This window comes from Haladaptatus paucihalophilus DX253, from assembly GCF_000376445.1.
In the GTDB taxonomy this organism is placed as follows: Archaea; Halobacteriota; Halobacteria; order Halobacteriales; family Haladaptataceae; genus Haladaptatus; species Haladaptatus paucihalophilus.
This window is the reverse complement of record NZ_AQXI01000001.1, coordinates 1,109,314-1,164,575: the sequence shown is the minus strand read 5'-3', so window position 1 is coordinate 1,164,575 and position 55,262 is coordinate 1,109,314. Positions and strand designations below refer to the sequence as shown.

Genomic DNA, 55,262 nt, shown 5'->3' with positions numbered 1-55,262 from the left:
CCTGATTGACCGTCGCGTCGGCGCAGAAGACGACGCGGTTCTTGAACGTGAGCATGTAGACTCCGGCGGCGTAGTCCACATCCGGCGCGGTGCTGATGACCTGGAGCGGCGGGCGGAGCGCCGACGGGTAGTGGTGGGTCAACCCCGTCAGCATGGCGTCCGCGTCGCCCTGTTCGACCATCACGCTGCCGAAGTAGTTCGAGTCCTTCTCGATGAGTTCGCCCGCCTCGTTCCGGGTGATGCCCTTGCGGCCACGAAGTTCGTAGAGTCGGTCGGCGTAGCCACCGTGGTCGCCGTTCTTCGGGTCCACGACGTCGGGGTCGAAATCGAGGCCGAGGTCGGCGACGTTCGTCTCGATTTCGTCGCGGTCGCCGATGAGGACGGGGTTGGCGATACCCTCCTCGCGCATCTGGTAGGCCGCGCGAATCATCTTCCGGTCCGTCCCTTCGGAAAGCGCGACGCGCTTGGGGTCGCTTTTGGCCTTGTTCAGGACGACGCGCATCATCTCGCGGGACTTGCCCAGTCGCGCTTCGAGCGTCTCGACGTACTCGTCGGTGTCGAGTTCGCTCCGGGCCACGCCGGTTTCCATCGCCGCGTCGGCGACGGCGGGCGCGACCTCGAACAGCACGCGCGGGTCGAGCGGTTTCGGGATGATGTAATCCGGACCGAACTGAAGCGGTTGGTCGCCGTAGGCCTTGACCACGGCGTCCGGCACGTCTTTCTTGGCGAGTTTCGCCAGCGCGCGCGCGGCGGCGACCTTCATCTCCTCGTTGATGTCGCTCGCACGAACGTCGAGCGCACCGCGGAAGATGAACGGGAATCCGAGGACGTTGTTGACCATGTTGGGGTAGTCCGAGCGCCCGGTCGCCACGATAACCGTGTCGTCGCGGGCCTCCTTCGCGTCCTCGTAGTCGATTTCCGGGTCCGGGTTCGCCATGGCGAAGATGAACGGATTGTCGGCCATCGACCGCACCATGTCCTGACTGACGATGCCGCCGACGGAGAGGCCGACGAACACGTCCGCGCCTTCCATCGCGGCCGCGAGGTCGCCCTCGGGGACGTCGCGGGCGAACTCGGTCTTGAACTCGTTGACCTCGCCGTTTCGCACGCGCTGTTCGGTGATGATGCCCGAGGAGTCGCACATGGTGATGTTCTCCTTTCGCGCGCCGAGCGAGACGTAGAAGCGAGCGGTGGCGATGGCGCTCGCGCCAGCGCCGGAGAAGACGATTTCCAGGTCGCTCAGGTCCTTCTCGGTGAGTTCCGCCGCGTTGAGGAGGGCGGCCCCGCTGATGATGGCGGTGCCGTGTTGGTCGTCGTGGAAGACGGGGATGTCCATCTCTTCACGCAGGCGCTCTTCGATTTCGAAGCACTCCGGCGCCTTGATGTCCTCCAGATTGACGCCGCCGAAGGTTGGCTCCATCGCGCTCACCGTTCGTACGATGTCGTCTGGGTCCTGCTGGTCGAGTTCGATGTCGAACACGTCGATGTCGGCGAATCGCTTGAACAGAACGCCCTTCCCCTCCATCACGGGTTTCGACGCCTGTGCGCCGATGTCCCCGAGGCCGAGGACGGCACTGCCGTTCGAAACGACGGCGACGAGGTTCCCCTTCGCGGTGTAGGAGTACGCCTTTCCGGCGTCGTCGGCGATTTCGTTACAGGGGGCGGCGACACCGGGAGAGTAGGCGAGACTCAGGTCGCGCTGCGTGTTCGTCGGCTTCGTCGTCGATATCTCTATCTTCCCCGGCGGGTCGCTCCGGTGGTAATCGAGTGAATCCTCGTCGAGTCCCATGCCGGGTACGTTTTCGTCCGCCTGTAAAAAGGTATCCCAATGCGTCGAATTTACCTTCGACGTTCGTCGAACTCAGAGTTCGAGGACGGTCGGACGCGGGAGCGCTCCCTCGTAGTCGAACGCCATCACGGATTCAGCGGGCCAGTTCCCCGTCTCGGTGAGGATCTCCATTCCGTCCTTGGCAATGAGAACGGTGTCCTCGCTCTTTGCCCCCTGCACGGTCGGGTTCCACGCGTAGGCCATCGGCAGTACGATTTCGTCGTCCGTCGTTGGCGTTGCGATCCACTCGCGCCCGGCGTAGCCCGCCGCGCCGCCCTGATGGTGGTGTTTCCACTCGCCCGCGTAGCCGACGTGTTCGTAGGCCGCTCGAATCGCCTCGAAGACGTCCTTCGCCCGTCCGTCGAACGCCGCTATCTGTTGCGTTGCCGCGAGCGCCGTCGTCTCCACGATTGCGGCGGCCCGGTGTCGCTCCGCGAGCCAGTCCGGCGCGTCGAACGCCACGGTTCGGGTGCAACTCGCGTGCAACCCGTGCCGTTCGGCGGTCACGGAGACGTGCGCGTAGTCGCCCAGTTCCGCCTCGGTCGGCGTGTAGTGGCGGTACCGCTGTGCCCGTTCGCTCCCGCCGACGAGCGCCACTGGCGTTTCGATGCCGCGCGCGGAGAGCGCGCCGCGAACCGCCGACGCGATTTCCCGCTCGGTGTCGGTCGGGTCCAACTCCCGACAGATGGCCTCGACCGCGGCCGCGGTTTCGGCTCCCAGTTCCCGGTACGCGTCCACGTCCTCGTCCGTGAGGGGTTGCCGGAGCGGCGAGGCGTCCACCGACTCGAATCCCGGCACGTCGAAATCCGCGGCGGCGGGCGTCGTCGCGCGGTCGGCGACCGCTTCGGCCAACGACGATTCGTACCACTCGTACTCGGCGACCGGGATGTGGTCGGGGAGTTCTTCCTCGCGGAGTCGCGCCGCCTCGATGGAGTCCGTGACGACGCGGAAGCCGTCGCCGTCGTAGCCGACCCCCGCGACGCCGATGTCGCCCTCGCGGTCAACGACGTTGTTTCCGCCCGTGAGCCACGCGAACGAATTCGGCCGCGCGAACCAGACGGATTCGAGGTCACGGTCGGCGAGCAAGCCATCGAGACGGTCTCGTTTCGTCATACTCGCTGTATTGCGTCCGCACTCCTTTAAACGAGTGATTGGCTCCATTTTTGGTGTCGTCCCGGCTGAGACGTTCCGCCCCGCACCTCCCGACACCTCGTCTTCCTCCACCCACTCCGTGCGTCGTCTCTCGTTCTCCCGTCGGTTTCTCCCTCCGCTCCCAGTCTCCGGGAAAGTCGGACAGACCTAAGTACACCGCTTTCTAACACCCGAGAAAGGGGATTACTGTGATAGGAGACGACCAATCCGAGGTGCGTAACTGATGGGGTCACGATTTCGACGCTTCGCCGCGTTCACGACGGCACTGACCTTTATCCTCATCCTGCTCGGCGTGTACACCGCCGCGATGGGTGCGGGACTCTCGTGCGGTCAGGACTGGCCGTTCTGTCGTGGAGGCGTCCTTCCGCAAACCATTCCGGATTTCATCGAGTGGTTCCACCGACTCGTCGCCATGGTGACCGGCTTCTTCATCCTCGGCACCACCATCGGCGCGTGGAAGTACTACGACAGCACGCGAATCCGCGCCGCGGCGACCCTCGCGCTGGTCGTCCTCCCGGTGCAGGTGTTGCTCGGCGGCGCGACGGTGCTCATCTACGGACCGCTCGTGCAGACGGCCCACCACGCCGCCGCGATGGTGATATTCTCGTCGCTCCTCGCGACGACGCTGTGGGCCTACGAGGAACCCCAGCAGGCGACGGCACCCGCGACGGATTCGCCCGGCGGCTACCCGTCGGACGACTAACCGACAACTGGCGAACGACCAACGATTCGCTGACAAACGACTAACCGACAACTGGCGAACGACCAACGATTCGCCGACGAACGACCAGCGGGCGACCGGCAAAATTTTTATTGAAACGGTGTTAGTAACCGACAGTAGCCTTCTATAGGCTGTTTGACTATGTAGTATCGGGGAGAACTACAATGCACAGACGGAGCTTTCTCAGGGGGACCGGCGGAGCTATCGCCGCGCTGACGTTCGCCGAAAACGCGAGCGCACAGAACAACGGCACCATCAGAATCGGTTCCGACATCCCGTATCGCCCGTTCGAATACCGGACCAAGACCGGCGAGCTCGTCGGTTTCGACGTGGACATCGCCAATGCCGTTTTCGAGGGGCAACTCGACCGCAACTACGAGTTCGTCCAGACGAGCTTCGACACCATCATCCCGAGTTTGAACAACGGGAACTTCCGCGTCATCATGAGCGCGATGACCATCACGCCGGAACGGTCGAAACAGGTCGATTTCTCCGACCCGTACTTCACGGCGTATCAGACCGTCCTCATCCTGAAAAACAGCGACATAACGTCGCTGCAGGATTTGAAGGGCGAAACGGTCGCCGTGCAGAAAGGGACGACGGGGGAGGCCGCCGCACAGGACCTGAAAAAGCAGTTCAACGGCGACCTCACCATCGACAGCTACGACCAGATTCCGGGCGCGTTCTCGGCGCTGGGGAACAACCAAGCCGCGGCCGTCATCAACGACAACACGGTCAACGCCGAGTTCGCCCAACAGAACGACAACGTAACGTTCCTGAAGGGGGAGGGTGCCGCCCAGGAACAGGGGAAGGAAAACGCGCCGCCGTATCTCACGCTCACCGTCGAGGAGTACGGCATCGCCTTCCGGAAGAACGACGACCAACTCAAAAACCAGGTCAACGACGCGCTCTCGACCATCCGAGACAACGGTACGTACGACGAACTGTACAACAAGTACTTCCAGACGCCGGGAGGCACGACCAGCGGCTAAGCGCCGCAGGAGTCCCTCATGGCCGAGACATACACCGAGCGGGGTATCGAGCGACCGACGGACGGTGAAACGGGGTGGTTGAACGACCGGCGGGTCAGGTGGCTCGGTATCGCCATCGCGGGCGTCTTCTCGCTCGGCGTCGCGTTCTTCCTCCTGTTGATCCTCACGCAGTTCGTGGATTATCAACTGCTGGTGACCATCCTCCCGCAGTTCATCGACGCGCTGTTGCTCGTCCTCCAGATAATCCTCATCTCGGGCGTCCTGTCGCTCACCTTCGGCGTGATGGTCGGATTGGGTCGCGTGTCACAAACCGGGTTCACCCAGCGGATAGCGACGCTGTACGTCGAGTTCTTCCGCGGAACGCCGCTGCTGTTCCAGTTGTTCGTCGTCTACCTCGGCGTTCCGGCGTTCTGGCCGCCGGGACAGTTCCCGCTCCAGAACTGGAGTTTCGCGGCGGCCATCATCGGGTTGACGCTGAACCACACCGCCTACATCGGCGAGGCGGTCAAGGGCGGCATCAACTCCGTCTCCGGCGGGCAGTCGGAGGCGGCGCGCTCGCTCGGCATGTCGTACATCGACTCGATGCGCTACGTCGTCCTGCCCCAAGCGTGGCGGAACGCGCTCGCGGCCATCGGCAACGACCTCGTTATCCTCGTCAAGGACACGTCGCTGCTGACGGTGCTGGCGATTCCCGAACTCATCAGCGTCTTCCGGAACGTGAACAGCGCGACGTTCGACGCGTGGACGCCCATCGTCGTGGTGTCCGTCGCCTACCTCGTCATCACGGTGCCGCTCGGCAAACTCGTCCGAACGATGGAGGAACGTTCCATGTGGGGGACGGAACGATGAGCGCCCCCGACGTTCCCGAAGTCGAGTACGACAGCGTTGACAAGTACTTCGGCGAGACGCACGTCCTGAAGGACGTCTCGCTCTCCGTCGAGGACGGCGAAGTGGTCGTCGTCGTCGGCCCGAGCGGGAGCGGCAAATCGACGCTCTTGCGGTGTACGAACCGCCTCGAAGAGATTCAAGGCGGCGAGATTCGCATCGAGGGCGAGTCGATAACCGACCCGGACGTGGACGTGAACAGCCTGCGCCAGCACATCGGGATGGTGTTCCAGAGCTTCAACCTCTTCCCGCACAAGACCGCGGTCGAAAACGTCGCCCTCGGGCCGCAAGTGGTCAAGGGGTTCGAGGAGTCGGAGGCGACGAAGTGGGCGACCGCGATGTTGGACCGCGTTGGTCTCTCGGACCAAGCCGACTCCTATCCCAACCAGCTTTCGGGCGGGCAACAACAGCGCGTCGCCATCGCCCGCGCGCTGGCCATGGACCCGAGCGTCATGCTGTTCGACGAGGTGACGAGCGCGCTCGACCCCGAACTCGTCGGCGAGGTGCTCGAAGTGATGCGCAACTTAGCCGAGGAAGGGATGACGATGCTCGTCGTCACCCACGAGATGGGCTTCGCCCGCGAAGTGGGCGATAGGGTCGTCCTCATGTCCGAGGGCCGCATCGTGGAGTCGGGACCGCCGGCGGACTTCTTCGCCCATCCCGAAACCGAGCGTGCGAGGCAGTTCCTCGCACGGGTTCACTGAATTGAGCGTTTTTCTTCGGTATTCGTTCGCCACGCAATCGCCCAAAACCCATTTGTTCGACTGCTCGGGAACAAGGGTATGGAAACGATTCATGCCGGAGTCTGGTCGGTGGTTCCGGCGCTGGTCGCCATCAGCCTCGCGTGGTATTCGCGCGACGCGATAATCGGTCTCTTCTGCGGTATCGCCAGCGCTGGCGTCGTCTACGGGGCGATAAAGCCCGCCTCCGCCGGTGTTCCGGGAAGTATGATAGGAAGTCCCGTGGGGACGGTCCTCGGCGGGGTTTTCGGCCTGAAACACGTCCCGACGATAATCGCCACCGCGCCGCTCTTTTCCGACTCGTGGTACGTCGAGAACGTCCTGCTCGCCATCTTCGCCATCGGCGGGATGATAGGACTGATGATTCGGTCCGGGGCGCTCCGAGGCGTCCTCGAAGCGCTCACGGCGCGAACCGACTCCGCGGCGGACGCCGAGAAGGCGGCGTTCCTCGCGGGCATCATCATCCACATCGACGACTACTTCAACTGCTTGGTGGTCGGGTCGATGATGCGCCCGTTGACGGACAAGTACGACGTCTCGCGGGCGAAACTCGCCTACTACGTCGATTCCGCCGGAAGCCCCGCCGCCCGACTCGCGTTCTACTCGACGTGGGGCGCGGCGCTCATCGGCTTCATCGGGAAGGCGCTCGTGCAGGCCCAACAACAGGACAAACTCCCCGCCGACATGAGTCAGTACGTCGCCGGGCAGGGTGAGTCGGCCCACGCGGTGACCAACCAGATATGGCCGCTCTTTTTCAACAGCATCTTCTTCGGCTTCTACTCGTGGGTCGCGCTCATCGTCGCCGCGCTGGTCGCGTGGCAGGTCGTTCCCAACATCATGGGCATGGACCGCGAGGAGTCGCGGGCGCGCAACGGCGGCGGCGTCGTCGGCGACGACCACGACCCGATGATATCCCGCGAGATGGACGAGTACGAGATGGCCGAGACGGCCACGCCTGACTGGCGCAACTTCGCCATCCCCATCGCCACGATGATTCTCGTCGGCCTCGGCGCGATGTTTTGGCGGAGCAGTCCCGTCCTCACCGCGCCGTCGATGACCACCCTGTTCTCCGTCGGCGGCTATCGGCTCATGCTCCCGGACGGCGGGAAGTGGGCGTTCAACATCGGCGGAGTTCGCCTCGGACTCGCGTCCTTCTCGGCGCTGGTCGTCGCGTTCGTCCTCTACCGTGCGAAGGGCGACATCCCGAGCAACAAGGACGCGACGGAGGCGATGACGCGCGGGTTCAAGGGTATCTTGCTCGCCGCGGTCATCCTCATGTTCGCCAGTTCCATCCAGAACGCCGTGACCATCCTCGACATCTCCTCGTTCGTCACGAACAACTTCTCCGGCGTGCCGCCGGAGTTCGTGCCCGTCTCGCTGTTCCTCATCACCAGCATGGTGAGCTTTTCCGACGGCAGTTCGTGGTCCACCTACGGCATCATGTTCCCCATCGCCATGCCCATCGCGTTCACCACCGGCGCGAACCTCCCGCTCGTCATGGGCGCTGTGTTCAGCGGCGGCATCTTCGGCGACCACAGTTCGCCCATCAGCGATACGACGGTTCTGGCGTCCTCGACCAGCGGGAGCGACCACCTCGTCCACGTCAGGACGCAGATACCTTACGCCGTCATCTGCGCGACCATCGCGGCGTCGTTGTTCTTCCTTCTCGGGTTCGTCCTCCCGCAGGGATTCCGCATCTTCCCGTACTGAACCGCGTTGTTCCAAGCTTTTCTATTCGGGTAGTTTGATATCTCTCGGAATCCAACGCTACCGCGATGCCCGGTCCCGTGTTCCGCGAAAACGACCCCGTAACGCTCCGCCCGGCCGACGAAGAAGGCGTCTCCAGACGCGCGGCCTACGTCGATGGGGAGTGGTGTGACGTGGTTCGGTACGGATTGCTCCGCGACGAGCGGGAGTCGAAGGGGTAGTTCCGGGCGTTCGCGGTCAGTCGCCGACCGCCGTCAGGACGTGAAGGGCGATGACCAGCGCCGTCACGACCGTCAGCCAGACGTGTATCGTCCGCCAGCGGCGGAACAGGACACGGTTCGTCACGTCGAACACCGACCCGACCACGGCGGGCGTGGCTTCGCCGCGTCCCATTCGAACGACGTGTCTGTGCAGATGGCGGCCGTAGAACCCGCTCGCGACTTCGACGGCGAGAAACAGCACGACGAGCGACCCGATGCCGCCTTCCTCCTCCGCCAGCAGAAAGTGCGGGACCGTGAGTGCGGCCCCGACGAGCATCGTCCCCTCGTGCAGTTTGAGCGACCGAAGTCGGTACTTCGGCGGAACGATGCCGGTTCGTTTGCCCACCGAGTAGCCGAGGACGCCGATGAGGAGGACGGTCACTCCGAGTTCGGCCAGCCCCACGTACGCCGCTTCCGCGGCCTCACCGCCGAATCCCCACCACTCGGGGACGATTCCGCCCCCCGCACCACCGTTCTCTCTCTCCGCCTCGTTCTCGCCCTCTTCTTCCTCCTGGACTTCCTCTCGCATCGCCAGCGACGGGGCGTTCGTCCCGGCCACTTTGTCCATCCTGTTCATCCCAGCCACCCTGTTCGTCCCGTCCGCGACGGCAGCGGCGGTCGTCCCCCCGACCGTCCCGAAGACGAGCGCGAGCACCACCACCCACCGAAGGACTCTCCGCTCCATACGTCCCCCTCGTCGCGGAGCCAATCATTGGTTTCGCCCGTGACGGGGTGCCCCTCGGCTCACGTGAAGTCGCCGAAACTGGCCTGCCCGTCGTCGGCTTTCGTCTCGTCGGGTTCCGAGTCCGCTGCTCCCGCCTCGGTGGATTCGTCCGCCGAGTCGTCCGTTTCGTCCGCTTCGGCGTCGTCGGTCGGTTCGTCCCCGTCCGATTCCGACGCGAACCCCTCGAACGCGCCGCCGGAGTGTTCGACGGCCGCCTCCGCTTTCGACTCTTCCGCGTCCTCGACGATGCTCTGAACCTTGTTCGTGGTCTTTCCGCTTCCCGTAACGAACGCGACGTGTTTCTCCTCCAAATCGTACTGCGCCGCCATCGCCACGGTCAGTTCGCGGTTCTTGCAGTGGTGGGTCATCGCCGAGAGGAACGGGATGACCTCGCGTCGAGCCGTGCTCATGCTGATGCCGCTCTCCTCGGCAATCTTCCGGGCGATGTAGTCGCGGGTGTCGCGCTTGCCCCGCGAACTGCCGAGTTTGCGCCAGTAGCTCGGCGGGCCGTAGCGCGTCCAACCGCCCTTCTTTCCTTGCCGGGCGGCGGCCACACCCGCGGTCATGTTGTCGCCCGCGTAGCGCCAGTACTTGTAGTTCTGCGTGGCGCGCACCCGTCCGAGCCAGCGGTCCGCGTTCGCCATGTAGCCGTAGGCGTCGGCGAGTTCCCGCCCCTCGTAGTCCTTCGGGAGGTTGTCCTCTATCCAGTTCAGCATGTTGTCGGGCGTCTCGTCCACGTCGTAGGAGGCCTTCAGCGCGCCCTCGGCGTCCTGTTTCTTGATGAGGTCGTCGAGGAAGTCGAAGATGCCGCTGGTCGTGTCGCGTTCGCCCGTCACCACGTCGTCGCGGGTCAGTTTCCCGTTCGTGGTGGCGACCGCTTGCAGGTCGTTGACCGCCGAGCGAAGGTCGCCGCTGTCGTTTTCGGCGATGGCTTCCAGCGCTTCGGATTCGTACTCGATGTTCTCCTGTCGGCAGATGTCGCGGAGCGCGGGGACGATGCTTCGCGCCGACACGTTCCGGAACTCGATGGTCTCACAGGCGTTCCGGAGCGAGTTCGACATGTCGTAGAACTCGTTGGCGATGAGGATGAGCGGCTGGTTTGCGGATTTCACCACGTCCGTGATGGCCCGCGAGCCGCCGCGGTCGGCGTTGTGCGTCAGGTTGTCCGCCTCGTCCATGATGACGACCCGTCGCCCCGCCGTCCCGCCGGTGAGGGTCCCGCTCTTCGCCGCCTCGCCCGCGACGCGCTTCACGACGTCGCCCGTGCGCTGGTCGCTGGCGTTCAACTCGATGGTCGGCCAGCCCATGTCGTTCGCCAGCGCGTGGGCCGCCGAGGTCTTTCCGACGCCGGGGCTGCCGTGGAGGATGACGGCATCCCCGTGGTCCTCCCACGTGTCGGCCCATTGTTTCAGTTTGTCTCGGGCCTTGTTGTTCCCCCGAACCTCCGATAGCGTGGTCGGGCGATATTTCTCCGTCCAGTCGGTCATTACTGACCGAAACTGGGGGGTCCCGAAACTTAACGATACGGTTGTCGTGCCGAACGACGACCCCAAATCCGTCAGCGTATCGACCGCGAATCCGTCAGCGAATTTTCCGTCCCGACCCAGTTCCGCCCGAACTGTTCTGCGACCGCGTACGTCGTCCCCGACCCGCCGAAGGAGTCGAGTACGAGGTCGTCCTTGTCCGACGTCGCCCAAACTATCTTCCGGAGGTGCTCCTCGGGCTTCTGCGTCGGATGGTCGGCCCGTTCGTTGCTCGCGTTGTTCACGGTCAGCACGTCGATGACGTCCCGCGGTTTGACCCCCTCCGCGTTCGGGTTCCACTCGTAGCCCGTCTCGTTGCCGAAGAGCGATGTCTGCCCCTGCTCACGCATGGAATGCTCCTTCGTGTGGCTGTTGTACGGGATGCGAACCCGGTCCATCCGAAACGTGTACTCGTCGCTCGATACGCTTCCCTTCTCGACGGAATCCCCGAGGACGGCCGACGACACGGATACCGGCGGCCGATTCCGGACACTATCTGAACCACGATTCAAATCGCCAACGTTATCTGAACTGGATTTCAATCAGTCGGGTGATGGACGAGACGACTCGAATCAGACGCCTGCTCACCGACGAACTCGGGGAGTGTTGTGACGCGGACGTCGAACGACGACTCGGCGAGTTGGAATCGCTCGCCGATACCGCGTTCGGAGACGATGCGGTCCGCCCCGTCTTCGCGGTTCTCGGAAACGAGACGCGATACCGACTCACGCGGGCGCTCGTCGCCGCAGGCGACGAACTCTGTGTTTGTGAACTCGAACCGCTCGTGGACGTGAGCGAGAGCGCCGTGAGCCATGCACTTTCGGACCTCGTTGCCGCCGGTCTCCTCGTTCGCAGAAAGGAAGGGAACTGGCGCTACTACGCGGCCACCTCCCTCGCCGCGGAACTGTTCGCGACGGCCGAAAGCGAGGTGAACGACGCGTGAGCGACGACCTTGGCGTTCTCGACCGCTATCTCACCGTCTGGATCGGACTCGCAATGGCCGTCGGAATCGCGCTCGGACGATTCGTCCCCGGCGTTGCCGACGTTCTCAACGCGGTCACGTGGCACGGCACGAGCCTACCAATCGCGCTCGGTCTGTTCGTGATGATATTCCCGATTATGGCCGAAATCGACTACGCTCGAATCCCCCGTGTCACGCGGACGGCCCGCGCGGAGATCGGCCTGACCCTCGCGTTCAACTGGCTCGTCGCGCCGTTTCTCATGTACGGACTCGCCGTGGTCTTCCTCGACGGCCACCCCGAGTTCGTCACCGGCCTCATCATCGTCGGCATCGCGCCCTGCATCGCGATGGTGCTCGTCTGGAACGAACTCGCGGCCGGAAATCAGGAGATGTGTGCGGTCTGCGTCGGCGTCAACAGCCTCCTCCAAATCGCGCTGTTCGTCCCGTACGCGTTCCTGTTTCTCACCGTCCTCCGGGGGACGGCGGTGTCCGTTTCCATGACGCTCATCGCGCAGATGGTCCTCGTCTTCCTCGGTCTCCCCCTCGCACTCGGATACGTCGCGCAAAAAGTCGCGTTCCGAACGATGGGCCGAGAAGCGTACTACGAGCGCGTCATCCCGAAAATCGGCCCGTTCGGCTTGCTCGGGTTGTTGTTCACCGTCGTCGTGATGTTCGCACTGAAAGGGGATTTCATCGTCTCGAACCCCGACCAGATCGTTCTCATAGCGATTCCCCTCCTGCTATTTTTCGTCGGATTGTGGACCATCGCATACGGTCTCGGCGCGCTTCTCGGCTTCGAGTACACCGAGAGCGTGAGCCTCGCCTTTACCGCCGCCTCGAACAACTTCGAGTTGGCCATCGCGGTCGCGGTCGCCGTCTTCGGTATCGGGAGCAACGTCGCCCTTGCGACGGTCGTCGGACCGCTCATCGAAGTTCCGGTGATGCTCGCGCTCGTTCGAGTCGCGCTCGCAACCAAAGACCAACTGTTCGGCGACCGTTCGGGCGTTCCCGGCGGCGTATCGTCCGACTAACGACCGCGCGGTTCGAACCGTTTTCGGCACCTGTTTTTCCGCCGGGCGCTACAACAGGGTACCCTCGGCGACCGGAATCACGCGCCCGCCGACTCGCACGTCGATGTTCTCGTCCGTCCTCGAAGCGCGGAGGTGGAGGAGCGACGGTCGGCCCATCTCGTACCCCTGTTCGACCCGCACGTCGATGTCGTCCGAATCGAAGTAGCCGTGTTCGACCAGATAGGCCGCCAAACAGCCGTTCGAGGAGCCCGTTGCCGGATCCTCGGGAACCCCCGCGCAGTCGGCGAACACCCGGGCGTGAAGGTCGTTATCCGCCTCCGTTTCCGGCGCGAAGAGGACGACGTTCATGTTTCCGTGCGGTTCGATGAGGTCCTCGTAGTAGGGTTCGTGATTCGTCTCCGCCCGACGGACCGCATCGAGCGACCGAAGCGGTACGACGAGCGTCGGGAGACCGGTCGAGACGAGTTGGACGGGGAACTCCGTATCGACGTCCTCCTCGTCGAGCGAGAGGACGCGGGCCGCGAGCGCGTGGTCGAAGGTCCGCTCGAACGTCGGCGGAATCTGGTGCATCCAGAAGGATTCGGTGCCGTCCTCGTCCCGTTCGACGTGGACGGGTATCTGGTCGACCCCGAGATTGAGCGTGAGTTCGTCGGGGCGGTCGTCGCGGACGAACTCCCGGATGACGAACGCCGTGCCGAGCGTTGGGTGCCCCGCGAACGGGATTTCTTCCGCCGGGTCGAAGATGCGGACGTCGTACCCGCCGTCCCGCGTCTCCGGGGAGTCGATGAACGTCGCCTCGGAGAAATTCGTCTCGCGGGTGATGTCCAGCATCTCCTCGTCGGTCAGCGACGCCGCGTCGTGAACGACCGCGAGCTGGTTGCCAGCGTACCGCTCCCGGGCGAACACGTCTACGACGTGAAATGGGTTGTCGGTCATACGTAGCACGTATGTCACGACGTACATCAGTGTAATTGTCAAAGAGATGGAGTGAAATCGGAGTCCGATAATTCGATTCAGACTACCACTCACCTTTTTCCACCAGCACGTCGTATATCGGTTGTCATGGGGGACATCGAATCCGTCCGAATGGACGACGAAGAGCGGGACGAGTTTCTCACGAGCGGCGGAACAGGCGTCATCTCGTTCCCGTCTGGTATCGATGAATCGCCGTACTCGGTGCCTGTGTCGTACGGCTACGACGCGGCCGAGACGCACTTCTATTTCCGTCTCGCGCTCGGTCCGGGGAGCGAGAAAACGGAGGTCGTTGACCGCCCGGTCACGTTCGTCACCTACGACCACACGGACGACGGGTGGAAGAGCGTGGTCGTCACCGGAAGGTTAGACGAGGTGGCGAAGGCGGACATCGACTCGGAGGTGACGCGGGGGATGCAACGGGTCGCTATCCCGATTGTGGACCTGTTCGAGCGCGACTCGCGGGAAGTGACGTTCGACTTCTACCACCTCCACCCCGAGGAGATGACGAGTCGGAAGGAAGCCCACACCGAAACCTAACGATTCGAACCCGAGCACCGCAGCGGCGATTTCGACCGATTCGAACTCGACGTTTCTCGCCACTTGAACGGCGACGAACGGCCGAAACGACGAGCGAGCAAAAGCGATGGACGGCCGAAACGATGGATATCCGAAGCCGCGATTCGCGCCGCTCCACGGGGTAAGACAACAGTGAAAAGCGGTGAACGAAGAACGGCCTATTGGTGCGCTCCCGTCAGTCGTCCTCTCGGACCTGAATCGAATCCTCGCCGTCGATTGTCACCCTGTATCCGGCGAACGAAAACGACAGTTCGAGGTCGGGATTGCTGGCGACCACCGTATCGAGTGCGTCGGGGTCGATGAAATCGTACAACGGCGGGAGTTCGTTCGGTTGTACGTTCGCCTGCTCGGCCACCTCGAATACGACGTGTTGGCTGATCGATTCGCTACCGTGCGGTCGGTTCATGGATTCGCGGTGTGGATTCGTAGCATGCATCGTTGAATCGACCGACTCGATACTCTTGGTCGAAGCGTCGGTCTCGGTAGTGTAGTCTGGGAGCGGAGCCACCTCACGGCGTCGCCTATGTTGAACGGTTCGCTATATGGTATCATTCACCAAGCTGTCGTCCGATACTTCTTCGTCGGTTTCGAACAGGGAGCGAAGCAATTTCTCCAGTCCCGTCCAGAGGTGTTGGCTGAAGGTCGGTTGGGAGACGCCCATCACCGTCGCACACTCGGCGGCGGTGCTCTCGCGGGGCCACGAAAAGTATCCTTCCCGCGTTGCGACCTCCACCGCCGCGAGTTGCTTGTCCGTCAAATCCGCCGTCAGGTGTGCGTTGTGTGACGTGTTCGAGAGGCCCGGAATGGTATCCCCGAGCGTTCGCTTGGACAGGAGTCGAGCACCCTCGTGGCGTTCGAACACCCGGTCTACAACCTTTCTGACGTCGCCGTGTGGCGAAACGTCCGCGACGATTCGTGCGTTGCCGTCGTCGGCCCGCACGTCCCGTATCACGGCGTCCGTATCCGCCAACGTCGCGGCCACGCACGGGCCGCTGACCACGAATTCCATCAACGTCGAGTCGGAATGCTCGCTCACGACTCTGGCCTCCCGAACCATCGGAAGGTCGGCGGCGACGTCGAGCACGGTTGCGGGTCTCACGCCCCGAACGGTGAAGAATTCGAGCATGTTCCCGTCCGCCCGATGAACCGCCCGCTCACCGATGAACTCGCCACCCGTGCGCTCGGACGCGGCGATGAAGAAACATCGCTCGTCGTGGAGTGAGAAGACCAGTTCGACCGCACCCGACCGGGGCGGCTGTTGGCGGGTCATGTACATTCGCTACGAGTCCAAGATGATTAGGAACTCTGTGAGATGTGCAAACACACGACTCTGACCCTGCACGTTGGTCATCTCCCCGCAGTGCCGGAGTTTTCGTACCGTGCAGGGATACCTCACACTCACCGAAACCTTTTCTCGGATTGTCGTTTCCTTCGAACTATGTTCCCGGAGCGAATCGAGACGGACCGTCTCGTGCTGGAAGCCATCACCCACGAGAACGTGGACGTGTTCGAACTGTATCAGCACACGGCCCACGACGCGCCGCACATCGACGAGATAACGGAACACCTGTCGTGGGACCCGCACGCGACACCGAAGCAGACGGCTGAGTTCATCGACTGGGCGGAGAAAAACAGAAACGAGGCGACCGGCGCGGAGTACGTCATCAGGCCCAAAGACGGAGAAGACGGCGCGGGCGAAATCGCCGGGACGACCGGGTTGAACATCGATTGGGACCGCCGCACCGGCGCGCTCGGTTTGTGGCTCCGAAAGCCGTTCTGGGGTCGCGGCTACTCCGGCGAACGCGCCGGTGTGCTCATGGAACTGGCGTTCGACCGCCTCGACCTGGAACTCGTCGCAATCGAACACCTCGCGGGCAACGAGAAGTCCCGCCGCGCCATCGAGAAGTACGTCGAAGCGCACGGCGGCCAGTACGACGGCATTCTCCGGAACCGGCGGCCGGACGGCGACGACGTGCGCGACTCCCACCGATTCACCGTGACGCGCGAACAGTGGGAAGCGAGTCGCGCGGAGGAGACGTCGTGACCGAGCTCTTTCCCGAGCGCATCGAGACGGAGCGGTTGGTGCTGGAACGGATGTGCCGTGAGAACGTCACGCCGCACGAACTCTACGACCTGTTCTCCGGACCGGGTGTGAGCGAGGTGTTCGAACACGTTCCTCAGTCCCCCTATCGGACGGTGAACGAGCCGCGGGAGCTGATAACGAACGCCGACGAACGATGGTCGGACGGAACGTCCGCCGCGTACGCGATTCGCCCGGATGACGGGGAACCGCATGCGGACGAACTAGCCGGAACGACGTTTCTGTTCCCCGAGTGGGAGCGCCGGACCGCCCGTTTCGGTCTCCTCCTCGGAAAGCGCTTCTGGGGACGGGGCTACTCCGGCGAACGGGCGGCGGCGCTGCTGAAAGTGACCTTCGACCGCCTCGACCTCGAACTCGCCACGGTCGGCCACAACGTCGGGAACGAGAACTCCCGTCGGGCCATCGAGAAGTACGTCGAAGCGCACGGCGGCCGACACGATTGCCTGCTTCGGAATTGGGTTCCGATGGACGACGAAATAGCCGACATGCATCGCTACACCATCACGCGGGAGCAGTATCGGGAGGCGACGAACGCGTGACGTTCGACGTGCACGCGGTTCGCCACCGCCTGAAGCTGAAGACGGACGCCGGACACAGTTCCCTGTTCGAAAACCGCGGCGACGTCGCCTGTCCGGCGTGCGACGACCCGTTCGCCGAGGTGTTCATCACGGAAAAACCCGCTCACAGCTTTCAACCGACCGGTTCGATGCGGTTCTGCGTCGTCCGGGAAGCGGGGCGAACGATGGTGTTCACGCACGACTGACGGCCGATTTCTCACCGGCCCGGCGTTCACAAGCTATAGGTTCCGTTTCGCCGAAGCCAACGCCATGCCGGGAGCACGCGTTCGGAGCGGCGAGCGGGTCACGCTCAGGACTGTCGAGGAGGAGGATATTCCGTTCGTTCAACGCGCGTTAGCGAACCGAGAGATTCGCCACCCGATGGGGAATCCCGTTCTGAATCGGCGGCGAGTCGCGGAGCTTCGAGAGGACGACGCGGACCGGTTTCTCGTCTGTCTCGACGGGGCCGATGCCGGTTCGGGCGGTCCAGACGAATGCGAGGTGACGCGAATCGGACAGGTGAACGTGACGGACGCCGACTACAAACGCCCCGAACTCGGCTACTGGTTGGTCCCGTCGGTTCACGGAGAGGGGTACGGCACGGAAGCCGTCTCGCTCGTCATCGACTACGCCTTTCGAACGTACGACGCTCCCGCGGTGGGTGCGGAGGCGTACGACTTCAACGACGCCTCCCGCGGTCTGCTCGAATCCCTCGGATTCAGGAAGGAAGGTCGCCGTCGAAAGTACATGTTCGTCGACGGCGCGCACCGCGATATGGTGCAGTACGGGCTGCTTCGTGAGGACTGGTGCGAGCGAACGGTGTGAGGGGGTAGCTGACGGTCGCCTACAGCTTTTTGGCGACCATTTCCCCCCAGTGCTCGAAGCCGTGGCGCTCGTAGAACGCCCCGGCGCGGTCGTTTTCGCGGTCCACGTCGAGGACGAGTCGGTCGAGCGGGAGGGTCTGGTCGGCCGCGAGCGAGACGGCGGCGTCCATCAACTCGTCGGCGACGCCCGTCCCGCGGTGGGCCGGGCGGACGTAAATCTCGTTGAGGACGGCGGCGTCCCAGATGAACGCCAGTTCCTCGGGGAGGACGAAGACGTAGCCCGCCAGTCCGTCGCCCGCGTCGGCGACGGTAACGCACCGCTCGTCGTCGCCGACACATCGCTCCACCCAGTCGAGGTACCGCTCGCGGTACTCCTCGGTCAGTTTCCCCTCGTACACCTCGGCCTTGTCGTCGCCGCCGGTCCCCGCGCCGAGTCCGAGCTCGAAGGCGCGCTTTAGCTCCCAGAACTCGTCGGCGTCGCTCGTCTCGTAGGGTCGAATCTCCATACCCCCTGTCGGTGCGAGGGTGCCTTACTCTTTGCGCGATTCCCAGACCCGAAAGCCGAAGATTCCGAAACTCATCGCGCCGAGGAGCAGTTGTCGCCCGCTTCGCACGATGGGGAACACGCGCTCTTCGTTCCGCGGGTCGGGTCCCTGCGCGAGGTCGAACCCGGTATCGTAGTGGGTCGTGTGCGTCGTCCCTCGGGCGTGCGGTTCGAGGAACGTCTGGACGATTCCGTGTTTGTTCGAGACGCTGAGTTTCCCGGAGACGCTGTAGAACTGGTCGTGAATCGGATAGAACACGTTCACGCCGTTCTTAACGAGGTCGAGACCGATTCCAGCGACGACGAAGGCGAAGAGACTCACCCACGCGACGCGGACGCCGTAGGCCCCCCATCGTCGTCCGATTCGGTTCTTCCCCAGCAAGTCGGCGAGCAGGACGATTCCGATGACCGTCGGTATGAGTAGGTTGTGAAACACCGCGCGGTGTCCCCCCTGAACCCAGAACCCCACCAGCGTGTCGAGGTCGGGAAACGCGGCGGCGGCGAGCACGATGACCGCCGCCCGCGTGTCGAACTGTTCGGCGAGCAGTGACGTGGCGAGTAAGGCCCCCACCGCAACGTGTACCACCGTCGATGGCATCGAACGATGGACAACAGCGTCCAAGAAAGTAGTTTGGTGGGAACCGTCGTCGTAGGCCGGGCGTACTTTCGGATGGCAATCGTTAGCAAACAAACGCGGCGTGACAGGTTCGGAGTTGTGTCCGATGAGGGCTCGCTTAGAACGGTATTCCCTCATTGACGACGGGGTTCGTGGCGACTGATGCGGTCCACGACGCCTAACGGTTCGTGACCTGTATTTCGACGCCCGTCGAAGGCCGGTTTCGATACGCTTTTCGGGACCTCTCCCACATGCGAAGACATGACAGATGCGCGCCGGACGCTCGCCGAGCAAATCGCGGGTGAAATCACGCTGAGCGACGACCCCGGAGCGACGCTCCGCAAGTGGCGCACCGACTTCGACGTGTCCCAGACCGCACTCGCCGACTACCTCGACGTGTCCTCGTCGGTCATCTCCGACTACGAGAGCGGTCGCCGCGAGAATCCGGGCATCGGCGTGGTCCGCCGGACCGTCACGGCGCTCCTCGATATCGACGAACAGCGCGGCGGCGACCGCATCCGCCAGTACGCCCGCGTCCTTTCGGCCGGGTTCGACAGCACCATCGTCAACGACTTGCGCGAGTATCCGACGAGCGTCCCGCTCCCCGAGTTCTACGACGCAATCGACGCGACGGAACTCGCACAGGGAACCTCGGCGGGCATCACCGGACACACCGTCATCGACAGCATCGAGGCCATCACCCGCCTCTCCAGCGAGGAGTTCTATCGCCTCTACGGCCAGAGCACGAACCGCGCGCTCGTCTTCACGAACGTCACGCGCGGGGAATCGCCGCTGGTCGCCATGCGCGTCGTCACCCCGACGCCGAACGCGGTCGTCCTCCACGGCATCGACCGTGACGAACTCTGGGACTACGCGCCGAAGATGGCCCAACTGGACGGCTTTTCGCTCGCCGTCACGGACTGCGAGAAGGAAACCATGCTGGACGCCATGCGCGAACTCGCGCCGTGACAGTCGGGATTCAGTTCTTCAATCTGACTGTGACGCGTCCGTGACATCATAAAGGATGGCGTGGTGAAGGCCAGAGTTGAACCATTACAGATGTGTCCATATGTGGTAATGAGCGCAGAGGAATCACGGGGTGGGAGCGATGTGCACCAGTCGATATGTCCGTGGTGTGCCGAAAACATCGACCATCCGACCGATTGCGTCAGAATCGCGCCGCCCGACCGTCGTCCCCCCGAGCACCGTCCGACCGTCAATCGCTGGTACCTCCACGCCGACTGCGCCGCCGAGTGGCGCGAGTTCGTCGGCCACCTCCGAACGCTCGCGGGACGGGGGGCGTTCCGGACGCTCGTCGAAGGGCCGCTGTCCGGCGACGTCAACGAGATGCTCGAATGGGAACTGGCCGACACGAGCTAAAATCTATTTTAGCTAACACTTTTCCGTCGTCACCCCCTTCCTTTCTCCATGTCCGATACGATAGTGAAGACCGGAACGACGACGGTCGCGCTGACGACCGACGACGAAGTGCTTCTCGCCGCGGACCGCCGGGCCAGCCTCGGCGGTCGCTTCGTCACGAACAAGGCCGTCCAAAAGGTGCAGGGGGTTCACCCGACCGCCGCGCTGACGATGGCCGGTGGCGTCGGCGACCTGCAGTCATACATCCGCACGCTCCGCGCCGAAGCTTCCCTCTACGAGACGCGCCGGGGCGAACCCATCGACATGGCCGCGCTCTCGACGCTCGCCGGGACCCTCCTGCGCGAGGGACCGTACCGGGGTGCCCAGCCGACCCTCGGCGGCGTCGATAGAACCGGCCCGCACGTCTACGACCTCGACACGGCGGGCGGCGTCATGGAAGCCGACTATCACGCCAGCGGCAGCGGGATGCAACTCGCTTACGGCGTCCTCGAACGCGAATTCGAACCGAACCTTCCGACGGACGTCGCCCGTCGCGTCGCGGCCAACGCCATCGAGAGCGCCATCGAACGCGACACGGCCAGCGGCAACGGCCTGACCGTCGCAACCGTCTCCGCGGATGGCGTCGAAATCCGTGGCTACGACGCGTTCTCGGAGGTGGCGGCATGAACGGAGGACAACAGCAGGCCTACGACCGGGGGACGAACATTTTCTCTCCCGACGGCCGCCTGTATCAGGTCGAGTACGCCCGCGAAGCGGTGCGTCGCGGGAGTGTCAGCGTCGGCGTCCGCACCCGCGATGGCGTCGTTCTGGCCGCGAGAAAACACGTTCGCTCGCCCCTCCTCGAAGCCGACGGCATCGAGAAACTCCACAAGATAGACGACCACCTCGGCGTCGTCAGCGCGGGGCACGTCGCCGACGCCCGCCGACTCGTGGACTTCGGCCGCCGCCGCGCCCAGACCGACCGCCTGCGCTACGGCGAACCCATCGGCGTCGAACCATTCACCAAGGCCGTCACCGACCACGTGCAGGAGTTCACCCAGCAGGGCGGCGCGCGTCCGTTCGGCGCGGCGCTGTTGGTGGGGGGCGTCGAACCCACCACCGCCGACGAGGACCCGAAACCGCGGCTCTTCGAAACTGACCCGTCCGGCACGCCCCACGAGTGGCGGGCAACCGCTATCGGCGCGAACGACGACACGGTTCGGGAGTACCTCGAAGCGAACTACGACCCTCAAAGCTCGGTGCAGTCCGGAATCGAACTCGCCCTGTCGGCGCTCGCGGATGCCGAGGACGGTCCGCTCGCGCCCGAGGAGATTTCCGTTGCGACCGTCGCACCCACGTACCGGGCGCTCGACGCCGACGCTCGGCGGGATACACTCGATTCGCTCGACCTGCTAGACGAGCAGGCGTCGTAGAATCGCCAGTAGATGTCGTAGAACCGTCGTGACGCGGTTACGAGGCCTGTTGCCCCGTCGATTCCCGCACCGTCACGACCTCCAGATTTTCCGCGACGAACAGCGCGAGCGCGTCGCTGCCGACCTCCGTCGAAACGCGCACGCACCACGGGTCCTCCGAGACGACGCGTTCCCGCCACTCGTCGCCGACGTTCCAGACGGGGCGCTCGCGCACGTCGATGCCGTGCCGGTGGTAGAACGCGATGACCGCCGGGTGTTCCAGCACCGCGAGCGTCACGGGCGAGCGGAGCCGACAGCCACAGCGCTCGCAGTCGAATCGGGCTTGCGGGCGGCGGACGCCTTCCGCTCGGTCCGCGGGTTCGTCACCGTCCCCGTCGGCGTCGTGGTATCCGACGTGGGCATTCGCCGGTGCGCTGCACTCGGGGCACACGCCGTCGGCCATCAGCGAGAGGCGGTGTCGGTGGTGGCGGTCGAACGCCGGGAGAAGCCCCTCGGGGTCGTGTGCCCGATGCCCGCCGGGTGGGAACGGGAGCGTGAGCGTCGGCCGCTCGCACGCCCGGCACTCGACGACGACGTAGTTGTCCTCGCCGTGGGCCGCCAGTCGCTCCTCCCCGCAGAAGGGACACGGGTCGTCCACCGCGATGGGGTCGAAATCCACGCTGTCCGTGTACGTCCCGGCGCGAATCGCCCGCGCGATTTCCCGCCCGGCGTAGGTGAGGGTGTAGCCACCGTCCGTCTTCCGGACGAAATGCTCGGTCAGTTGCCGGAGATGGTAGGAAAAGCCCGCCGTGTTGTCCGCGGACGTCGCCTCAAACAGCTCCGAAAAGGCGAGCGTCTCCTCTCCCTCCGCCTCGGCGTCCAGCAGGGCGCGGAGCGCGGCCATCCGGACTTCGTTTCCGAGGACCGCGAACGCGTCCGTCGGGTCCACGTCGTCCTCGGATTCGGTTCCGATGGTCTCGGGCAGTTCGTCCGCCGCGTGTGTCGGCTCTGTTTCGGTCATTTCGATGGTGGTCGCGTCGGCTTGTGGTTCACCGTCGGGCGCGTGTCGTGTAGTCGCACGGACGGGTGCGACGCGGTTAAATCGTTTGTTGGCGGAAGGTCGTCGGAAAATAGAACGGGACAAAACCGCGTGTCGTCGGGTTATTCGACGTACCGGTGCGTCGTCGTCTTATTCGACGTACCGGTGCGTCGTCGTCTTATTCGACGTACCGGCGCGTCGTCGTCTTATTCGACGTATTCGTACGTTCGCTCGTCCATGTCTCCGCGGCCGACGAAGACGAACTCGTTTTCGGGTTCCGTGAAGTCTTCGAGTTCGACGCGCTTGTCGTGGTTGTGGCGGTCGTGGACCTGCTCGTACTCCTCGTAGGTGAGGTCGTGACGGTTTCGAATCTGCTCGTCGATGGAGAGCTGGTCGAGTTCCTCTTCCCAGCCCTCTTGGACGGTTTCGGCGTGGATTTCGGCCTGTGCGCCGCTGCCGTAGGAGCCGACGAGAAGTTTCTTGCCCGTCATCTCCATGTCGTTTTCGGCGGCGTACTGGAGCGCCGAGGCGCGGGCGATGTGAACCGAGCCGGTGTACCAGTTGCCGACCTCGCGCGAGATGCGGAGCGTCGGGTCGATGGTGTTCGCGTACCACTCCTGATACTGATCGGTCGCCTTGAGGTCGTCCATGTACCCGCGGATGGCCTCCTCGAACGCCTCGCGGTCGTCGTAGTCGTCCTCGCGGGGCTGGCGGCCGATTTCGGCGGCGAGTTCCTCCTCGATGTCCGTGTCACGGATGGTGTGACGGAAGGCGAACAGCCCCGCCTTGCGGACCATTCCGGGGAACGGCGTGTGGTACGGGCCGAAGACGTAATCGCCGGGGTGGGTCTCCCCACCGGCGCGCTCGAAGTCCTCCAGCGCCTCGCGCATGCGAGCGAGGTAGACCTGCATGGAGCGCTTGCCGTCCACGCTGGGGAACTGCTGGTTGGGCTTGAGGAAGTCGGTCTCGTCGGCCGACCCGTAGCCCTGTTCGGTCGAGAGTTCGACGATGGACGGATCCTCGCTGATGAGCATCGCCACGGCACCCGCACCCTGCGTCGCCTCGCCGGGGTCGCCGCGGGCGTACAGCGCGGTGTCGGTTGCGATGACGAGCGCCGAGCGCCCGCGGTTGCGACCCGCCTTGATCCAGTTGTAGGCGTCGTCCAGACTCTGGGTTCCGGCGATGCAGGCGAACTTGCGCTCGCCCTTGTTCGCGTGGTGGAAGTCACCGTCGTACACCTGTTCGAGGCAGCCCGCGATGTACGTCGAAACGGGCTTGGAGTTGTCGAACGCGCTCTCGGTCGCCACGTCGATGCGGCCGATGTCGTCCGGCGTCAACCCCTTGCGCTCCATCAGTCGATGGGCCGCGTTCGCGCCCATCGTCACGATGTCCTCGTAGGAGTCGGGGAACGAACTGGCGTACAGTCCGAGCCCTTTCGTGTACTTCTCCGGGTCTTCGTCCTTGACCGGTGCGAACGTCTCGGGGAGGTCGAGTTTCAGCTTGCCCGTCCAAATTTCGATGGCGTCGATACCGACGGCTGTCATTCTTGCATCAATCTTGCATAACATGGTATAAGGGTTTGTCGATAGAACTATCGACAGGCGTCGAAACCGAGTCAGTCGTCGGAAGATTCGACCGAGAGGTAGTCGATCCGGAGCCGCTCGTCCTGATTGCTGTTGCGGTCTTCGAAGACCAGATAGAGCGTCCCGTTGTCGTTTACGTACTCGACGACCGCTTGCGGGAGGTCGATTCTCCGTGTCGTCGTGCTCGACTCGGACAGCGTATAGCTTCCGCCGAGGGGGTCACCGTTCTCGTTCACGGGTGTCACGGAAACCTCGTGGCTCCCTCCTCCACTCGTCCGGTAATCGCCGAGAACGAGCGTGTGGTGATTCCGCGATTCGATACCCGAGACCGAAACGCCGATGCTCATCTCGAAACCGTCCGGATGTCGGTAGTATTCGCGGAGTGCGGCGACTTGGTTATCGTTCGAATCGACATCCAGGTTGCCAAACCCTTCGAGACCACCCTCGGGATTCGATGGCGGTATCGAGGGGTCCTCTCCGTATTCCAGCGCTCCGTCCCCGTCGTTGAATGCATCCGGGTACGCCGTCGTTTGCTCCCCGCCACCACCGCCGTTTCCACCGTCGTTCGCATCCAACGTGAACGATACGGGGTCGTGGTTCTCGAACGTCAGCGTGACGTCCACCGGTTCGTTCGCCATCTCGACCGGGGTGCCGTTGCGCTCGAACTGGTAGAGATAGAACGTCGCGGTTCCGTTGTTTCCGCCGATTATCGGGTTCTGCCGGAACGGCGGGCCCAGATTCTGCCCGTCGCTGTCGATGTCGATGGTCGTCGGGAGCGACACGCCGTTTCCGATGTCGCTCGCGCCGTCCCGCTGTGCGCTGACGTACAGTTCGCTCTCGTAGATTCCCGTCCCGTACGACGGGTCGCTCAGCGCGTCGATGGTGCTATCGTGCGGCTCGACGTGAACGTCCGTGAGCGTCGCGCCCTCCGGACGTTCGTTCGTGACGCTGAAGACGACGCCCGATTTCGGCCCGCTGTTCCGGTAGCCCCTCGTCGCCGCCGCGTCCCCGTTGTAGACGATTTCCGGCATCGCTCCGGACTGGACGACGTGAACGACGACCGAATCCGCGTCCCCGCCGCTCGCGGCGAGGAGTTTCACGTCCCCCGTGGAACTGTCGTCGATGGACACTTGGACCTCCCCGTGGTCGCCCGTCGTCGCTTCCTTCGAAGACGTGCTGACGACGCCCGTTCGGTTCAGGCCGAAATCCACGGTCGTGTCCGTCACGGGTTCGCCGCCGTAGGTGACGTTCGCCGTCAGGGTGTGCGTCGAAGTCGCGCTTCGGTCCAGCGTACACACCGTCGGATAGCCGTTCGCGTCGTGCGTGCAATCCAATCCGGCCGCATCGACCCACTCTACGTCGTAGGTGCCGCCGCCACCGCTTCCGGTGCCGCCGCTCGCCGTCTCGATACGGAACGAAACCCGCTCGCGCTCCGCGCCGTTGTCGTCGATGGAGAGCGTCACCGTTTCCGTTCCGGGTTCGCTCGCCTCGTACTCGAAGCGCACCCGACCCTGTTCGTTCGTCGTCTCGGTACGCCCCCCGTCGCTCGACGTTACCGTGACCCCACTCACGGGGTTGTTGTACCGGTCGCGCACCTCCGCGACGAGCGTCGTCGTTCCGTTGACCGTCTCCGTTTTCGGACTGACGTTGGTGATGTAGGTCGCGTTCGTTTCCGTCGTGTTCGACCCGACGCCGACCGCGGCCATCCGAAGGTCGTAGGTGACGTTCGTGCCGTTCTCTCGCCCCTTGAGCGTCACCGCGACCGTCCCGTCCGCCCCCGACCCGACGCTCTGTACGTATCGCTGGTCCGCGAGCAACCGCGTCCATTTCGCCACGCCGAGCGTCGTCGGAATCCGTATCACCGGGTCGTTACCGTCCGACTGCACCGAAATCGTCCGCGTCATCGTGGTCGATGGACTGAGCGCGTGCGGGTCGAGACTCACCGTGCCGGACTGGGTGCGAGAGAGGCTTCCGTTGACCGTGACGAGCGTTATCCGCGTGCCGTGGACGAGTTGCTGGTCGGTCAGCGTCGCGTTTCCGTCGCGACCCCGGTTGTAGACGACGGTGTTCTCGTACACCGTGTCGGGCGCGTTGGCGTACTGGTCGTAGTTCGGCGCGTAGACGAGCGCTCGCGTCGAAAACGAGTGGCCGCCGCCGTCGAAGTAATCGCGCGTCTCCGAATCGGTGGCGCTGAGGTGTTCGATGGTGGTGGACCCCAGTTTCGCGGTTCGAAGCGACCCCGACGCCGGTGGCGGATTGACGAAGAGAACGTGTCCGGGGTACTGCGTCCCGAGCGTTACCGATGTCGGCTGTCCCGTTCCGGTCGCACCCGTTCGAACGATGGCGTTGCGCACGTCCTGCATCTGGCCCTGCACCCGCTCGTTATGTCGGAATTCGACCGTCTGATTTTGGCTCGGGATGGCAGTCGCCTGATACAGCGACATGGCGACGACGAGCGTGGCGAACAGGAGAATCGTTCCGACCTGTACCGTCACGCCACGGTCGTCAGACCGGAACGTCATGGATGGGACAGATACGGGAAAAGGATAAAAAACCTGTTACTCGATTACTCGTCGTCTTCCTCGACGAGTTCCGGGTCGCTCATCGCGCTCTGAATGCTGTCCAGGCCGTTTGCCCACTCCGTAACGAGTCCGTACTCCATCTCTTCCATCACCGATATGTCGAGTTCGTCACCGGCGAAAATGCGCGTTCCACCCGCCGCGACGAGACCGAGCGCCGAGTCCAAATCTTCGGCCGATTCGGCTTTTTCGGCTTCGCGGATGTACTCCTCCACAGGTGCCTCCTCGGCGGGTCCGTGCGCGACGTACTCCTCCGCGGCGTAAAACACGCAGAGGAGACTCGTCTGGACGCCGTCGATGAGCATCGCTTTCTCTTCGTCCTCGAAATCGACCTCACCGAGGACGGTCTCGCGGATGTCCGTGAGTTCCGAGAGGGCCGTCTCCTCGTCGATGTCCTCGTCGTCGTACGCGGTGACGATTTTGGCGACGGCGATAGCCACGTCGTCCTGCAGGTTGAGCAGGAGGCGCGCGGAATCCTCGTTTTCGGGATCGATGTCCTCGTCCCTGATTCTGTCCAGCCAGTTCTGCCAGCGTTCTTCGGAGTAGAACTCCTCTGGAGGAGCGCTCATACCTCTTCCGTGCGTAGCACGATTCATAAATCCTCCGAGGCGGCCTGAGGAGGGTGTGGGGGTTTGAAACGGCCGAAAAGCTGATATGAACGTGGCGGTGCGGCCGGTAGTGGCCTTCATACCCCATCGCTCGGCCGGAACGGGACGAAGCGCCAATTTCTATCCGTTCGACACAAATATCGGTGAAAGAGACGTTCGGAGGGAGTCTCAGTCCGAGAGCGTCGCTTCGGTGTCCAGCCCGTACACGAGTTCCGGCGTCGAGACGTGCGCGGTTCGTATCGCCTCGTCGTATCCCTGCTCTTGCATCCACGAGACGCGACGCGGCACCGTCTTGGGTCCCATCACAGCGCCGGGGCGGTCGGGGTCGTCGATGAAGTCCGTCTCCATCAGGAACGGTTCACCGCGCTCGACGGCACGTTCGAGGCGGTCCTTGTCGCTCATCACGCTCGGCGTTACGCCCGCCAGTTCGCCGCCCGCGTAGTGTTTGACGACGTGTTCCGACGGCAATCCGACCGATTCCGCCCACTCACCCACCTCCGTCAGGTCGTCCGTCGCCTCGGTGTGCAGTTGAACGGCACAACCCGTTTCTGCACCCAGTTCCAGCGCGCGGCGGAGGACGGCGTTCGAGGCCGACCACACCTCGTCGGTCACGTCGTAGTGCGGCCGCCCCGATTTCAGGGCGACTGCCTTCCCGTCCGCGACGTATTCGGCCGCGACTTCGAGTCCGGCCTGCATCAGGTCGCGCGCACCCGCGGGCGAGAAATCCCGGTCGTCCACGAGCTTCGAGACCAATCCCGGATGAACGCCGAGGACGGGCCACGCACGCCCGCGGAGGATGTCGTTCGCGCGCTCCACGACGTCGACCGTCGTGTCGAAGACGGTTCGGAAATCGTCGCCCGATTCGGCTTCGACGCCGAGCAGCCACGACGGTTTGTTGACGACGAGCAGGTGCGTGCCGCCGCTCCGCGCGAAGTCTTTGACCGCTTCGAGGCCGCGTCCGTGGTCGGGGTCCAGATGAAGGTGGTCGTCGAGTACCGGCGTCCCGAGGTCGTTCATACGTCCTCCTTGGGTTCCACGGAAAAAACGCCCGTGGTTCGCCGCCGCGCTCGGTTCGTCATTCGGTCGCGTTCGCTTCCTCGTCTTCGATGACGAACGCCTCGTGGGCCGCGTTCTGGAGGGCGTCGGACCGTCCGTACTCGCCGGGCGCGATGGCGACCGTGCGAACGCCGTTTCGCGCCGCCTTTTCGAGAACGGGTTTGAAATCTGTGTCTCTGGACGCGATGGCGAGGACGTCAACGCGCTCGTCGAGCGCGAGTTCGGTCGCGTCGATGGCGAGTTTCACGTCGACGTCGCCGCTCGTGATGACGACTTCGAATCCGCGCGCTTCCGCCGCCTGAATCAGTCCCGGTGTCGCGTGCTCGTCTAGATAGAGACGAGTCGTCGCGAGTTGGCCAAGCTGCCGTCCGGCGGTCCGTACGTCGTCCAAATCGACATCGAAGTCGTCCCGGAGCACGTTCGGACCGTCGACGAAAAGGGCCACGGTTCGGTCGTGTGCGTCGTCGTCTTCCTCGTGGAGAGACCGCAAGCCGCCGCTCATGCTCCGAGCTAAACGATAGCGGGACATAGCGGTGGCGATTCGTTCGTCGTCCACTCCGTTTCCGTGGTTTTGTCGGTATTCCTATGTTGTATGAATCGTTACTATTTATTAGTTCTCAAGAATTTTGTATTCATTTATTACTTTGGGGATGCAGATTTCAGCATTCTAAATGAATAAAATTTAAATATGTGTGCGAACTTCGTTAACCTGCCGTATGGCAGACGACAACACATCGCGGTTTGACAGACGAACATTCCTCAAAGCAACTGGTGCGGTCGGTGCTGCAGCGGCCCTGAGTGGCGTTACGGCGGCGACGCCGGGTCGTAATCCGGGACCGAAAGAAGACGAAATCTTGGTCGGTGTTTCGGCGGGTCACGGTGACATCGAGCAGGCCGTCATGCAGAACGCACCGATGGACGTCAACGTCGTCCACAAGAACGAACACCTTCGCTACGTTGCGGTCGAGCTTCCGAGCGCGATGCCCGACTCCGCGCGACAGAGTTTCATCGACGCTATCGAGCAGCGCGAAGGAATCAAATACGCAGAGGAGAACTCGACGCACGAAGCGCTTCTCACGCCGGACGACCCCAAGTTCGGCCAGCAGTACGCGCCGCAGATGGTCAACTCCGACTCCGCGTGGGACACGACGCTCGGCAGTTCGGACGTCACCATCGCCGTCATCGACACCGGCGCACAGTACGACCACCCCGACCTGGCGGCGAACTACAAATCCAACCCGGGCAAGGACTTCGCCGACAGTGACAGCGACCCGTACCCGGACGTGCCGCAGGACGAGTACCACGCGACCCACGTTTCCGGCATCGCGGCCGGTGTCATCGACAACGGTACCGGCGTCGCCGGGCAGGGTAACTCCTCGCTCATCAACGGCCGCGCCCTCGACGAGGGCGGCAGCGGTTCCACGTCCGATATCGCGGACGCCATCCGCTGGGCCGCGGACCAGGGTGCCGACGTCATCAACATGTCCCTCGGTGGCGGTGGCTACACGAGCACGATGAAGAACGCGGTCACCTACGCGTCCAACAACGGCGTCTTTATCGCCTGTGCGGCGGGTAACGACGGCTCCGGCAGCGTCTCGTACCCGGCGGGCTACAGCGAGTGTCTCGCCGTCTCGGCCATCGACTCGAACGGCAACCTCGCCTCCTTCTCGCAGTACGGCAGCAAGGTCGAACTCTGCGCGCCCGGTGTGGACATCCTCTCGACGACCACCGAGACGCGCGGTTCCTACGAGAAGCTCTCCGGTACCTCGATGGCGACGCCCGTCGTCTCCGGTGTCGCCGGACTGACGCTCTCGCAGTGGGACCTCACCAACTCGGAACTCCGAAGCCACCTCAAGAACACGGCCGTCGATATGGGCCTGTCCTCGGACGAACAGGGCAGCGGCCGCGTCGATGCCTACAACGCCGTCACTACCCAGCCCGGTAGCGGCGGTGGCGGTGGTGGTGGCGGCGGCAGCGACTCCACGACCGATTCGGTCAGCGGGTCGCTCTCGGATTACTCCGACTACGACGACTACACGTGGTCGTGGGAGTACAGCAGCCCGAGCCAAATCGTCGTGGAACTCGACGGACCGAGCAGCGCCGACTTCGACCTCTACCTCAACACGGGGACGACGAGCGCCGCGAGCCCGAGCAGCTACGACTACTCGTCCACCACCACGAACAGTCAGGAAACGGTCACCATCGACAGCCCCGACACGTCGACGGATCTCCAAATCGACGTCGACTCCTACAGCGGGTCGGGTAGCTACACCGTGACCATCACGGAATACCAGTAATTCCCACTTTCAATTGGTCCCCTTCTCTCGTGTGCACCTCGGACCGCGAGTGACGGCGTTCATCGACGATCATCCCCGAGTGACGACGCTCACCACCGGTGCGAACGAAGCCCTATGTAACTTCTCCCCGCGATTACACCACGCGGTTTATCCCTCGCTACGACAAATTCTCGCCCATGGTCGCGCCGACTGGAATCACCGCCGGACTCATCAATCTCCTCGAAGTCTTCATCATCGCAGCGAGCGTGGGTATCTTCGTCGCCAAGGTCGGACGGTTTCCGTACACCATCGCCCTCCTCCTCGCCGGACTCGCCGTTTCGATACTCGGTATCAACATCGACATCACGCTGACACACGACCTCATTCTCCTCGTACTCTTGCCGCCGCTTCTGTTCGAAGGCGCGGCGACGACCGACCTCGACAGCTTTCGTGAAAATCTCGTCCCGGTGCTCGTTCTCGCCGTCCCCGGACTCATCGTCTCGATTCTGGTTCTCGGCGTGCTAGGCCACTACGCGTTCGGCTATCCGCTCCTGCTCGCCACGCTGTTCGCCGCGATGATCCTCCCGACCGACCCCGTATCGGTGCTCGCGCTCTTCGAAGAACTCGGCGCGCCCGAACGACTGTCGGTGTTGGTCGAGGGCGAAAGCCTCCTCAACGACGGCGTGGGCGTCGTCGTCTTCTCCGCGCTGTTCGCGTTGATCAGCCAGACGCCCCCGAACACGGACCTCTCGGAACTCATCTCGCCGGAGGTCATCGCCGAGACGGGACTCGAAATCGTCGTCGCCAGTCTCGGTGGGCTCCTCGTCGGCCTCGCCGCGGGGTACCTCATCTACCGCGTCATGGTCAATCTGGACGAGCACATGACCGAAATCGTCCTCACGCTCATCCTCGCCTACGGCAGTTTCCTCCTCGCGGAACACTACTTCCACGTCAGCGGCGTCATCGCAACCGTCACCGCGGGACTGCTCATCGGCAACCGCGGCGCGGAGTACGCAATGAGCCCCCAGACGAAGATTTCGGTGTTCAACACGTGGGACACCGCCGCGTTCCTCGTCAACACGCTCATCTTCGTCCTCATCGGTGCGAAGACGCCTATCCACCAGATGGTGGACAACTGGCAACTCATCGCCATCGCCATCGTCCTCGCCATCTTCGTCCGCGCGCTCACAGTCTACCCGTTCACCGCCGCTGTCAACCGGTTCAGTCGGCGCGACATCCCGTTCTCCTACCAGCACGTGATGGTCTGGGGCGGTCTGCACGCCTCCATTCCGATCGCGCTGGTGCTCGGACTTCCGGGCGACTTCCCGAACATCTCGGAACTCCGGTCGATGGTGTTCGGCGTCGCGGCGTTCAGCCTCGTCGTCCAAGGGCTGACGATGAGCAACCTCCTCGACCGCCTCGATATCGTCACGCGAACCGAAACCGAGGAACTGTACGAACTCCTCCTCGGGCGCGCTCGCGCCGTCGATTCAGCGCTCGACGCCGCCGAACGCCTCCACGACCGCGGCGACCTCCCCACGGACGTGTACGAGGACTTCCGCGGCGAGTACAGACACGAAAAGGAAGACCTGAACACGGCCATCTCCCGCCTGCTTCGGGAGAACCCCGAACTCCGACGCGAGGAACTCCTCGTCGGCGAACGCCGCGTCCTCAAACAGGAAAAGAGCGCCATCATGGACGCCACCCACTCCGGCGTCATCAGCGACGACATCGGCGAACGACTCCTCGAAGAGGTGGACCTCAAACTCGACCGCGTTGACACCGGTCGGAGCACCGTTCGCGACGACCCCGAGAACGAGGCCTACGAGGAGTTCTGGCGCGCCCGCGTCGCCGAGTACGGCCTCGATTTCTCCCCCAGCGACGACTAGCGCGACGGGTAAGATCGAGCTGAACGCCGAAACCCTACTCCGTGATGTATATTCTCCCGACCATTCCCGCGCTCTCGTACGGTGCGCTGTGGAATTTGTAGAACCCCGGAACGTCGAAGGTGTGGCTGTACTCGTACCCCTCGTCGTAGAGACTGCTCGGCCCACCGGGCGTTCCCCGCCAGTTCGCGCCGTCGGGTTGCTCGTCAACGACGAGATTGTTGCCGTCCGATTTCCAGACGAAGGTGACTTCCGTTCCGACGGGGACGGCGAGCGGACGGTCCGTGCCGGGCGCGAATTCGAGGTTCCCGTCGGGACCGACTTCGACCGGAAGGTCGGCTTTCGTCGCGTGGTTTTCCGGCGGTTTCGCGTCGTCGCCGTCCTTCGATTCGGCGACCGTGACCGACCCGGTCGCCCCCGCCGCCTTGTGCGGGGCGCAGTAGTACTCGTACCTGCCGAGTACGTCGAAGGTGTGGGCGTAGCGATAACCGTCATCGTACACCTTCGATACTTTGCCGGGCGTCCCCTGCCAGTTCCCGCCCTCGGGTTGGTCGTCCACGTAGATGTTGTGGGTGTCGGAGTTCCACACCCACTCCACCGTCATTCCGGGGAGTATCGTGACGTCTCGGGGTTCGAACCCGAGGTTTCCGTTCCTGCCGACGGTCACGGTGACGTCCGCCTCGGAATCGTCGTCGTTCGAATCGGGTTGACCGAGCGCGAGATAGCCACTGAAAGACGTCCCGAGGGCCAACGCCCCAGCCGCCTTCAACATCGTCCGTCTGTCGTGATTGGGGGTCATGCGAAAGTACAGGCCTACCAACAATTCCGTGGCAAAAAATACCGATGTCCGGTTCCCAGTTGTTGAACATCGAACACCACTTCCTTCTTCCCGGCGGTCCGAACGTTCAAGTAGCGAAACGGGACCACTTCTGGCTGGCCGACAACGTGAATCCACCAGTCGGCTCGCTACCCATGAATTGCCAGAACTGTGGTCACTCCGATTCGTTCGTGTTGCTTCTCGACCTCGCCACCCGTGTCTCGGACGCGGAGACGACGCCGCTCGACTGGTCGTTTTGTCTCCAGTGCCCCGCGTGTGAGAGCACCGACGTCGATGGCGACCCGTCGAAACTGTTCGCCCGGCTTTAGGACTCAACGGTGTCGTCGTAAACCGCATCGTTGGCGGTCGTCGTCGCGTCCGTCCACGTCACCAGTGTCGTCCCCGTATCCGCGGCGATGTCGGCTAGCCGTCTCTCAAGCGCGCCGACGCGAACCGCGTGCAAGCAATCCACGAGATGCGGGTGCTGCCGGAGCCAGAGACCGTCGAACCCGTCGTCACGGAGCACCTCCGCTACGTAGTCGATGGCATCCAGCAGGGTTCGCGTGCCGAACCGCTGTCTCGTTCGACCGTCCGTGGTAGGCGTTGTGACGTAGAGCGGGAGATACGGACAGTCGCCGCGATACGTTGCGACGAATCCGGCATCGAACGTCACGACGGTATCGGGCGGTTCGAGCGGTGATTCCCATCCCCGGACGAGGATACTCTTCGCGTCCCGCTCGTGTATCTCGCGGATTCGCTCTTGTGTCATTATAGTCATATGTGACTATATAGTCGAAATAGCTAAGAATCCATAACGGTACCGATTGTTTTGGGGGGAGTAGATGACGTCCGAACAGATACTCGGGACGACGACCGTGACGCAACGTTGGCGAATCAGCCTCATCAAGGCCGTTCGAGAGGAGTTCGAGGAAGCGGGCGAGGAGGTACAGGAAGGCGACCGACTCGTCTTCAAGAAGCGGGACGGCCAAATCGTCGTCGAACCGGCGTGAGAACGTCACTGAGTGTGGTCCTGAATCGCCCCCGTCAGGCGCGGGGGAGAAAACAAAGCATTACTTACTACGCTTCGAGGGTTCGGGTATGCCCCTTCGGAAACCGCCGTTGCGCGACCGACACGACGAGCGGGGCGCGACGTTCACCGAGTTCGGCGGCTGGGATATGCCCGTCGAGTTCGATTCGATAAAGCAAGAACACGAGAGCGTCCGGCACTCCGTCGGCATCTTCGACGTCTCCCACATGGGGGAAATAGAGGTCAGCGGACCCGATGCCGAGCGCCTCATGCAACGACTGACGACGAACGACGTGACCCAATTGTCTCCCGGCGACTCCCAGTACGCGATGATCACCGACGAGGACGGCGTCATCATCGACGACACCGTTGTCTACCGACTTTCGGAGGACGACGACGCGGAGTTCCTGTTCATCCCGAACGCCGGTCACGACGAGATGATGCACGACCGCTGGAAGCGATTCCGTAGCGAATGGGATATGGACGCGGAAATCCGCAACGCGACGGACGACTACGCGATGTACGCGGTCCAAGGCCCGGACGCCGCCGACGCCGTGAACGAGGCCGCGGACGAGTCGGTCGCCGACCTCTCGAAGTTCGAAGCGATGTACGCGAGCGTCGCGGGCGTTCGGTGCTGGGTCGCCCGCACCGGTTACACGGGTGAAGACGGATTCGAACTCATCCTGCCGTCGGACGAGGCGGAAACCGTTTGGGACGCGTTCGACTGCCAGCCCTGTGGACTCGGCGCGCGCGACACCCTTCGGACCGAGATGGGCTATCTCCTGTCGGGACAGGATTTCGACTACGAGGACGACCCGCGGAACCCCTACGAGGCCAAAGTCGGTTTCACGGTGAAACTCGATACCGAATTCGTGGGCCGTGATGCGCTCGAACGCGTGAAAGAGGAGGGCGTCGAGGAGACGTTCGTCGGTTTCCGACTCGTGGACAGGGGCGTCCCCCGACACGGTTACGACATCACGAGCACCGAAGACACCATCATCGGGACGGTCACGAGCGGGACCATGAGTCCGACGCTTAGCGAACCCATCGGATTGGGGTACGTTCCGACGGACTACGCCGACCCCGGAACCGTCATCCGCGTGATGGTGCGCGGGCAGTCGAAAAAGGCAAAGATTGAGAGCACACCGTTTCTGAAAGACAAACAATGAGCTTCGAAGTACCAGAAGACCGGAACTATCTTGAATCGCACGAATGGGTGGCAGTGAACGACGGAACCGGAAAAATCGGCATCACCGACTTCGCGCAGGACGAACTGGGCGACGTGGTGTTCGTCGAACTCCCGTCGGAGGGCGACGAACTCGAACAGGAAGGCAACCTCGGCGTCGTCGAGAGCATCAAAGCGGTTTCCGACCTCTACTCGCCCGTCTCGGGCACCGTCACGGCCGTCAACGACGAGTTGGAGAATACGCCGGAACTCGTCAACGACGACCCGTTCGGCGACGGATGGATGCTCGAAGTCGAACTCGACGACGAGAGTGAACTGGACGACCTGCTCTCCGCGGACGAGTACCGCGAGCAGATCGAGTAGCGTTTCGGCGGCAGCCGTTTCGATGTTTTTCTTCTGCACTACCTCACGACGAGAGCGGAGCGACCGCCGACGGTAATTCGGGCGCCGCCGACGGAGAATCGGGGCGACCGCCGTCGGCGGAACCCGAATAACTAACCGGGAAGGATACCAAGTAGTTTGCGTTTCCGTGCATACTTTTCCGCCTCTCGTCGCGGCGACGCCACAAATATGTACACGGATGTGCAACTCGCGCGAACGCTTTCCTCCCATATTAAAAGGGTGCGCTCCCTAGCCGAAGGCAATGACCGGAGGCAAGGCGAGTACGGGAAGCCCGTACGCACCGCACACGGCCGAGGAGACGGCGGCGATGCTCGATGCGGTCGGCGTCGAGAGCGTCGAGGACCTCTTCGACATCCCCGAACCGGTTCGCTTCGACGGCGAGTTCGGCATCGAAAAGCGCACCGAACAGGCGACCCGCCGAGAGTTACAGCGAACGCTCGGCGAGAACCGAACCCTGACGGAGTTCCTGGGTCGCGGCCACTACAGCCACTACGTCCCCTCGCTGGTGGACCACCTGGCGGACCGATCGGAGTTCCTGACCTCGTACACGCAGTATCAACCCGAAGTCACGCAGGGGTTCCTGCAGGCGCTGTTCGAGTATCAGTCGATGCTGGTCGAGTTGACCGGCCTCGAAATCGCCAACGCTTCGATGTACGACCACGCAACCGCGTTGGCCGAGTCGGCGCTGCTCGCCGCGCGCGTCCGGCAGACCAGCGGAAACCGCGTCCTCGTCCCCGATTCTATCCTCCCCGAACGCCGGAGCGTCCTCGAAAACTACACCGACGGACCGGGCCTCGTCGTGGACGAGTACGCGACGGACGACGCGAACGCCGATATCGACTCCCTCGCCGAGACCATCGACGAGGAGACCGTCCTCGTCTACGCCGAAAACCCGACGACTCGGGGGACCATCGAGGAGAACCTCGCCGAAATCGGCGACCTCGCACACGACAACGACGCGCTGTTCTGCCTCGGCACCGACCCCGTAGCGCTGGCGCTACTGCAGGAACCCGCCGCGGTGGGTGCCGATATCGTCGTCGGCGACGCGGCCGCGCTCGGCCTCCCGACGAGTTACGGTATGGGTCTCGGACTGTTCGCCACGCGCGAGGAGTTCGTCCGACAGGTCCCGGGCCGACTCGTCGGCGTCAGCGAAGACGGCGACGGCAACCGGGCTTTCACGCTCACGCTCCAGACGCGCGAACAGCACATCCGCCGGGAGCGTGCGACCTCGAACATCTGTACGAATCAGGCGTGGGTCGCCCTCCGAACCGCCATCCACATCGCGTACCTCGGCGCGTCCGGGTTGGTCGAACTGGCCGAAAAGTGCGTCACGATGGCCGACGACCTCGCCCAGCGACTGGACGACATCAGCGGCGTTCAGGCACCGGTCAACGACAGACACCACTTCCGCGAATTCGTCGCCCACACCGACCAACCCGCACCCCCCATCGTCGCGGATCTGGAGGAGCGCGGCTTCGCGGTGCACGAAGTCGGCGAACACGAGGTACAGGTCTGCGTGACCGACGTGAACGAACACGCCGTCGATGAGTTCGTCACGCTGTTTGCGGAGGTGGCCATCTGATGAACTATACACAAGCGAAGTGGGAACACGACGAGGACGACCTGTACGAGCCCCTCCTTTCCGAGAAGGACGGCGCTGAGGTCGAAATCGAGGCCGCGCTCCCCGACGAGTTGACCCGCGACAGTCTCGACCTGCCCGAACTGTCCGAACCCGAACTGGCGCGCCACTACACCCGGTTGAGCCAGATGAACTACGGCATCGACAGCGGACCGTACCCGCTCGGTTCCTGTACGATGAAGTACAATCCGAAGTTCACCGAGGACGTGGCGGCGCTCCCCGGCGCGAGTGTCCATCCCGACCGCTCCGAGGGGAGCGTGCAGGGCACCCTCGAACTCCTCTACGGATTGCAGGACTACCTCGCCCGAATCGGCGGGATGGATGCGGTCAGCCTCCAACCCCCGGCGGGCGCGGCGGGCGAGTTTACCGGCATCCTCGTGGCGAAAGCCTTCCACGAGGCGAACGGTGAGGGCGACCAGCGGACGGAAATCATCGTCCCGGACAGCGCCCACGGAACCAATCCCGCGAGCGCGGCGCTCGGCGGGTACGACGTGGTCGAACTCCCGAGCGCGGACGACGGCCGCGTCGATATCGAAGCCTTGGAAGCCGCGGTCGGTGACAGCACCGCGCTGTTCATGCTCACGAACCCCAACACGCTCGGGTTGTTCGAGCGCGATATCGAACGAATCGCCGAAATCGTCCACGAAGCGGGCGGCCTGCTCTACTACGACGGGGCGAACCTGAACGCCTTGCTCGGACGCGCCCGCCCCGGCGACATGGGCTTCGACATCATGCACTACAACGTCCACAAGACGTTCGCCACGCCGCACGGCGGCGGCGGCCCCGGTGCCGGACCCATCGGCGTCCGCGAAAAGCTGGCAGAGTTCCTGCCCGCACCGCGGGTCAAGAAGATGAACGGAACGTACGAGCGGTTCGACCCCGAGCGAACCATCGGGAAGGTCCACGGCTTCACGGGCAACTGGCTCGTGTTGATCAAGACCTACGCATACATCGCCCGCCTCGGCGACGAAGGCCTCTCGGACGCCAGCGCGAAGGCGGTCCTCAACGCGAATTACCTCGCCTCGCAGATAGAGTACGACGTGCCGTTCTCCCCCTTCCATCACGAGTTCGTCGCCAGCGCGGGCGACCAAGACGCCGCCGACGTGGCGAAACGGATGCTCGACTACGGTGTCCATCCGCCAACGACGAAGTGGCCCGAAATCGTCTCCGAGGCCCTGATGACCGAACCGACGGAGATAGAAAACCGCGAGACGCTGGACGAACTCGCGGACGCGTTCAACGCCGTCATCGCGGAGGACGACGAGACGCTCGAAGCCGCACCGCAAAAGACGACCGCGAAGCGCATCGACCAAGCGAGCGCCGCGCGGAACCTCCGCCTCTCCTGGCACTCGCTGGACGACTAATTCCCTCGACTCGCTTCGTATCACAAGTCGGTCCGGCGTCGTCACGTATCACAACGCGTATCGTTCGTTTCCACCTCGGTTGAGAGGTGAACGAAATCCTGAAACCGTTTTGTCTCGTCCTCCTCTTGCTTCTCGCTGGCTGTAACGGCATGGCCACTGACCCGTCTTCGACGACTCACGCTCCGACCAGTCGAACGACGGTCGACACCGTGGTTTCGAACCGTACTACTTCCACGACGACACTCCCGACGAAAACCTGTACCGTCACGAACGAAACGAAGGACGGTAGCATCGTCGCCGTTCGACCGACGATGCACCGGGACGACAGGGAGGTCATCGTCATGACGCAGTGGAATGCGACCGCGAACGTCTCGAACCTCGACGTGACGCTGGACAGTAGCCGACTGTTCGAAGCCCGGTCGTCGGTATTGGACGGGGAGAATGTGAGTGGCTTCGGGCGACCCGTGGGAACGGCCCCTCTCGCCGGACAATTGCAGGTTAAGCTCTACGACGACGGAAGGCAGGTTGGACAGTACAACGCGTCCATGGTCTGCGAACGGTAGCAAATCATTTCTCGTGCAGTCGAATCTGTCGGATTGATAACTATACCAGCCGAGGAGAGAATTCCAAATGTAACGGATGGACCAAGCACTCTACCGAAACCCGCGCGCTTACGATATTCTCTACCAACACAAGGACTACGAGGCTGAAGTCGAGTTCGTCCTCGACCGCTTCCGGGAGCACGGAAACGACGGCGGTTCGGCACTCGCCGTCGGCTGTGGCACCGGCAATCACAGCCGACTGCTCCAGCGGTCCGGCTTCGACGTGCTTGGTATCGACCCGAACGCGGCGATGCTCGACCGTGCACGCGAGAAATCGTCGGCGACCTTTCGCGTGGGTGCGCTCCCCGACATCGAACTCGACCGGACGTTCGATTTGGTGTGGGTTCCGTACACTGTCGTCGACTATCTGGAACTCGATACCCTCCCGTCCGCGCTAGCGACGTTGACTGAACTCGTCGCCGCCGACGGCCATGGACGACCCGACCGTGTTCGTCGCGTATCGTGGCTCCCACTGACGCGAATCGTATCGGCGGTGTTGGCGTGAAACGCCGATTTCGTATATCTGAATTCAGTTTATCAGTTACGAGCCGAGCGACGTGGAACACCGTCGTTCAGCGGTGAGCTCCCGTTAAGCGGGAGGGCGGGGCCTCGCTGGGCTGGACGCCATCACAAAGTGGAGCGGTTGCTCATCAGCGCGAGCCACCAGCATGAGTCATCAGTGTGAACCACCGCCGCGTGTGAAAATTGGATTCCTCGACCGAGAGGAAATTCTCTTTCGACCGAGAGGAAATTCTCTTTCGACCGATGAGGAGAGTCGCCACTGAACGGGGAGAAATCGGTGCGAAAATCGAGATTCGGGCCGAATTATGCCGACGCGGAGTCGATGTCGCCGTCGATGCGGACGAGTCCGAAATCACATTCCGAGCAGCGCCACTTCGTCTTCTCGCCGAGGTGGAGGTTCGTGCTCGCGCTCCGCCAGAACGTCTGTTCGCTTCCGCACTCCGGGCAGTCGTGCTGCATTTCGAGGCTCATACGTGCTTCTCCGTGACTGACGAAGTTGAAGATACTGGTTTCACCCGGCTAGTCCTCCCCGCGTTCGAGATGCAGGGCGTCGAAAAACCGGTGTAACACGCGCCGGGACGCGAACTGGACGAGCTTCTCGTCGTCGGCATCCGAATCGGCGAACAGGCCGAGCGGAATCTGTGCCCCGGCCATGTCAGCGTGGCCACCCGCGCTTCCGACGTCGCCGAACGCCTGCTGGAGGACGTTGCCCGCGTGAACCCGGGGGTCGATGGACCGCGCACTCATCTCCACGGACCCGTTGACGACGCCGAACACGAGCACCGTATCTACCCCTTCGACGTTGAGGAGGTAGTCCGCGGCTTGAGCGAGCGCGTCGCGCTCGCTCGTTCGCCCGGCCGAAGTGGCGAGCGTCGCCCCTCGTTGGACGCGATTGCGAATCGCCTCGCCGATCGCGTCGACCGTCGCCGGGGAAAACGCCGCACCGTACAGCTCTTCGAGCAGGTCGAGGTCCGCATCCCGACAGACGTAGAGTGCGGCCTCGTACTCGTGGGGCGTCGGATTACGGATGAAGTCGATCCGTTCCCGATGGAGGGCGAACAACAGCGCCGACCCGAGTTGAACATTGACTCCGATGTCGAGGTCGCGCAAATACTCGATGAGGATGGTCGCGGTCGCGCCGTAATCCTTGCGCACGTCGACGAACTCGGCTGTCGGGTTCTCCGTGGAGTGGTGGTCGATGACGATATCGGGTTTCACTGAGTCGAGTTCCGTATGTCCCGCCGGTGTCGAGTGGTCGACGAAGGCAACGCGGTCGAACTCCTCGGGGTCGAACGTATCGAGGTGGTCCAACTCGACGTGAAGCAGGTTGACGAACGCCCGGTTCTGCTGGTGGGAAATCGCACCCCCGTAGAAGAGTTCTACGGTGTCGACACCGCTCGACTCGGCGATGATCGAGAGCGCGAGCGCACTGGCGATGCAGTCCGGGTCGGGGTTGTCGTGGCAGACGACCGCGAGCGAGTCGACCCCCGCGAGATACTCGACTAACTCCTGGGCGCGGGTCATGATAGCCGTTCGACGCGAGATGGTATCAAACCGTGGCTGGGTATCCGGTACCCTCACGAGAAATAAACCACATAGCACGATACAAAATGATCGGGGTCGGACACGGCCGGACGCTGCATTCTTGCCTCACGCATGCCTCACGTACCGGTGTTCCGCGCGTATTCGGTCGTGACGCGGCGTTCGATACGAGCTATCGAAGCATCGGCCAAATCCGGAATGTCATCGACCGGAGTATCATCGATCGTCCGCCGAATTCGTCGTTCGTTCCGATGAGTCATCGGGCGCGCTTGCGCCTCAAAAATCGTTCTGACACGCCTGAATGACCAGTTTTGGCTCGTCGTACAGGCTGTTTACCGTGTGTTTGCCCTTTCCCCTCCCGCGTCCTCGCTGGTCCTGTTTGATGAGGTCGAGGAACTCCAACTCGGTGAGCAAATCCCTGACGCGTCGTTCCTTCAGGGGTTCGGAGTCCATCTGTTCACAGATTTGGCGGTAGGAGTGCTGGACGACTTTGTTCGGAATCTCGGGGTCCTCCTCGTTCGACTGTTGGACCTGCGAGGCGAGCGCGAGCAGCACGTAGCGCGCGTGCGGTGGCTGCTTGGAGATGAGCTCCGAGATGCGGTTCGCTCCTTCGCGGTCCTGTGCGACGTCGACGTGTTCGTCCCGGACCACCGATTCGCGTTCCTCTTCCGCGACTTCGCCAGCGAACCGGAGTACGTCTATCGCTTTGCGGGCGTCGCCGTGTTCTCGTGCCGCCAGCGCGGCGACCTTCGGAATTACGTCAGTTTCGAGGACGCCATCGACGAAGGCGTCGCGCCGCGATTCGAGGATTTCTCGGAGTTGCGTGGCGTCGTACGGCGGAAAGACGTAATCGCGTTCACAGAGGCTGCTTTTCACGCGCTCGTTCAGTTCGTCCTTGTACCGTATCTTGTTCGAGATGCCGATGACGCCGAGGTTACAGTCGTCTATCTTCCCGGCCTCGTTCGCGCGCGAGAGATTCATCAGGAGGTTATCCCCGGCGGTGTCGCCGCTCTTGTCGCCGATTCCTTCGAGTTTGTCCACCTCGTCGAGGATGATGATGGCGACGTCGTACATGCTTTCGAGGACGGTCCACAGTCGGTTGTAGTACATCGAGGTACTGATTCCCTGCTCGGGAATGGTCGTCCCGCTCCGTTCCTCGTCGTTGAGTTGCGCGGCGATGGATTGGACGACCTGCGTCTCGGTCGAATCCTGCAGGCAGTCGATGTAGGCGAAACCCGCGTTGACGTCGTTTCGACCGGCGCGTTGCATCATCTGGCGGCTGATGAATTTCGTGCAGAGGGATTTTCCGGTGCCGGTCTTCCCGTAGAGAAAGATGTTGTTGGGGGTGTTCCCGTTCAGCGCGGGACGGAGCGCGGTACCGAGCCGTCGCAGTTCGTCTTCACGGCCGATGATTCGGTCGCCGTCGGGGAGGTGTGAGACTTGCAGAAGCTCCTTGTCGTTGAAGATTGCCGTATCGTCTCCGAAATAGTCCACTGACTCGGACATCTATAGAATCGTATGTCGGGAGAGATTATATAAACGTACCTCCTCATTGCCGCTGTAAATTTAGTATACCGACAGTAGAACGGTTCTATGGCTTATTCCTAACCCCTCGTTGCCGTTGTAACGACACCGGATTGCCGCTGTAACGGCCGTCCACAAGCGACGAGAGGACACCGCATTGCCGTTGTAAAGTCCGGCTTTGTTTAAATATGTGTGGATTTGGATTGGCACTGAGACACCCCGTGTTGCCGCTGTAAGTTGGGGGGTGTGGGGTGGACGGGAAGGAGGGGTGTGTTCGTGCACCGATAAACGAAAAACGGAGAAGTAGAGTGATTAAAAGGGCGAAAAACCACTTTCTCTCGTTCCGAGTCTCACAACCATTCGCTCTGAGTGATGTGGAATTTCCGCTGGAGTAAGAACGCGACCGAGTCGCTCCCTATGGTTTGCGACTCTTCTGCGGTGCAGTTAGGAGATTGGCTATTTAGTTCTATTGTTCTCACTGTAGCAGGAATTGCGTGCACCGAGCAGTATGGTGTTCGTCGAACATCGAGTAGTACGGTGTTCATCGAACTGTGCTCATTAGTCTCGTCACCGTTCATCGGTGCCGCCGTCCTCCCGACGTCACACCATCGTCGCATCATCCCCATCGTCACATCATCCTCCCGGTCACAACTGGTTGTCATCGTTACTATTTCATCAGCACGCCATCCGTCAATCTTATATCTATTCGTCCAACATTCGAATCGATATTTCACGACGATCCACGACGATTCACACCACACTCCCCCTCTACCGCCCTCTTACAGCGGCAACGTGGGGTGTCGGACGACCATCTCTGAAATCGACAACTCCTCTCGACAAATCAACAACTTCTCCCGACAACTCACCTCGATATTCCCCCTCCCATTTCACAACCATCTCTGGAAATATGACGGCCTCCGAACTCACGACTGTTCCCGGAACTATCCGAACTGCCACTTCGTGGCGTCGTTCGGGTAGTCGCTCCACGCGTAGACGGTCTCCGGTTGCACCGTGAAGAACGGCGCTCCGTGGTGAATCCCGTATTTTCCTTGATAGGCCGAATCGAGTCTGTCTTCGAGGTCCGTATCGGTGACGCGCTCCGCGGTGCCTTCGATGATGACGACCGCTTCACCACTCTCCCGATGGACGACGATTCTGGAATCCAACTGGAGATTTCGAACCCAGCGCGTCCGTTCTCCGCCGCCGCAATGAACGGTGTTATCGACCCAGACGCCCCACACGGGGCGGGCGTGAGGGTGGCCGTCCGGTCGATTCGTGCAAATCCAGTAGTACTCGTCGTTCGCCATCTGCTCGCGCACGAACGTCCACGAGAGCATCCCCGCCTCCTCGTCGGGAATGCCATAGCCCTGTTCGGTCCGTGGCCGACTCCGATGGGAGTCGAACTCCTCGACGTCGTTCCCCACCATCGACGGACATACGACACGGATGGGCAAAGAGGTATCCGCCACTCCGCAACGATAGTCCACTCCGCAACGATAGGGTCGTTCACTCCGCGACGATAGCTTACTTTACGCTCGCGTTCCATTGCTCGCGTATGAGTTCGATAACCCTGTACTCGCTCGACGGCTGTCCGTTCTGTGAGAAGGTGCACGACGCGCTCGACGACGCCGACATCGCGTACGAAACCGAGTGGGTCGAGCCGCTCCATTCGGATCGAAACGAGGTCAAACGCGTCAGCGGTCAGCGCGCCGTTCCCGTCCTCGTGAACGAGAATTCGGGCGTTATGATGGCCGAAAGCGACAAAATCGTCCAGTACGTGGAGCAGTCGCTCGCATGAAGATATACACCGGACGCGGCGATGCGGGCCAGACGGACCTGCAAGACATGTCCCGCGTCTCGAAAGCCGACCCGCGAATCGAAGCCTACGGCACGGTGGACGAACTGAACGCCCTCGTCGGTCGCTGCCGACCGACAGGCCACGACGACGTGGACGACCACCTCCGCGAAATCCAGAACCACCTCCACATCGTGCAGGCCGACTTCGCCAACCCGGACCCCGACGAGGACGACCCACAGGTGAAAGACGAGCACGCCGACCTCCTCGAATCGTGGATGGACGCCTACGACGAAGAGCTGGACCCGCTCACCTCGTTCATCCTCCCCGGCGGGGGCGAATCCGGGGCGAACCTCCACCACGCCCGCGCCGTCTGCCGCCGTGCCGAGCGCCGGGCCGTCGCGCTGGCGAGCGAACAGGACATCAACGACGCCGCCGTCACCTACCTGAATCGGCTTTCGGACGCGCTGTTCATCTTCGCCCGCGTCGTGAACAAACGCGACGGGGAGCGCGAAGAGAGCCCGTCGTACTGACGGACCTTCTTTTACTACCACGTCCGATATTCACACGAAAGAGTGTTCAATCCACTCACAAGATTATGCCTCGAAACGAGAATCGTGGCGATATGCCTCCCGAATTCTTCACCCTCTTCGTGGTCGTCTTCGTCGCCATCGGCGCGTTGAACGTGTTGAAACCCCGTGCGATGGCGTGACACCAGATGCGAGTGCGATACGGCGCGAAAGGAGAGATACGGCGCGAAAGGAGACATCGAGTTCAGCGATACGCGCAACATGCTCCAGCGATTGGTGTCGCTCATCGTCCTCGTGGTCGGCGTCTGGACGATGCTCTCGTGGGGAGTCTGGTAGAGTAAAAACAGCTTCCGACGAAGATTCTTTTGCGCGACTTACAGTCCCAGCTCGCGCCCGATAACGAGGTGCTGAATCTCGCTGGTACCCTCGCCGATTTCCATCAGTTTCGCGTCGCGGAGGAACCGCTGCGGGGCGAAATCCTCGGTGTAGCCGTAGCCGCCGAGAACCTGTACGGCGTCTTCCGAGACCTTCCGCGCGGACTCGCTGGCGTCGAGTTTCGCCAGCGCGCTCTCGTGGGAGACGGAGTAGCCTTCGTCGTACTTGCACGCCGCTTTGTGGGTCAGCAGGCGCGAGCGCTCGATTTTGCGGTCCATGTCCACGATTTTGTTGCGGATGGCGTCGAACTTCGAGATGGGCTTCCCGAACTGCTCGCGCTCCTGACTGTACTCGTGGGCCGCCTCGTAGGCACCCTGCGCGATGCCGGTTGAGAGCGCGGCGATGCTAATTCTGCCGCCGTCGAGGGTCTTCTTCGTCTGTTCCCAGCCGTCGCCCTCCTCGCCGAGCAGTCGGTCCTCGGGAACGCGGCAGTCGGTGAACTGGATTTCACAGGTGGGCGAGGCGTTCAGTCCCATCTTGTCCCAGACGGTCGTGACCTCGAAGCCGTCGTCCTCTTCGGGGTCCACGATGAACGTCGAGATGCCGCCGTAGCCCGCGTCGGAGTCCGTGACGGCCTTCACGAGGACGCTTCCCGCGACGCTGGCGTTCGTGATGAACTGCTTCGTGCCGTTGATGACCCACTCGTCGCCGTCCTTCTCCGCGGTGGTGTCCATGTCGCTGGCGTCGGAGCCGGAGCCGGGTTCGGTGAGCGCCCACGAGCCGAGGTATTCGCCCTCCGCGAGCGGCGTCAGCCACCTCTCTTTCTGTTCTTCGGTGCCGAACATCTCGATTGGTTTCGACGCCAGCGAGATGTGCGCAGCATACGAGAGGCCGATGGACCCGGACACGCGACCCAGTTCCTCTGCGACGAGGGCGTACATCAACTGGTCGCCGCCCAGTCCGCCGTACTCCTCGCTGACGGGAACGCCCATCATGTCGAGAGCGGCGAGTTCGTCGAAAATCTCCGCGGGGAATCGGTGTTCGGTCTCTATCTCCTGTGCAATCGGTTCGATTTCCTCGTCACAGAACTCCCGAACGGTGTCCCGCACCATCTTGTGTTCGCCGGGAAGGTTGAAATCCATGCGCAATTTTTGCGCGGGTTTGGCTATAAAGACACCGCCATGTCTTCGACATGGCGAGCCTTCAGTCGCTCCGCTCCTGAAGACACCGAAGCAACGTACGTTGCTTCGAGCCTCCGCTCGTTCCACTCGCGGAGACACCGCTACAGCGTAGCTGTAGCGAGGTCCCGCTCACTTCGTTCACGGGACCACCGCAACGGCGTTGCCGTTGCGAGCCCCCACTCACTCCGTTAGTGGGGACACCGAAGCACAAGGGAAGGGTCTCGTGCAGCGAGTGACTTTATCAATGGGGGGGACTAACCAACCCCCGATGGGTATTCGGCGACTGGTTCGTGGCACGATAGAGTGGCCGCGCATCGAGGCGGTCATTCGGGAGATTGCGGAGCGGTACGACCGCGAGGAAGTTCGCGTCGAGTTCATCGACGCGGATAACTGGCTCTCGACGCCGTGCGTCGTGGACGACGAGTGGTTCGTCAAGATAACCACGGGGCAGAACTCGCTCGTGCACGCGCTGTTCACCAGCGCCCGAAACCTCGGCGCGTTCACCAGCGGCACCGAGGGGTTCTTCGAGCACTTCGCCGGGCCGGAGGAGATGGCCGAACACGAATTGGAAGCCACGCGGAAGATGCGCGAAATCGGGCTGAACGTCCCGGCACCGATAGAGTCGTTCGAATACGACGACCTCGGCGTGTTAGTGATGGAGTACCTGCCGGACTTCGAGACGTTCGAGCAGATGCCCGAGACGGAAGTTCGCGCGTACGCTCCGAACCTGTTCGCGGCGCTGTCGCGCATGCACGAAAACAACCTCGCACACGGCGACCTGCGCGGCGAAAACGTCCTCGTTGCGAACGGAGAGATATATTTCATCGATGCGACCAGCGTGAACGGGGAGCGAATCGACGAGGCGAGGTCGTACGACCTCGCCTGTGCGCTCGCCTCGCTCACGCCGCTCATCGGTGCTCGTGACGCCGTGGTACCCGCCCGGGAGCATTACACGGCCGAAGAACTCCTCGCTGCCCGCGAGTTCCTCGACTTCGTGAACATCCGCCCCGACCACGATTTCGACGCCGCCAGCGCGAAGGGGGAGATCGAAAAGCTCGCCGAGACGGAAGACAGGGAAGAACGGGAAGCCAGCTAATCGCTCGCCAGTACTTGAACGGGAAACCAGATGATCGCTCGCCGGTGCCTTCTTGTTCGCACTCCGCGAGCGGACGGATATGACCGACGAGCGACCGCGAATTATCAACGAGTCGAATCTCGATTGGGAGGAAAAATCACACGGCCAGGATTTTCACGCGCGCCGAAAACGACTCGGAGCGATGGCTGGCGGCGAACAGTTGGGGTGTAGCCTCTACGAACTTCCGCCGGGCAAAAAATCGTGGCCGTATCACTACCACACCGGCAACGAGGAGGCGATTTTCGTCCTCGACGGGAACGGAACGCTCCGAACAGAAGACGAGGAGACAAGCCTCGAAGCGGGAGATTACGTCGCGTTTCCAGTCGGCGAGGAGTACGCCCGTCGGGTCGTCAACGATTCCGACGACGAACTTCGCTACCTCTGTTTCTCGACCATGCGCGAACCCGACGTTTCGGTGTATCCCGACTCGGGGAAGTTCGGCGTGTTCGCGGGGTCGGCACCGGGGGACCACGAGGGTCGAACGTTGGCCGGGTACTTCCCGCTCGATGCCGAAGTCGGGTACTGGGAAGGGGAAGACGAGTAGCGGAACGAAACGGGGAGACGAATAGTGGAAAAACGAGTCGGAAGGAAGAGAGAAACTTCGGGGAAGGAAGAGAGGAAAAATACGATGTGATGGTCGCCGCCGGTTATCACATCGGGCCGATAAAACCCGCTTCGTTCGTTAGGAATTGGGAGTCTTTTTTAGCGTACCCGTCCGAGTTCTTCTCGAAGATATGAGTCAACAAGCCAGCGAGCAGGTTTACAGCCACTACATCGGCGGCGAGTGGCACGACGGCGCGGGCGAAGAGACGTTCGAGAGCGTCAACCCGGCGACGAAGGAGTCGCTCGGCGAGTTCCAGCGCGGGACACCCGAGGACGTCCAGACCGCCCTCGACGCCGCGGAGGAGGCGAAAGAGGAGTGGCGCGACCTTTCGTACGTTAACCGCGCGGAGTACCTCTGGGACATCTACCACGAACTCCGAGAGCGAACGGACGAACTCGGCGAAGTCATCACGAAGGAATGTGGGAAGGAGATTTCCGAAGGGAAGGCCGACGTCGTTGAAGCCGCGCACATGGTCGAGTGGGCCGCGGGCAACGCCCGTCACCCGCACGGCGACCTCGTACCGAGCGAGATTCCGAGCAAGGACGCCTACATGCGCCGCAAGCCGCGCGGCATCATCGGTTGCATCACCCCGTGGAACTTCCCGGTCGCCATTCCGTTCTGGCACATGGCCCTCGCGTTGGTCGAAGGGAACACCGTCGTCTGGAAACCGGCCGAGCAGACGCCGTGGTGTGGGCAGATAATCGCCGAGATGTTCGAGGACGCGGGCATCCCGGACGGCGTGTTCAACATGGTCCAAGGCTTCGGCGACGCCGGAAACGCCATCGTCGAGGACGAGCGTGTGGACACCGTGCTGTTCACCGGTTCCTCGGAAGTCGGTCACAAAATCGCGGGCAAAGTCGGCGGCGAACCCGGAAAACTCGCGGCCTGTGAGATGGGTGGCAAGAACGGCATCGTCGTCACCGAGAACGCGGACCTCGACGTCGCCGTTCACAGCGCCATCATGTCCTCGTTCAAGACGACGGGCCAGCGTTGTGTCTCCTCCGAGCGCCTCATCGTCCACGAGGACGTCTACGACGAGTTCAAGGAGCGCTACGTCGCAACCGCGAAGGAAGTCTCCGTCGGCGACCCGCTCGACGAGAACACCTTCATGGGACCGATGGTCAACGAGGAGCAGGTCGAGAAGTTCGGCAAGTACAACCAACTCGCCAAGGACGAGGGCGCGAACGTGCTCGTCGACCGCGAGGAACTCGACGACGACGAAATCCCGGACGACCACGAGAAGGGATTCTGGGTCGGTCCGTTCGTTTACGAAATCGACTACAGTCCCGACCTGCGCTGCATCCACGAGGAAGTGTTCGGCCCGCACGTCGCCCTGATGAGTTACTCGGGTGACATCGAAGAGGCAGTCGAAATCCACAACGACACGCCCTACGGACTGGCCGGAGCCATCATCAGCGAGGACTACCGACAGGTCAACTACTTCCGCGACAACGCGGAGATCGGCCTCGCCTACGGCAACCTCCCGTGCATCGGCGCGGAGGTCCAGTTGCCGTTCGGCGGCGTGAAGAAGTCCGGCAACGGCTACCCGAGCGCCCGCGAAGCCATCGAGGCGGTCACCGAGCGAACGGCGTGGACGCTCAACAACTCGAAGGACATCGAGATGGCACAGGGCCTCTCGGCGGACATTAAGACCGAGGACGAGTAAACGAACCGGCAGGCGATTCACTTCACGAATCGCCTGCCCTTCGTTTTCGTTCTCGCTGAAGACGAAAACTACGGGGAATCGTCTCGCACCGCTCGACTCATCCCGGTTAGTTTTCGTCTTCACAAAGGACGAATAAACAAGCCCAATTTTCCGATTCTCTTCGAAACCGAGCGCTGTCGCTGACGTTCGAGTTACGACGCGGAACGAGACCGCTCTCGAAGAAGATAGTGTTTCGATAGGAGACGACGTTTCGGTTTTGACTTGCGAAGGTGGAAGACGGCGAGAGGCGAGACGGGTGGGTGGTGGCTTCCGGAAGCCAATGTGGGTCCGACCAGTTCCCACGCGACGAAGCGCACAGTCCCAGTTGTTGCCAACACACGACGAGAAAAGCGTCGCATACTGGCGTTTATCCCTTTTTTCTTCTCGGTTATAAATCTGTGCAACTCGCGCCGCTCTTTAGGCGGTCGTCGCCACCGACGAACGACGTGGCTGGACGAGGGTCCATTTTTGACGCATCGAAAACGACAGCGAGGCGCAAAGCGTCTCGTTCCGGGCGACTACACCTGCTTGCTGACGTACGGGCCGTCCTGGTGGTAGCCCAACTTGTTCCGGTAGTACTCCCGCGCGCCGATGCCGGAGATGACGCTCACCTTGTCGTAGCCCGCGTCGGCGGCGATTTCCTCGGCCTTTGCCATCAGCTTCCGCCCGTAGCCGCGGTGTTGGTGCTGGGTTTCCTCGCTCGCCGCGCCGACGCCGACCTCGCTGCCGTAGACGTGAAGTTCGCGGACGACGGCGGCGTTGTCGAGTTCGCGGCGTACCGGGTCGCCGGGGAAGCGAAGGCGACAGAAGCCGAGCAGGAGATTCTTGTCAAAATCTTCGAAGCTGATGAAGTGCTCCGTGCCGCCCGCGGCCTCGTAGGTCATCACGTCGAGTTCGACGTTCTCGGGTTCTTCGTCGTTCATGCCGACCTCGCGGCAGCGGATGCAGTCGCACGTCCAGCCGTGTTCTTCCATCCGCTGGCGGGCGAGTTGTCGGAGGTTGGACTTCCACACGCCGCCGTCGATGAAGTCCGCCGGGATGTCGCGTTGGACGCGCTGGAGGCGGACGTACTTCGGAATCATCGACTTGATTTCCGCGACGAGTTCCGCGGCCTCCTCGTTGCGGAGCGGTTCGTACTCGCCCTTGTACCACCAGTCGTAGGTCGCGGTGCCGCGGACGACCAGCGTGGGATAGATTTTGAGGTAGTCCGGCTTCCACTTCTCGTCCTCGAAGATTCGACGGAAGTCCTCGACGCACATCTCCTTCGACATGCCGGGTTGGCCGGGCATCATGTGGAAGCCGACCTTGAACGCCGAGTCTCGGAGGCGCTGATTGGCTTCGATGGACGCTTGTGCGCCGTGGCCGCGGTGCATCTCGCGGTTGATGCGCTCGAAGGTGGTCTGGACGCCGACTTCGACCTTCGTCCCGCCCAACTCGAGCATCCGGTTTATCTGCTCGGGGTCACACCAGTCCGGCTTCGTCTCGAACGTCGTCCCGATGTTGCGGATGTCGCCCGTCTCGTTCTCCGCGATGACGTCCTCCAGATATTTGAACTCGTACTCGTCGGGATTCTGGGCGAAGCTTTCCCCCTCCGCCGGTTCGGGTTCCTTGTCTACGTCGTAGTCGTTCATCGCCTCCAGCGCGCGCTTGACGAACCACTCCTGATAGTCGTGGCTCCGGGCGGTCATCGTCCCGCCCATCAGGATGAGTTCGACCTTATCGACGGGGTGACCGATCTGTCGCAGTTGTTCCAAGCGGAGCGTGACCTGCCCGTACGGATCGTAATCGTTTTGCACGCCTCGCGCCGCCGCGGGTTCGTGACCGGTGTAGCTCTGGGAGGAGGAGAACTCCGAGGACGGACCGCCGGGACAGTAGAGACATTTCCCGTGCGGGCACTGCTCGGGGCTGGTCATGATGGCGATGGGTGAGACGCCCGACGCGGTTCTGACGGGTTTGCGCCGCAACACGGCTTCCAGTTCCTCGCGGCGCTCGTCCGGCGCGTGATCGAGAATCTCGGAGTTCTTCGGCACTTTCGGCGACGAGTACTCCGAACAGGCGTCGAGTTTGGCGCTCTCCACGTCGTCGCGCTCCACGTCGCCCGCGAGGATGCGGTCTATCAGCTCCTCGCAAACCTGCTCGAACGCCTCCGTCTCCGTGGCGTCCGGCGTCTCGGTACTCATTGCTACGTAATCGTCGATTCCGCCGGATAAGCGTGTCGTCTACGACCGATTCCGTGGTGGACGAAGGGAACGGTGGTGATCGAGGAGGTGAGGGCAGAAAGAGAAAGATGAAGAGACGAACGTCCGCGCGAACCGGCGGTTCCTTAGTTCAGCTCTGCACTGACGGCTTCGATGACCGCATCGAGCGCCTCATCGCGCTCGCCGCGGAGGAATTCGAACTTGCCGTCGCGGGTGCCGACGGGGACGATTCCGGCTTCCGGCGCGCGGTCGCGCACCGAATCCGCGATGTCGCGGACGTTGATGGCACCGTCGCTTCGGATGTGAACTTCGTCGTCCGCCAGTCCGAGGGTGACGTTCTGGCTGCCGGGCTGGCCGGTCATGTCGCGGCGGTGGAGCGCGTCGAGGAGGACCGACGACGACGGGAAGTCGAAGCGGTGGGTGTAGGCGTCCGTGTCGAGGACGGTGAAGGTGACGCCGTTCGCGCCGCGGACCGTGAGGTTCGGCTCCGCGGTGTCGAGTTCGTTTTCGAGCTTCTTGCGGAACTGCTCGCTGACGTGTTCGGCGAGGTCGCGCTTCGCGTGCTCGAAGAGGAGGTCGGTGATGAGTTCGCGTTTGTCCTCGTAGGACTGGTAGTAGGCTTCCAGCGCGACCGCCTCGCGGAGCGCGGTGACGTGGGCCTCGTCGTAGCCCGCGTCCGTCGCGAGTTCGACGTACTCGCTCGGGGTGTCCTCCCAGTAGCTGACCGCCGGGAGGTGGGACACGTCGTCGCGCACCTCGTCGTTGACGTAGGCCGCGACGTTCGCACCGAGGACGCCCGCCGTTACGCTGTCGCCCGACTCACCGAGGTACGGATTGACGACGCTATCCGCGGTTTCGGCGACGTCGTCGTCCGGGTAGTGTGTGTCGATGACGACGTGGGGCGCGCCGTAGATGTCGAGGAGCGAGAGTCCGTCGCTCGATTCGACGGTGCTTCCGGCGTCCACGAGGACGAAGAGGGGGAGTTTCTCGTCGTGGCGCTCGCGGTTGTCGAGCATCATGGTCGCGTCCTTCGTCGCGTCCTGCATGTCGTAGAACCCGTCTTCGAGCGGTCGGCGGTCGAAGTAGTGGTACTGGGCGTCGCTTCGTGCGTGTTCGTCGCGCACGAGCGGGAGGACGGCGCGTTCGATGGCCGCACCGGCGACGTAGCCTTCCGCACTCGCGTTGTGCCGGACGATGACGGGGCGGGACTCGATGACCGCGCGGCGAATCGTACTTGCGGCGTCGCGGATGTCCTCGTGAATCGCCTCGACCGCGGCGTCGTCGGCGAGCGGTTCGACGTCGGCCGGGCGGGCTTCGTCTTCGAGCGCCTTCGCCAGTCGGCCTTCGACGGTGGCTTTCTCGTCCTCGGTGAGCGCGTCGAGCTGTTCCGTCTCGACTTGGAGTTCGTTGTTCCGGAGTTCGACCTCGCCGGTCAGTCGGGCGATGTCGCCCGTATCGACTTCGGGGTAGGCGCGAACGCCAGCCTCCTTGAAGGCGGCACAGTCGACGACGGCGGTCTCGTCGCGGAGTTCGAACACCGTCGGGCCGCTCGTCTGGCTCGTGCTGACGATTTCGCCTTCGATTCGAACGCGGTCGCCAACGCGGTCGCCCAGCGTTTCGATGGCGACGCGTTCGGGAACCTCCATCTGGGAGGACACCGTGGCGCTTCCGACCGCGTTCCCGGAGCCGTCGGTCGTCGCCGACGGGTCCGACGAGCGTTCGGGCGTGGGTTCGGATTTCGGTTCGGCGTTCGATTCGGATTTCGACTCGGATTTCGACTCGGAGTCGGATTCGTCAGCGGCGGACGAGTCTTCGGTTCGCTCCGCGTCGTCGCCCGCGTCCTCGTTCGGGAGGTGAACGTCGGTCCCGTCTTGGATGAGTTTGCCGCGGAACTCGCGTTCCGATTGGCGGATCGACCAGCTGAGGTCGACGTTGCCGTTGTCGCGCACGCCGATGACCTCCACGTACACGGTGTCGCCTTGGTCCCAATCCAGACTCTCCAGTCTGCGGTCGAGCTCGCTCTTGTGAAGCAATCCGGTTACGTGGTTTCCGATGTCGATGAAGACGCCGAAATCGGCGAAGCCGTCTACGGTACCTTTGTAAAATCGTCCCGAGGTGAGCTGTTCCGGGCTGCTACCTTCGAATTCAAAGAGAACGTCCTGCTCGTGGCTCGAACAAATCGGGCCGTCAGCAGGCGTCCCGCAAATGACGCAGTTACCCATTTATACTGGCAAAGAATAGTCCCGGCCTAAAACGGTTGTCGAATTCCCGACGCCGTTCTCGGCCCGTCACGCCGGGCCGACCGACCCGGAGGTCCGTGCAATGGGCTGGTTGAAGAAACATTATTCAAACAATATTTTTAAATATAAAATCAACTTGTGGATTCGAGAACGAACGTACTGTAACGGATGGAGCCGTTCGTTGTTCGAAATTATTATTCATACTGTTTGGAACGCCGAACGCGACGCGACCGACCGTGCGCCACCTGTCGGCTTAGTAGTAATAGAACGAAAAGTCGTCGCCGCAGTGATGACAGTGAACGAGTTTCCCCTTCAACTGGTCGTCGTCGGACGACGCTTCGACGCGTCTTCGACGGCCG

General features: G+C 62.8%; 59 protein-coding genes (2 of these 59 only partly in view). 33 read left to right on the top strand and 26 right to left on the bottom strand.

From position 1 onward, the window contains the following. Together B208_RS0106550 and B208_RS0106545 are read right to left on the bottom strand one after the other, a co-directional pair. A protein-coding gene (locus tag B208_RS0106550; protein ID WP_007977893.1) for an NADP-dependent malic enzyme crosses the window boundary here: on the bottom strand, window positions 1-1,789 show its 5' portion. Its footprint begins 467 nt before the window's first position; 1,789 of the gene's 2,256 nt are visible here — the first part of the coding sequence; its start codon is at window positions 1,787-1,789; the stop codon falls past the left edge of the window. Between the two features lie 72 nt (window positions 1,790-1,861). Continuing rightward, complete coding sequence (locus tag B208_RS0106545; protein ID WP_007977891.1) at window positions 1,862-2,941, bottom strand: M24 family metallopeptidase; 1,080 nt, start codon at window positions 2,939-2,941, stop codon at window positions 1,862-1,864. A 262-nt stretch (window positions 2,942-3,203) separates the two neighbouring features. Between B208_RS0106545 and B208_RS0106540 the strand changes: the two genes are divergently transcribed. The 6 genes from B208_RS0106540 to B208_RS24250 all read left to right on the top strand — a co-directional run bounded on the left by B208_RS0106540 (window position 3,204) and on the right by B208_RS24250 (window position 8,246). Beyond that, a complete protein-coding gene (locus tag B208_RS0106540; RefSeq protein ID WP_007977889.1) occupies window positions 3,204-3,683 on the top strand; it encodes a COX15/CtaA family protein in 480 nt (159 codons plus the stop codon). Window positions 3,684-3,865: 182 nt separating this feature from the next. Beyond that, window positions 3,866-4,693 carry a basic amino acid ABC transporter substrate-binding protein gene (locus B208_RS0106535; RefSeq protein ID WP_007977887.1) on the top strand — a complete coding sequence of 276 codons (828 nt, stop codon included), beginning with the start codon at window positions 3,866-3,868 and terminating at the stop codon, window positions 4,691-4,693. An 18-nt stretch (window positions 4,694-4,711) separates the two neighbouring features. Continuing rightward, the gene (locus tag B208_RS0106530) at window positions 4,712-5,542 is read left to right on the top strand and encodes an amino acid ABC transporter permease (RefSeq protein WP_007977885.1); all 831 of its coding nucleotides are present in this window, start codon (window positions 4,712-4,714) and stop codon (window positions 5,540-5,542) included. After that, window positions 5,539-6,282, top strand: coding sequence for an amino acid ABC transporter ATP-binding protein (locus tag B208_RS0106525; RefSeq protein ID WP_026177760.1), 744 nt, complete (start codon window positions 5,539-5,541; stop codon window positions 6,280-6,282). Before B208_RS0106530 ends, B208_RS0106525 begins: the two co-directional genes overlap by 4 nt. Before the next feature lie 78 nt (window positions 6,283-6,360). After that, complete coding sequence (locus B208_RS0106520; RefSeq protein ID WP_007977882.1) at window positions 6,361-8,028, top strand: Na+/H+ antiporter NhaC family protein; 1,668 nt, start codon at window positions 6,361-6,363, stop codon at window positions 8,026-8,028. A gap of 65 nt (window positions 8,029-8,093) precedes the next feature. Further along, on the top strand, window positions 8,094-8,246 hold the full coding sequence (locus B208_RS24250; RefSeq protein WP_007977880.1) for a hypothetical protein: 153 nt from the start codon (window positions 8,094-8,096) through the stop codon (window positions 8,244-8,246). Window positions 8,247-8,262: 16 nt separating this feature from the next. Here B208_RS24250 and B208_RS0106510 read toward each other — a convergent pair whose 3' ends face one another. From B208_RS0106510 to B208_RS0106500, 3 genes are all read right to left on the bottom strand, one after another. Further along, window positions 8,263-8,970, bottom strand: coding sequence for a hypothetical protein (locus tag B208_RS0106510; RefSeq protein WP_232423741.1), 708 nt, complete (start codon window positions 8,968-8,970; stop codon window positions 8,263-8,265). A 59-nt stretch (window positions 8,971-9,029) separates the two neighbouring features. After that, window positions 9,030-10,496: a replication factor C large subunit gene (locus B208_RS0106505; RefSeq protein WP_007977876.1), complete on the bottom strand. Its 1,467-nt coding sequence runs from the start codon at window positions 10,494-10,496 to the stop codon at window positions 9,030-9,032. A 71-nt stretch (window positions 10,497-10,567) separates the two neighbouring features. Beyond that, entirely contained in the window at window positions 10,568-10,999 is a 432-nt protein-coding gene (locus B208_RS0106500; RefSeq protein ID WP_007977873.1) for a site-specific DNA-methyltransferase, read from the bottom strand. Between the two features lie 86 nt (window positions 11,000-11,085). On the opposite strand from B208_RS0106500, the gene B208_RS0106495 reads away from it, so the two are divergent. Both B208_RS0106495 and arsB read left to right on the top strand, forming a co-directional pair. Next, window positions 11,086-11,475, top strand: coding sequence for an ArsR/SmtB family transcription factor (locus B208_RS0106495; protein ID WP_007977870.1), 390 nt, complete (start codon window positions 11,086-11,088; stop codon window positions 11,473-11,475). Then, complete coding sequence (arsB, locus tag B208_RS0106490) at window positions 11,472-12,524, top strand: ACR3 family arsenite efflux transporter (protein WP_007977868.1); 1,053 nt, start codon at window positions 11,472-11,474, stop codon at window positions 12,522-12,524. The genes B208_RS0106495 and arsB overlap by 4 nt, the downstream gene beginning before the upstream one ends. Window positions 12,525-12,572: 48 nt before the next feature. Here arsB and B208_RS0106485 read toward each other — a convergent pair whose 3' ends face one another. Next, window positions 12,573-13,460: a PhzF family phenazine biosynthesis protein gene (locus tag B208_RS0106485; protein ID WP_007977865.1), complete on the bottom strand. Its 888-nt coding sequence runs from the start codon at window positions 13,458-13,460 to the stop codon at window positions 12,573-12,575. 126 nt (window positions 13,461-13,586) lie between these two features. Between B208_RS0106485 and B208_RS0106480 the strand changes: the two genes are divergently transcribed. Then, complete coding sequence (locus B208_RS0106480) at window positions 13,587-14,036, top strand: pyridoxamine 5'-phosphate oxidase family protein (protein ID WP_007977863.1); 450 nt, start codon at window positions 13,587-13,589, stop codon at window positions 14,034-14,036. Window positions 14,037-14,250: 214 nt separating this feature from the next. Here the strand turns inward: B208_RS0106480 and B208_RS0106475 are convergent, their stop codons facing one another. After that, the gene (locus B208_RS0106475; RefSeq protein ID WP_007977861.1) at window positions 14,251-14,481 is read right to left on the bottom strand and encodes a HalOD1 output domain-containing protein; all 231 of its coding nucleotides are present in this window, start codon (window positions 14,479-14,481) and stop codon (window positions 14,251-14,253) included. Window positions 14,482-14,613: 132 nt separating this feature from the next. Continuing rightward, window positions 14,614-15,345 (bottom strand): bacterio-opsin activator domain-containing protein, encoded by a 732-nt coding sequence (locus B208_RS0106470; RefSeq protein WP_232423740.1) that lies wholly within the window; start codon window positions 15,343-15,345, stop codon window positions 14,614-14,616. Between the two features lie 168 nt (window positions 15,346-15,513). On the opposite strand from B208_RS0106470, the gene B208_RS0106465 reads away from it, so the two are divergent. From B208_RS0106465 to B208_RS0106450, 4 genes are all read left to right on the top strand, one after another. Beyond that, window positions 15,514-16,119: a GNAT family N-acetyltransferase gene (locus B208_RS0106465; protein ID WP_007977859.1), complete on the top strand. Its 606-nt coding sequence runs from the start codon at window positions 15,514-15,516 to the stop codon at window positions 16,117-16,119. Beyond that, window positions 16,086-16,715, top strand: a complete 630-nt coding sequence (locus B208_RS0106460) for a GNAT family N-acetyltransferase (RefSeq protein ID WP_007977858.1) — start codon at window positions 16,086-16,088, stop codon at window positions 16,713-16,715. Before B208_RS0106465 ends, B208_RS0106460 begins: the two co-directional genes overlap by 34 nt. Further along, window positions 16,712-16,939, top strand: a complete 228-nt coding sequence (locus B208_RS0106455) for a DUF7385 family protein (protein ID WP_007977857.1) — start codon at window positions 16,712-16,714, stop codon at window positions 16,937-16,939. The genes B208_RS0106460 and B208_RS0106455 overlap by 4 nt, the downstream gene beginning before the upstream one ends. Before the next feature lie 64 nt (window positions 16,940-17,003). Then, entirely contained in the window at window positions 17,004-17,558 is a 555-nt protein-coding gene (locus tag B208_RS0106450) for a GNAT family N-acetyltransferase (protein WP_007977856.1), read from the top strand. A 19-nt stretch (window positions 17,559-17,577) separates the two neighbouring features. Here B208_RS0106450 and B208_RS0106445 read toward each other — a convergent pair whose 3' ends face one another. Further along, window positions 17,578-18,063: a GNAT family N-acetyltransferase gene (locus B208_RS0106445; protein WP_007977855.1), complete on the bottom strand. Its 486-nt coding sequence runs from the start codon at window positions 18,061-18,063 to the stop codon at window positions 17,578-17,580. A 24-nt stretch (window positions 18,064-18,087) separates the two neighbouring features. Continuing rightward, entirely contained in the window at window positions 18,088-18,699 is a 612-nt protein-coding gene (locus tag B208_RS0106440; protein WP_026177758.1) for a metal-dependent hydrolase, read from the bottom strand. Between the two features lie 279 nt (window positions 18,700-18,978). Between B208_RS0106440 and B208_RS0106435 the strand changes: the two genes are divergently transcribed. From B208_RS0106435 to B208_RS0106420, 4 genes are all read left to right on the top strand, one after another. Then, window positions 18,979-19,686: a helix-turn-helix domain-containing protein gene (locus B208_RS0106435; RefSeq protein ID WP_007977852.1), complete on the top strand. Its 708-nt coding sequence runs from the start codon at window positions 18,979-18,981 to the stop codon at window positions 19,684-19,686. Window positions 19,687-19,827: 141 nt separating this feature from the next. After that, on the top strand, window positions 19,828-20,097 hold the full coding sequence (locus B208_RS0106430) for a hypothetical protein (RefSeq protein ID WP_007977850.1): 270 nt from the start codon (window positions 19,828-19,830) through the stop codon (window positions 20,095-20,097). Window positions 20,098-20,145: 48 nt separating this feature from the next. Next, window positions 20,146-20,763, top strand: coding sequence for an Ntn hydrolase family protein (locus tag B208_RS0106425; RefSeq protein WP_007977848.1), 618 nt, complete (start codon window positions 20,146-20,148; stop codon window positions 20,761-20,763). After that, complete coding sequence (locus B208_RS0106420) at window positions 20,760-21,509, top strand: archaeal proteasome endopeptidase complex subunit alpha (protein WP_007977846.1); 750 nt, start codon at window positions 20,760-20,762, stop codon at window positions 21,507-21,509. The genes B208_RS0106425 and B208_RS0106420 overlap by 4 nt, the downstream gene beginning before the upstream one ends. 37 nt (window positions 21,510-21,546) lie before the next feature. Here B208_RS0106420 and B208_RS0106415 read toward each other — a convergent pair whose 3' ends face one another. The 6 genes from B208_RS0106415 to B208_RS0106390 form a co-directional block, all read right to left on the bottom strand. Then, complete coding sequence (locus B208_RS0106415) at window positions 21,547-22,509, bottom strand: DUF7351 domain-containing protein (protein WP_007977843.1); 963 nt, start codon at window positions 22,507-22,509, stop codon at window positions 21,547-21,549. 224 nt (window positions 22,510-22,733) lie between these two features. Beyond that, window positions 22,734-24,071, bottom strand: coding sequence for a hydroxymethylglutaryl-CoA synthase (gene hmgB, locus B208_RS0106410; RefSeq protein WP_007977842.1), 1,338 nt, complete (start codon window positions 24,069-24,071; stop codon window positions 22,734-22,736). Window positions 24,072-24,142: 71 nt separating this feature from the next. Then, complete coding sequence (locus tag B208_RS0106405; protein ID WP_007977840.1) at window positions 24,143-26,632, bottom strand: Ig-like domain-containing protein; 2,490 nt, start codon at window positions 26,630-26,632, stop codon at window positions 24,143-24,145. Between the two features lie 44 nt (window positions 26,633-26,676). Then, on the bottom strand, window positions 26,677-27,258 hold the full coding sequence (locus B208_RS0106400; RefSeq protein WP_007977838.1) for a DUF2150 family protein: 582 nt from the start codon (window positions 27,256-27,258) through the stop codon (window positions 26,677-26,679). Window positions 27,259-27,465: 207 nt separating this feature from the next. Continuing rightward, window positions 27,466-28,314: a TatD family hydrolase gene (locus B208_RS0106395; RefSeq protein ID WP_007977836.1), complete on the bottom strand. Its 849-nt coding sequence runs from the start codon at window positions 28,312-28,314 to the stop codon at window positions 27,466-27,468. A 58-nt stretch (window positions 28,315-28,372) separates the two neighbouring features. Beyond that, the gene (locus tag B208_RS0106390; RefSeq protein ID WP_007977834.1) at window positions 28,373-28,855 is read right to left on the bottom strand and encodes an NYN domain-containing protein; all 483 of its coding nucleotides are present in this window, start codon (window positions 28,853-28,855) and stop codon (window positions 28,373-28,375) included. 214 nt (window positions 28,856-29,069) lie between these two features. Between B208_RS0106390 and B208_RS0106385 the strand changes: the two genes are divergently transcribed. Continuing rightward, window positions 29,070-30,650 carry a S8 family peptidase gene (locus B208_RS0106385; RefSeq protein ID WP_007977833.1) on the top strand — a complete coding sequence of 527 codons (1,581 nt, stop codon included), beginning with the start codon at window positions 29,070-29,072 and terminating at the stop codon, window positions 30,648-30,650. A gap of 176 nt (window positions 30,651-30,826) precedes the next feature. After that, complete coding sequence (locus B208_RS0106380; RefSeq protein WP_007977832.1) at window positions 30,827-32,518, top strand: Na+/H+ antiporter; 1,692 nt, start codon at window positions 30,827-30,829, stop codon at window positions 32,516-32,518. A 34-nt stretch (window positions 32,519-32,552) separates the two neighbouring features. On the opposite strand, the gene B208_RS0106375 is transcribed toward B208_RS0106380, so the two are convergent. Further along, window positions 32,553-33,314 (bottom strand): plastocyanin/azurin family copper-binding protein, encoded by a 762-nt coding sequence (locus tag B208_RS0106375; RefSeq protein WP_232423739.1) that lies wholly within the window; start codon window positions 33,312-33,314, stop codon window positions 32,553-32,555. A gap of 44 nt (window positions 33,315-33,358) precedes the next feature. On the opposite strand from B208_RS0106375, the gene B208_RS0106370 reads away from it, so the two are divergent. Beyond that, entirely contained in the window at window positions 33,359-33,661 is a 303-nt protein-coding gene (locus B208_RS0106370; RefSeq protein WP_007977830.1) for a hypothetical protein, read from the top strand. Here B208_RS0106370 and B208_RS0106365 read toward each other — a convergent pair. Beyond that, window positions 33,658-34,101, bottom strand: a complete 444-nt coding sequence (locus tag B208_RS0106365; RefSeq protein ID WP_018128771.1) for a hypothetical protein — start codon at window positions 34,099-34,101, stop codon at window positions 33,658-33,660. The two genes, B208_RS0106370 and B208_RS0106365, sit on opposite strands and share 4 nt — an antisense overlap. 73 nt (window positions 34,102-34,174) lie before the next feature. On the opposite strand from B208_RS0106365, the gene B208_RS24245 reads away from it, so the two are divergent. The 7 genes from B208_RS24245 to B208_RS0106330 all read left to right on the top strand — a co-directional run bounded on the left by B208_RS24245 (window position 34,175) and on the right by B208_RS0106330 (window position 40,057). Next, window positions 34,175-34,342 (top strand): hypothetical protein, encoded by a 168-nt coding sequence (locus tag B208_RS24245; protein WP_007977828.1) that lies wholly within the window; start codon window positions 34,175-34,177, stop codon window positions 34,340-34,342. 88 nt (window positions 34,343-34,430) lie between these two features. Beyond that, window positions 34,431-35,528 carry a glycine cleavage system aminomethyltransferase GcvT gene (gcvT, locus tag B208_RS0106355; RefSeq protein ID WP_007977827.1) on the top strand — a complete coding sequence of 366 codons (1,098 nt, stop codon included), beginning with the start codon at window positions 34,431-34,433 and terminating at the stop codon, window positions 35,526-35,528. After that, window positions 35,525-35,908, top strand: a complete 384-nt coding sequence (gcvH, locus tag B208_RS0106350) for a glycine cleavage system protein GcvH (protein ID WP_007977826.1) — start codon at window positions 35,525-35,527, stop codon at window positions 35,906-35,908. Before gcvT ends, gcvH begins: the two co-directional genes overlap by 4 nt. A gap of 280 nt (window positions 35,909-36,188) precedes the next feature. After that, window positions 36,189-37,529, top strand: coding sequence for an aminomethyl-transferring glycine dehydrogenase subunit GcvPA (gene gcvPA / locus B208_RS0106345; RefSeq protein WP_007977825.1), 1,341 nt, complete (start codon window positions 36,189-36,191; stop codon window positions 37,527-37,529). Next, the gene (gene gcvPB / locus B208_RS0106340; protein ID WP_007977823.1) at window positions 37,529-38,950 is read left to right on the top strand and encodes an aminomethyl-transferring glycine dehydrogenase subunit GcvPB; all 1,422 of its coding nucleotides are present in this window, start codon (window positions 37,529-37,531) and stop codon (window positions 38,948-38,950) included. Before gcvPA ends, gcvPB begins: the two co-directional genes overlap by 1 nt. 86 nt (window positions 38,951-39,036) lie before the next feature. After that, window positions 39,037-39,513 carry a hypothetical protein gene (locus tag B208_RS0106335; RefSeq protein ID WP_007977821.1) on the top strand — a complete coding sequence of 159 codons (477 nt, stop codon included), beginning with the start codon at window positions 39,037-39,039 and terminating at the stop codon, window positions 39,511-39,513. Between the two features lie 76 nt (window positions 39,514-39,589). After that, on the top strand, window positions 39,590-40,057 hold the full coding sequence (locus B208_RS0106330; RefSeq protein WP_007977820.1) for a class I SAM-dependent methyltransferase: 468 nt from the start codon (window positions 39,590-39,592) through the stop codon (window positions 40,055-40,057). A gap of 320 nt (window positions 40,058-40,377) precedes the next feature. Here B208_RS0106330 and B208_RS24240 read toward each other — a convergent pair whose 3' ends face one another. From B208_RS24240 to B208_RS0106305, 4 genes are all read right to left on the bottom strand, one after another. After that, a complete protein-coding gene (locus tag B208_RS24240; RefSeq protein ID WP_007977818.1) occupies window positions 40,378-40,545 on the bottom strand; it encodes a DUF7838 family putative zinc beta-ribbon protein in 168 nt (55 codons plus the stop codon). Between the two features lie 48 nt (window positions 40,546-40,593). Further along, window positions 40,594-41,598 (bottom strand): DHH family phosphoesterase, encoded by a 1,005-nt coding sequence (locus B208_RS0106320; RefSeq protein WP_007977815.1) that lies wholly within the window; start codon window positions 41,596-41,598, stop codon window positions 40,594-40,596. A gap of 294 nt (window positions 41,599-41,892) precedes the next feature. Further along, window positions 41,893-43,122 (bottom strand): Cdc6/Cdc18 family protein, encoded by a 1,230-nt coding sequence (locus B208_RS0106310; protein ID WP_007977811.1) that lies wholly within the window; start codon window positions 43,120-43,122, stop codon window positions 41,893-41,895. A 959-nt stretch (window positions 43,123-44,081) separates the two neighbouring features. Next, window positions 44,082-44,567, bottom strand: coding sequence for a pyridoxamine 5'-phosphate oxidase family protein (locus B208_RS0106305; RefSeq protein ID WP_007977809.1), 486 nt, complete (start codon window positions 44,565-44,567; stop codon window positions 44,082-44,084). A 128-nt stretch (window positions 44,568-44,695) separates the two neighbouring features. Between B208_RS0106305 and B208_RS0106300 the strand changes: the two genes are divergently transcribed. The 3 genes from B208_RS0106300 to B208_RS23760 all read left to right on the top strand — a co-directional run bounded on the left by B208_RS0106300 (window position 44,696) and on the right by B208_RS23760 (window position 45,801). Then, complete coding sequence (locus B208_RS0106300) at window positions 44,696-44,938, top strand: glutaredoxin family protein (protein ID WP_007977807.1); 243 nt, start codon at window positions 44,696-44,698, stop codon at window positions 44,936-44,938. Continuing rightward, the gene (locus tag B208_RS0106295; RefSeq protein ID WP_007977805.1) at window positions 44,935-45,468 is read left to right on the top strand and encodes a cob(I)yrinic acid a,c-diamide adenosyltransferase; all 534 of its coding nucleotides are present in this window, start codon (window positions 44,935-44,937) and stop codon (window positions 45,466-45,468) included. The genes B208_RS0106300 and B208_RS0106295 overlap by 4 nt, the downstream gene beginning before the upstream one ends. Window positions 45,469-45,633: 165 nt before the next feature. After that, entirely contained in the window at window positions 45,634-45,801 is a 168-nt protein-coding gene (locus tag B208_RS23760; RefSeq protein WP_018128770.1) for a hypothetical protein, read from the top strand. A 38-nt stretch (window positions 45,802-45,839) separates the two neighbouring features. Here the strand turns inward: B208_RS23760 and B208_RS0106280 are convergent, their stop codons facing one another. Beyond that, the gene (locus B208_RS0106280) at window positions 45,840-46,982 is read right to left on the bottom strand and encodes an acyl-CoA dehydrogenase family protein (RefSeq protein ID WP_007977804.1); all 1,143 of its coding nucleotides are present in this window, start codon (window positions 46,980-46,982) and stop codon (window positions 45,840-45,842) included. Window positions 46,983-47,289: 307 nt separating this feature from the next. On the opposite strand from B208_RS0106280, the gene B208_RS0106275 reads away from it, so the two are divergent. The 3 genes from B208_RS0106275 (at window position 47,290) to B208_RS0106265 (ending at window position 50,426) form a co-directional block, all read left to right on the top strand. Beyond that, the gene (locus B208_RS0106275; RefSeq protein ID WP_007977802.1) at window positions 47,290-48,117 is read left to right on the top strand and encodes an RIO1 family regulatory kinase/ATPase domain-containing protein; all 828 of its coding nucleotides are present in this window, start codon (window positions 47,290-47,292) and stop codon (window positions 48,115-48,117) included. A 79-nt stretch (window positions 48,118-48,196) separates the two neighbouring features. Next, entirely contained in the window at window positions 48,197-48,700 is a 504-nt protein-coding gene (locus B208_RS0106270) for a cupin domain-containing protein (protein WP_026177757.1), read from the top strand. A 190-nt stretch (window positions 48,701-48,890) separates the two neighbouring features. After that, complete coding sequence (locus B208_RS0106265) at window positions 48,891-50,426, top strand: aldehyde dehydrogenase family protein (RefSeq protein WP_007977796.1); 1,536 nt, start codon at window positions 48,891-48,893, stop codon at window positions 50,424-50,426. A gap of 557 nt (window positions 50,427-50,983) precedes the next feature. On the opposite strand, the gene B208_RS0106260 is transcribed toward B208_RS0106265, so the two are convergent. The 3 genes from B208_RS0106260 to B208_RS0106250 all read right to left on the bottom strand — a co-directional run. Further along, window positions 50,984-52,645, bottom strand: coding sequence for a tRNA uridine(34) 5-carboxymethylaminomethyl modification radical SAM/GNAT enzyme Elp3 (locus B208_RS0106260; protein WP_007977794.1), 1,662 nt, complete (start codon window positions 52,643-52,645; stop codon window positions 50,984-50,986). Between the two features lie 143 nt (window positions 52,646-52,788). After that, complete coding sequence (locus B208_RS0106255) at window positions 52,789-54,885, bottom strand: DHH family phosphoesterase (protein WP_007977792.1); 2,097 nt, start codon at window positions 54,883-54,885, stop codon at window positions 52,789-52,791. A gap of 271 nt (window positions 54,886-55,156) precedes the next feature. Continuing rightward, window positions 55,157-55,262: the 3' portion of a hypothetical protein gene (locus B208_RS0106250; RefSeq protein WP_007977790.1), read on the bottom strand. 89 nt of this gene lie beyond the right edge of the window; the window shows 106 of its 195 coding nt (coding positions 90-195); its start codon lies beyond the right edge, outside the window — the gene reads right to left on this strand; its stop codon occupies window positions 55,157-55,159.

Bases quoted from the DNA above. Each gene is read 5' to 3' on its own strand.
- B208_RS0106545 (WP_007977891.1), bottom strand. From the start codon at position 2,941: ATGACGAAACGAGACCGTCTCGATGGCTTGCTCGCCGACCGTGACCTC.
- B208_RS0106540 (WP_007977889.1), top strand. From the start codon at position 3,204: ATGGGGTCACGATTTCGACGCTTCGCCGCGTTCACGACGGCACTGACC.
- B208_RS0106535 (WP_007977887.1), top strand. From the start codon at position 3,866: ATGCACAGACGGAGCTTTCTCAGGGGGACCGGCGGAGCTATCGCCGCG.
- B208_RS0106530 (WP_007977885.1), top strand. From the start codon at position 4,712: ATGGCCGAGACATACACCGAGCGGGGTATCGAGCGACCGACGGACGGT.
- B208_RS0106525 (WP_026177760.1), top strand. From the start codon at position 5,539: ATGAGCGCCCCCGACGTTCCCGAAGTCGAGTACGACAGCGTTGACAAG.
- B208_RS0106520 (WP_007977882.1), top strand. From the start codon at position 6,361: ATGGAAACGATTCATGCCGGAGTCTGGTCGGTGGTTCCGGCGCTGGTC.
- B208_RS24250 (WP_007977880.1), top strand. From the start codon at position 8,094: ATGCCCGGTCCCGTGTTCCGCGAAAACGACCCCGTAACGCTCCGCCCG.
- B208_RS0106510 (WP_232423741.1), bottom strand. From the start codon at position 8,970: ATGGAGCGGAGAGTCCTTCGGTGGGTGGTGGTGCTCGCGCTCGTCTTC.
- B208_RS0106505 (WP_007977876.1), bottom strand. From the start codon at position 10,496: ATGACCGACTGGACGGAGAAATATCGCCCGACCACGCTATCGGAGGTT.
- B208_RS0106495 (WP_007977870.1), top strand. From the start codon at position 11,086: ATGGACGAGACGACTCGAATCAGACGCCTGCTCACCGACGAACTCGGG.
- B208_RS0106485 (WP_007977865.1), bottom strand. From the start codon at position 13,460: ATGACCGACAACCCATTTCACGTCGTAGACGTGTTCGCCCGGGAGCGG.
- B208_RS0106480 (WP_007977863.1), top strand. From the start codon at position 13,587: ATGGGGGACATCGAATCCGTCCGAATGGACGACGAAGAGCGGGACGAG.
- B208_RS0106475 (WP_007977861.1), bottom strand. From the start codon at position 14,481: ATGAACCGACCGCACGGTAGCGAATCGATCAGCCAACACGTCGTATTC.
- B208_RS0106470 (WP_232423740.1), bottom strand. From the start codon at position 15,345: ATGACCCGCCAACAGCCGCCCCGGTCGGGTGCGGTCGAACTGGTCTTC.
- B208_RS0106465 (WP_007977859.1), top strand. From the start codon at position 15,514: ATGTTCCCGGAGCGAATCGAGACGGACCGTCTCGTGCTGGAAGCCATC.
- B208_RS0106450 (WP_007977856.1), top strand. From the start codon at position 17,004: ATGCCGGGAGCACGCGTTCGGAGCGGCGAGCGGGTCACGCTCAGGACT.
- B208_RS0106445 (WP_007977855.1), bottom strand. From the start codon at position 18,063: ATGGAGATTCGACCCTACGAGACGAGCGACGCCGACGAGTTCTGGGAG.
- B208_RS0106440 (WP_026177758.1), bottom strand. From the start codon at position 18,699: ATGCCATCGACGGTGGTACACGTTGCGGTGGGGGCCTTACTCGCCACG.
- B208_RS0106435 (WP_007977852.1), top strand. From the start codon at position 18,979: ATGACAGATGCGCGCCGGACGCTCGCCGAGCAAATCGCGGGTGAAATC.
- B208_RS0106425 (WP_007977848.1), top strand. From the start codon at position 20,146: ATGTCCGATACGATAGTGAAGACCGGAACGACGACGGTCGCGCTGACG.
- B208_RS0106420 (WP_007977846.1), top strand. From the start codon at position 20,760: ATGAACGGAGGACAACAGCAGGCCTACGACCGGGGGACGAACATTTTC.
- B208_RS0106415 (WP_007977843.1), bottom strand. From the start codon at position 22,509: ATGACCGAAACAGAGCCGACACACGCGGCGGACGAACTGCCCGAGACC.
- hmgB (WP_007977842.1), bottom strand. From the start codon at position 24,071: ATGACAGCCGTCGGTATCGACGCCATCGAAATTTGGACGGGCAAGCTG.
- B208_RS0106405 (WP_007977840.1), bottom strand. From the start codon at position 26,632: ATGACGTTCCGGTCTGACGACCGTGGCGTGACGGTACAGGTCGGAACG.
- B208_RS0106400 (WP_007977838.1), bottom strand. From the start codon at position 27,258: ATGAGCGCTCCTCCAGAGGAGTTCTACTCCGAAGAACGCTGGCAGAAC.
- B208_RS0106395 (WP_007977836.1), bottom strand. From the start codon at position 28,314: ATGAACGACCTCGGGACGCCGGTACTCGACGACCACCTTCATCTGGAC.
- B208_RS0106390 (WP_007977834.1), bottom strand. From the start codon at position 28,855: ATGAGCGGCGGCTTGCGGTCTCTCCACGAGGAAGACGACGACGCACAC.
- B208_RS0106385 (WP_007977833.1), top strand. From the start codon at position 29,070: ATGGCAGACGACAACACATCGCGGTTTGACAGACGAACATTCCTCAAA.
- B208_RS0106380 (WP_007977832.1), top strand. From the start codon at position 30,827: ATGGTCGCGCCGACTGGAATCACCGCCGGACTCATCAATCTCCTCGAA.
- B208_RS0106375 (WP_232423739.1), bottom strand. From the start codon at position 33,314: ATGACCCCCAATCACGACAGACGGACGATGTTGAAGGCGGCTGGGGCG.
- B208_RS0106370 (WP_007977830.1), top strand. From the start codon at position 33,359: ATGTCCGGTTCCCAGTTGTTGAACATCGAACACCACTTCCTTCTTCCC.
- B208_RS0106365 (WP_018128771.1), bottom strand. From the start codon at position 34,101: ATGACACAAGAGCGAATCCGCGAGATACACGAGCGGGACGCGAAGAGT.
- B208_RS24245 (WP_007977828.1), top strand. From the start codon at position 34,175: ATGACGTCCGAACAGATACTCGGGACGACGACCGTGACGCAACGTTGG.
- gcvT (WP_007977827.1), top strand. From the start codon at position 34,431: ATGCCCCTTCGGAAACCGCCGTTGCGCGACCGACACGACGAGCGGGGC.
- gcvH (WP_007977826.1), top strand. From the start codon at position 35,525: ATGAGCTTCGAAGTACCAGAAGACCGGAACTATCTTGAATCGCACGAA.
- gcvPA (WP_007977825.1), top strand. From the start codon at position 36,189: ATGACCGGAGGCAAGGCGAGTACGGGAAGCCCGTACGCACCGCACACG.
- gcvPB (WP_007977823.1), top strand. From the start codon at position 37,529: ATGAACTATACACAAGCGAAGTGGGAACACGACGAGGACGACCTGTAC.
- B208_RS0106330 (WP_007977820.1), top strand. From the start codon at position 39,590: ATGGACCAAGCACTCTACCGAAACCCGCGCGCTTACGATATTCTCTAC.
- B208_RS24240 (WP_007977818.1), bottom strand. From the start codon at position 40,545: ATGAGCCTCGAAATGCAGCACGACTGCCCGGAGTGCGGAAGCGAACAG.
- B208_RS0106320 (WP_007977815.1), bottom strand. From the start codon at position 41,598: ATGACCCGCGCCCAGGAGTTAGTCGAGTATCTCGCGGGGGTCGACTCG.
- B208_RS0106310 (WP_007977811.1), bottom strand. From the start codon at position 43,122: ATGTCCGAGTCAGTGGACTATTTCGGAGACGATACGGCAATCTTCAAC.
- B208_RS0106305 (WP_007977809.1), bottom strand. From the start codon at position 44,567: ATGGTGGGGAACGACGTCGAGGAGTTCGACTCCCATCGGAGTCGGCCA.
- B208_RS0106300 (WP_007977807.1), top strand. From the start codon at position 44,696: ATGAGTTCGATAACCCTGTACTCGCTCGACGGCTGTCCGTTCTGTGAG.
- B208_RS0106295 (WP_007977805.1), top strand. From the start codon at position 44,935: ATGAAGATATACACCGGACGCGGCGATGCGGGCCAGACGGACCTGCAA.
- B208_RS0106280 (WP_007977804.1), bottom strand. From the start codon at position 46,982: ATGGATTTCAACCTTCCCGGCGAACACAAGATGGTGCGGGACACCGTT.
- B208_RS0106275 (WP_007977802.1), top strand. From the start codon at position 47,290: ATGGGTATTCGGCGACTGGTTCGTGGCACGATAGAGTGGCCGCGCATC.
- B208_RS0106270 (WP_026177757.1), top strand. From the start codon at position 48,197: ATGACCGACGAGCGACCGCGAATTATCAACGAGTCGAATCTCGATTGG.
- B208_RS0106265 (WP_007977796.1), top strand. From the start codon at position 48,891: ATGAGTCAACAAGCCAGCGAGCAGGTTTACAGCCACTACATCGGCGGC.
- B208_RS0106260 (WP_007977794.1), bottom strand. From the start codon at position 52,645: ATGAGTACCGAGACGCCGGACGCCACGGAGACGGAGGCGTTCGAGCAG.
- B208_RS0106255 (WP_007977792.1), bottom strand. From the start codon at position 54,885: ATGGGTAACTGCGTCATTTGCGGGACGCCTGCTGACGGCCCGATTTGT.